The 57671-nt window shown below is 37.3% G+C and carries 53 protein-coding genes, 2 rRNA genes, 3 pseudogenes and 1 riboswitch (2 of these 59 only partly in view); of the genes and pseudogenes, 21 read left to right on the plus strand and 37 right to left on the minus strand.

From position 1 onward, the window contains the following. The 3 genes from AB9L17_RS21410 to AB9L17_RS21420 all read right to left on the minus strand — a co-directional run. A 23S ribosomal RNA gene (locus tag AB9L17_RS21410) occupies positions 1–368 on the minus strand; it reaches 2560 nt to the left of the window's first position. Positions 369–550: 182 nt separating this feature from the next. Continuing rightward, positions 551–2102 (minus strand): 16S ribosomal RNA (locus AB9L17_RS21415). The 16S and 23S rRNA genes sit together here, the layout of an rRNA operon. 346 nt (positions 2103–2448) lie before the next feature. Then, positions 2449–3342: a nucleotidyltransferase-like protein gene (locus AB9L17_RS21420; protein ID WP_068986617.1), complete on the minus strand. Its 894-nt coding sequence runs from the start codon at positions 3340–3342 to the stop codon at positions 2449–2451. Positions 3343–3716: 374 nt separating this feature from the next. Here AB9L17_RS21420 and AB9L17_RS21425 point away from each other — a divergent pair, with 374 nt between their 5' ends. Next, positions 3717–4067, plus strand: coding sequence for a YgzB family protein (locus AB9L17_RS21425; RefSeq protein WP_068986618.1), 351 nt, complete (start codon positions 3717–3719; stop codon positions 4065–4067). 27 nt (positions 4068–4094) lie between these two features. Here the strand turns inward: AB9L17_RS21425 and perR are convergent, their stop codons facing one another. From perR to bcp, 3 genes are all read right to left on the minus strand, one after another. Further along, entirely contained in the window at positions 4095–4535 is a 441-nt protein-coding gene (gene perR, locus AB9L17_RS21430; RefSeq protein ID WP_068986619.1) for a peroxide-responsive transcriptional repressor PerR, read from the minus strand. A 206-nt stretch (positions 4536–4741) separates the two neighbouring features. Then, positions 4742–5686: a D-2-hydroxyacid dehydrogenase gene (locus tag AB9L17_RS21435; RefSeq protein ID WP_068986620.1), complete on the minus strand. Its 945-nt coding sequence runs from the start codon at positions 5684–5686 to the stop codon at positions 4742–4744. Continuing rightward, positions 5683–6159, minus strand: a complete 477-nt coding sequence (bcp, locus tag AB9L17_RS21440) for a thioredoxin-dependent thiol peroxidase (protein WP_068986621.1) — start codon at positions 6157–6159, stop codon at positions 5683–5685. The genes AB9L17_RS21435 and bcp overlap by 4 nt, the downstream gene beginning before the upstream one ends. Before the next feature lie 131 nt (positions 6160–6290). Here bcp and AB9L17_RS21445 point away from each other — a divergent pair, with 131 nt between their 5' ends. Next, positions 6291–7577, plus strand: a complete 1287-nt coding sequence (locus tag AB9L17_RS21445) for a glutamate-1-semialdehyde 2,1-aminomutase (RefSeq protein ID WP_068986622.1) — start codon at positions 6291–6293, stop codon at positions 7575–7577. A gap of 278 nt (positions 7578–7855) precedes the next feature. Then, positions 7856–8944 carry an FUSC family protein gene (locus tag AB9L17_RS21450; RefSeq protein ID WP_068986623.1) on the plus strand — a complete coding sequence of 363 codons (1089 nt, stop codon included), beginning with the start codon at positions 7856–7858 and terminating at the stop codon, positions 8942–8944. A 59-nt stretch (positions 8945–9003) separates the two neighbouring features. Here the strand turns inward: AB9L17_RS21450 and nikC are convergent, their stop codons facing one another. From nikC to mutY, 9 genes are all read right to left on the minus strand, one after another. Then, positions 9004–9897 (minus strand): nickel transporter permease, encoded by an 894-nt coding sequence (gene nikC / locus AB9L17_RS21455; RefSeq protein ID WP_223554855.1) that lies wholly within the window; start codon positions 9895–9897, stop codon positions 9004–9006. A 15-nt stretch (positions 9898–9912) separates the two neighbouring features. Further along, the gene (locus tag AB9L17_RS21460; protein WP_068986625.1) at positions 9913–10917 is read right to left on the minus strand and encodes an ABC transporter permease; all 1005 of its coding nucleotides are present in this window, start codon (positions 10915–10917) and stop codon (positions 9913–9915) included. Between the two features lie 484 nt (positions 10918–11401). Beyond that, positions 11402–13018 (minus strand): ABC transporter substrate-binding protein, encoded by a 1617-nt coding sequence (locus AB9L17_RS21465; protein ID WP_068986626.1) that lies wholly within the window; start codon positions 13016–13018, stop codon positions 11402–11404. Positions 13019–13039: 21 nt separating this feature from the next. Continuing rightward, positions 13040–14029, minus strand: a complete 990-nt coding sequence (locus AB9L17_RS21470; protein ID WP_068986627.1) for an ABC transporter ATP-binding protein — start codon at positions 14027–14029, stop codon at positions 13040–13042. Then, positions 14004–15017, minus strand: a complete 1014-nt coding sequence (locus tag AB9L17_RS21475; RefSeq protein WP_083227121.1) for an ABC transporter ATP-binding protein — start codon at positions 15015–15017, stop codon at positions 14004–14006. The genes AB9L17_RS21470 and AB9L17_RS21475 overlap by 26 nt, the downstream gene beginning before the upstream one ends. A 312-nt stretch (positions 15018–15329) precedes the next feature. Next, positions 15330–17075: an ABC transporter ATP-binding protein gene (locus AB9L17_RS21480; protein ID WP_375199770.1), complete on the minus strand. Its 1746-nt coding sequence runs from the start codon at positions 17073–17075 to the stop codon at positions 15330–15332. Positions 17076–17320: 245 nt separating this feature from the next. Further along, positions 17321–17869 (minus strand): nucleoside tri-diphosphate phosphatase, encoded by a 549-nt coding sequence (gene ntdP, locus AB9L17_RS21485; RefSeq protein ID WP_068986629.1) that lies wholly within the window; start codon positions 17867–17869, stop codon positions 17321–17323. A gap of 366 nt (positions 17870–18235) precedes the next feature. Continuing rightward, positions 18236–18412 carry a gamma-type small acid-soluble spore protein gene (locus AB9L17_RS21490; RefSeq protein WP_083227122.1) on the minus strand — a complete coding sequence of 59 codons (177 nt, stop codon included), beginning with the start codon at positions 18410–18412 and terminating at the stop codon, positions 18236–18238. A gap of 83 nt (positions 18413–18495) precedes the next feature. Continuing rightward, on the minus strand, positions 18496–19530 hold the full coding sequence (gene mutY, locus AB9L17_RS21495; RefSeq protein ID WP_375199771.1) for an A/G-specific adenine glycosylase: 1035 nt from the start codon (positions 19528–19530) through the stop codon (positions 18496–18498). A gap of 197 nt (positions 19531–19727) precedes the next feature. Here mutY and AB9L17_RS21500 point away from each other — a divergent pair, with 197 nt between their 5' ends. Beyond that, positions 19728–20714: a metal-dependent hydrolase gene (locus AB9L17_RS21500; protein WP_068986631.1), complete on the plus strand. Its 987-nt coding sequence runs from the start codon at positions 19728–19730 to the stop codon at positions 20712–20714. 35 nt (positions 20715–20749) lie between these two features. On the opposite strand, the pseudogene AB9L17_RS21505 reads toward AB9L17_RS21500, so the two are convergent. The 4 genes and pseudogenes from AB9L17_RS21505 to AB9L17_RS21520 form a co-directional block, all read right to left on the minus strand. Continuing rightward, a pseudogene (locus tag AB9L17_RS21505) lies at positions 20750–20914 on the minus strand (YfhJ family protein); the annotation flags it as partial. 28 nt (positions 20915–20942) lie between these two features. Beyond that, positions 20943–22727 (minus strand): recombinase family protein, encoded by a 1785-nt coding sequence (locus AB9L17_RS21510; protein ID WP_375199772.1) that lies wholly within the window; start codon positions 22725–22727, stop codon positions 20943–20945. A 428-nt stretch (positions 22728–23155) separates the two neighbouring features. Continuing rightward, the gene (locus tag AB9L17_RS21515; RefSeq protein WP_375199773.1) at positions 23156–23725 is read right to left on the minus strand and encodes a recombinase family protein; all 570 of its coding nucleotides are present in this window, start codon (positions 23723–23725) and stop codon (positions 23156–23158) included. 338 nt (positions 23726–24063) lie between these two features. Further along, the gene (locus AB9L17_RS21520) at positions 24064–24495 is read right to left on the minus strand and encodes a hypothetical protein (RefSeq protein WP_375199774.1); all 432 of its coding nucleotides are present in this window, start codon (positions 24493–24495) and stop codon (positions 24064–24066) included. Between the two features lie 671 nt (positions 24496–25166). On the opposite strand from AB9L17_RS21520, the gene AB9L17_RS21525 reads away from it, so the two are divergent. Then, the gene (locus tag AB9L17_RS21525) at positions 25167–25889 is read left to right on the plus strand and encodes a hypothetical protein (protein ID WP_375199775.1); all 723 of its coding nucleotides are present in this window, start codon (positions 25167–25169) and stop codon (positions 25887–25889) included. Positions 25890–25971: 82 nt separating this feature from the next. Here the strand turns inward: AB9L17_RS21525 and AB9L17_RS21530 are convergent, their stop codons facing one another. From AB9L17_RS21530 to recX, 6 genes and pseudogenes are all read right to left on the minus strand, one after another. Continuing rightward, complete coding sequence (locus AB9L17_RS21530) at positions 25972–26943, minus strand: hypothetical protein (protein ID WP_375199776.1); 972 nt, start codon at positions 26941–26943, stop codon at positions 25972–25974. A gap of 175 nt (positions 26944–27118) precedes the next feature. Next, the gene (locus AB9L17_RS21535) at positions 27119–27757 is read right to left on the minus strand and encodes a hypothetical protein (protein WP_375199777.1); all 639 of its coding nucleotides are present in this window, start codon (positions 27755–27757) and stop codon (positions 27119–27121) included. 597 nt (positions 27758–28354) lie between these two features. Next, a complete protein-coding gene (locus tag AB9L17_RS21540; protein WP_375199778.1) occupies positions 28355–28528 on the minus strand; it encodes a hypothetical protein in 174 nt (57 codons plus the stop codon). A 204-nt stretch (positions 28529–28732) separates the two neighbouring features. Next, positions 28733–28855, minus strand: a pseudogene (locus AB9L17_RS21545) (YfhJ family protein); the annotation flags it as partial. Then, complete coding sequence (locus AB9L17_RS21550) at positions 28856–29185, minus strand: YfhH family protein (RefSeq protein ID WP_068986633.1); 330 nt, start codon at positions 29183–29185, stop codon at positions 28856–28858. Further along, the gene (gene recX / locus AB9L17_RS21555) at positions 29182–29985 is read right to left on the minus strand and encodes a recombination regulator RecX (RefSeq protein ID WP_068986634.1); all 804 of its coding nucleotides are present in this window, start codon (positions 29983–29985) and stop codon (positions 29182–29184) included. Before recX ends, AB9L17_RS21550 begins: the two co-directional genes overlap by 4 nt. Before the next feature lie 626 nt (positions 29986–30611). On the opposite strand from recX, the gene AB9L17_RS21560 reads away from it, so the two are divergent. From AB9L17_RS21560 to rlmD, 3 genes are all read left to right on the plus strand, one after another. Continuing rightward, complete coding sequence (locus AB9L17_RS21560) at positions 30612–31508, plus strand: TIGR01777 family oxidoreductase (protein ID WP_068986636.1); 897 nt, start codon at positions 30612–30614, stop codon at positions 31506–31508. Between the two features lie 62 nt (positions 31509–31570). Next, the gene (locus tag AB9L17_RS21565) at positions 31571–32389 is read left to right on the plus strand and encodes a polysaccharide deacetylase family protein (RefSeq protein WP_068986637.1); all 819 of its coding nucleotides are present in this window, start codon (positions 31571–31573) and stop codon (positions 32387–32389) included. Between the two features lie 44 nt (positions 32390–32433). Beyond that, complete coding sequence (gene rlmD / locus AB9L17_RS21570) at positions 32434–33813, plus strand: 23S rRNA (uracil(1939)-C(5))-methyltransferase RlmD (RefSeq protein WP_068986663.1); 1380 nt, start codon at positions 32434–32436, stop codon at positions 33811–33813. Between the two features lie 94 nt (positions 33814–33907). Here the strand turns inward: rlmD and AB9L17_RS21575 are convergent, their stop codons facing one another. The 3 genes from AB9L17_RS21575 to AB9L17_RS21585 form a co-directional block, all read right to left on the minus strand. Next, the gene (locus AB9L17_RS21575) at positions 33908–34168 is read right to left on the minus strand and encodes a hypothetical protein (protein WP_068986638.1); all 261 of its coding nucleotides are present in this window, start codon (positions 34166–34168) and stop codon (positions 33908–33910) included. A gap of 1079 nt (positions 34169–35247) precedes the next feature. Next, entirely contained in the window at positions 35248–35883 is a 636-nt protein-coding gene (locus AB9L17_RS21580; RefSeq protein ID WP_223554849.1) for a hypothetical protein, read from the minus strand. A 342-nt stretch (positions 35884–36225) separates the two neighbouring features. Further along, positions 36226–37407 (minus strand): MFS transporter, encoded by a 1182-nt coding sequence (locus AB9L17_RS21585; RefSeq protein ID WP_068986664.1) that lies wholly within the window; start codon positions 37405–37407, stop codon positions 36226–36228. Between the two features lie 368 nt (positions 37408–37775). Between AB9L17_RS21585 and AB9L17_RS21590 the strand changes: the two genes are divergently transcribed. After that, positions 37776–37961 (plus strand): SE1561 family protein, encoded by a 186-nt coding sequence (locus tag AB9L17_RS21590; protein ID WP_068986641.1) that lies wholly within the window; start codon positions 37776–37778, stop codon positions 37959–37961. A 51-nt stretch (positions 37962–38012) separates the two neighbouring features. Here the strand turns inward: AB9L17_RS21590 and AB9L17_RS21595 are convergent, their stop codons facing one another. Beyond that, positions 38013–38804 carry a YwqG family protein gene (locus tag AB9L17_RS21595; protein ID WP_068986642.1) on the minus strand — a complete coding sequence of 264 codons (792 nt, stop codon included), beginning with the start codon at positions 38802–38804 and terminating at the stop codon, positions 38013–38015. Between the two features lie 443 nt (positions 38805–39247). Here AB9L17_RS21595 and AB9L17_RS21600 point away from each other — a divergent pair, with 443 nt between their 5' ends. Both AB9L17_RS21600 and AB9L17_RS21605 read left to right on the plus strand, forming a co-directional pair. Then, positions 39248–40786, plus strand: coding sequence for a fumarate hydratase (locus tag AB9L17_RS21600; protein ID WP_068986643.1), 1539 nt, complete (start codon positions 39248–39250; stop codon positions 40784–40786). Positions 40787–41198: 412 nt separating this feature from the next. Next, positions 41199–43103 carry a heavy metal translocating P-type ATPase gene (locus AB9L17_RS21605; RefSeq protein ID WP_068986644.1) on the plus strand — a complete coding sequence of 635 codons (1905 nt, stop codon included), beginning with the start codon at positions 41199–41201 and terminating at the stop codon, positions 43101–43103. Between the two features lie 541 nt (positions 43104–43644). Here AB9L17_RS21605 and AB9L17_RS21610 read toward each other — a convergent pair. Together AB9L17_RS21610 and AB9L17_RS21615 are read right to left on the minus strand one after the other, a co-directional pair. Further along, positions 43645–44583, minus strand: coding sequence for a YihY/virulence factor BrkB family protein (locus AB9L17_RS21610; RefSeq protein WP_068986645.1), 939 nt, complete (start codon positions 44581–44583; stop codon positions 43645–43647). 23 nt (positions 44584–44606) lie between these two features. Next, positions 44607–44933, minus strand: a complete 327-nt coding sequence (locus AB9L17_RS21615; protein ID WP_068986646.1) for a YtxH domain-containing protein — start codon at positions 44931–44933, stop codon at positions 44607–44609. Positions 44934–45108: 175 nt separating this feature from the next. Between AB9L17_RS21615 and AB9L17_RS21620 the strand changes: the two genes are divergently transcribed. Further along, on the plus strand, positions 45109–45330 hold the full coding sequence (locus AB9L17_RS21620) for a DUF1128 domain-containing protein (RefSeq protein WP_068986647.1): 222 nt from the start codon (positions 45109–45111) through the stop codon (positions 45328–45330). A gap of 105 nt (positions 45331–45435) precedes the next feature. Here the strand turns inward: AB9L17_RS21620 and motB are convergent, their stop codons facing one another. Both motB and motA read right to left on the minus strand, forming a co-directional pair. Continuing rightward, entirely contained in the window at positions 45436–46200 is a 765-nt protein-coding gene (motB, locus tag AB9L17_RS21625; protein ID WP_068986648.1) for a flagellar motor protein MotB, read from the minus strand. Continuing rightward, a complete protein-coding gene (gene motA, locus AB9L17_RS21630) occupies positions 46184–46987 on the minus strand; it encodes a flagellar motor stator protein MotA (RefSeq protein WP_068986649.1) in 804 nt (267 codons plus the stop codon). Before motA ends, motB begins: the two co-directional genes overlap by 17 nt. 409 nt (positions 46988–47396) lie before the next feature. On the opposite strand from motA, the pseudogene AB9L17_RS21635 reads away from it, so the two are divergent. The 3 genes and pseudogenes from AB9L17_RS21635 to AB9L17_RS21645 form a co-directional block, all read left to right on the plus strand. Beyond that, positions 47397–47561: pseudogene (locus tag AB9L17_RS21635) on the plus strand (aminopeptidase); the annotation flags it as partial. Between the two features lie 111 nt (positions 47562–47672). Beyond that, positions 47673–47807, plus strand: a complete 135-nt coding sequence (locus AB9L17_RS21640) for a hypothetical protein (protein ID WP_263297522.1) — start codon at positions 47673–47675, stop codon at positions 47805–47807. Between the two features lie 342 nt (positions 47808–48149). Then, a complete protein-coding gene (locus AB9L17_RS21645; protein WP_068986650.1) occupies positions 48150–48713 on the plus strand; it encodes a beta-class carbonic anhydrase in 564 nt (187 codons plus the stop codon). Between the two features lie 52 nt (positions 48714–48765). Here the strand turns inward: AB9L17_RS21645 and AB9L17_RS21650 are convergent, their stop codons facing one another. Both AB9L17_RS21650 and AB9L17_RS21655 read right to left on the minus strand, forming a co-directional pair. Next, positions 48766–49350 (minus strand): GNAT family N-acetyltransferase, encoded by a 585-nt coding sequence (locus AB9L17_RS21650; protein WP_068986651.1) that lies wholly within the window; start codon positions 49348–49350, stop codon positions 48766–48768. A 134-nt stretch (positions 49351–49484) separates the two neighbouring features. Beyond that, complete coding sequence (locus AB9L17_RS21655) at positions 49485–50315, minus strand: polyphosphate kinase 2 family protein (protein WP_375199779.1); 831 nt, start codon at positions 50313–50315, stop codon at positions 49485–49487. 587 nt (positions 50316–50902) lie between these two features. Here AB9L17_RS21655 and AB9L17_RS21660 point away from each other — a divergent pair. Then, complete coding sequence (locus AB9L17_RS21660; RefSeq protein ID WP_068986653.1) at positions 50903–51616, plus strand: tryptophan-rich sensory protein; 714 nt, start codon at positions 50903–50905, stop codon at positions 51614–51616. Positions 51617–51657: 41 nt separating this feature from the next. On the opposite strand, the gene map is transcribed toward AB9L17_RS21660, so the two are convergent. After that, positions 51658–52413 carry a type I methionyl aminopeptidase gene (gene map, locus AB9L17_RS21665; protein ID WP_375199780.1) on the minus strand — a complete coding sequence of 252 codons (756 nt, stop codon included), beginning with the start codon at positions 52411–52413 and terminating at the stop codon, positions 51658–51660. A 281-nt stretch (positions 52414–52694) separates the two neighbouring features. Next, entirely contained in the window at positions 52695–53255 is a 561-nt protein-coding gene (gene thiT, locus AB9L17_RS21670) for an energy-coupled thiamine transporter ThiT (RefSeq protein ID WP_068986655.1), read from the minus strand. A gap of 157 nt (positions 53256–53412) precedes the next feature. Further along, positions 53413–53520, minus strand: a riboswitch (TPP riboswitch). Positions 53521–53642: 122 nt separating this feature from the next. On the opposite strand from thiT, the gene AB9L17_RS21675 reads away from it, so the two are divergent. The 5 genes from AB9L17_RS21675 to AB9L17_RS21695 all read left to right on the plus strand — a co-directional run. Then, entirely contained in the window at positions 53643–53975 is a 333-nt protein-coding gene (locus AB9L17_RS21675) for a DUF4870 domain-containing protein (protein ID WP_068986656.1), read from the plus strand. A 53-nt stretch (positions 53976–54028) separates the two neighbouring features. Continuing rightward, on the plus strand, positions 54029–54151 hold the full coding sequence (locus tag AB9L17_RS21680) for a hypothetical protein (protein ID WP_263297521.1): 123 nt from the start codon (positions 54029–54031) through the stop codon (positions 54149–54151). Positions 54152–54274: 123 nt separating this feature from the next. Further along, positions 54275–56065: a helix-turn-helix domain-containing protein gene (locus tag AB9L17_RS21685; protein ID WP_375199781.1), complete on the plus strand. Its 1791-nt coding sequence runs from the start codon at positions 54275–54277 to the stop codon at positions 56063–56065. A gap of 112 nt (positions 56066–56177) precedes the next feature. Further along, a complete protein-coding gene (locus AB9L17_RS21690; protein ID WP_375199782.1) occupies positions 56178–57491 on the plus strand; it encodes a GntP family permease in 1314 nt (437 codons plus the stop codon). 31 nt (positions 57492–57522) lie between these two features. Continuing rightward, on the plus strand, positions 57523–57671 hold the start of the coding sequence (locus AB9L17_RS21695) for a (Fe-S)-binding protein (protein WP_375199783.1). Its footprint extends 586 nt past the window's final position; 149 of the gene's 735 nt are visible here — the first part of the coding sequence; its start codon is at positions 57523–57525; its stop codon lies beyond the right edge, outside the window.

A 57671-nucleotide genomic window follows, 5' to 3' on the forward strand; every position in this document is an offset into this window, starting at 1 on the left:
TGCTCTGGCGGACCTTTCCAAGTCGCTTCATCTAACTCGCTCTTTTGTAACTCCGTATAGAGTGTCCTACAACCCCAAGAGGCAAGCCTCTTGGTTTGGGCTCTTCCCGTTTCGCTCGCCGCTACTCAGGGAATCGATTTTTCTTTCTCTTCCTCCAGGTACTTAGATGTTTCAGTTCCCTGGGTCTGCCTTCAAGACGCTATGTATTCACGTCAAGATACTACGCGATTAAACGTAGTGGGTTCCCCCATTCGGAAATCTCCGGATCAAAGCTCACTTACAGCTCCCCGAAGCATATCGGTGTTAGTGCCGTCCTTCTTCGGCTCCTAGTGCCAAGGCATTCGCCGTGCGCCCTTAATAACTTAACCAAGTTATTAAGCCTATAAAAAAAACTTAAAAAATAAATGTGTTTGTTACAATTTCAATGTCGTTTTATCCAGTTTTCAAAGAACAAGTTTTGAAGTATTTCATTCAGAAGAATGAACCTTCAAAACTGAACGCAAAACGTAATCTTACAAACCCTAGGTTTGTATTCCGAAAATATCCTTAGAAAGGAGGTGATCCAGCCGCACCTTCCGATACGGCTACCTTGTTACGACTTCACCCCAATCATCTATCCCACCTTCGGCGGCTGGCTCCAAAAGGTTACCCCACCGACTTCGGGTGTTACAAACTCTCGTGGTGTGACGGGCGGTGTGTACAAGGCCCGGGAACGTATTCACCGCGGCATGCTGATCCGCGATTACTAGCGATTCCGGCTTCATGTAGGCGAGTTGCAGCCTACAATCCGAACTGAGAACGACTTTATCGGATTAGCTCCCTCTCGCGAGTTGGCAACCGTTTGTATCGTCCATTGTAGCACGTGTGTAGCCCAGGTCATAAGGGGCATGATGATTTGACGTCATCCCCACCTTCCTCCGGTTTGTCACCGGCAGTCACCTTAGAGTGCCCAACTAAATGATGGCAACTAAGATCAAGGGTTGCGCTCGTTGCGGGACTTAACCCAACATCTCACGACACGAGCTGACGACAACCATGCACCACCTGTCACCGTTGTCCCCGAAGGGAAAACCATATCTCTACAGTGGTCAACGGGATGTCAAGACCTGGTAAGGTTCTTCGCGTTGCTTCGAATTAAACCACATGCTCCACCGCTTGTGCGGGCCCCCGTCAATTCCTTTGAGTTTCAGTCTTGCGACCGTACTCCCCAGGCGGAGTGCTTAATGCGTTAGCTGCAGCACTAAGGGGCGGAAACCCCCTAACACTTAGCACTCATCGTTTACGGCGTGGACTACCAGGGTATCTAATCCTGTTTGCTCCCCACGCTTTCGCGCCTCAGCGTCAGTTACAGACCAGAAAGTCGCCTTCGCCACTGGTGTTCCTCCAAATCTCTACGCATTTCACCGCTACACTTGGAATTCCACTTTCCTCTTCTGCACTCAAGTCCCCCAGTTTCCAATGACCCTCCACGGTTGAGCCGTGGGCTTTCACATCAGACTTAAAGGACCGCCTGCGCGCGCTTTACGCCCAATAATTCCGGACAACGCTTGCCACCTACGTATTACCGCGGCTGCTGGCACGTAGTTAGCCGTGGCTTTCTAATAAGGTACCGTCAAGGTACAGCCAGTTACTACTGTACTTGTTCTTCCCTTACAACAGAGTTTTACGATCCGAAAACCTTCTTCACTCACGCGGCGTTGCTCCATCAGGCTTTCGCCCATTGTGGAAGATTCCCTACTGCTGCCTCCCGTAGGAGTCTGGGCCGTGTCTCAGTCCCAGTGTGGCCGATCACCCTCTCAGGTCGGCTACGCATCGTCGCCTTGGTGAGCCGTTACCTCACCAACTAGCTAATGCGCCGCGGGCCCATCTTATAGCGACAGCCGAAACCGTCTTTCAGTATTTCACCATGAAGTAAAATAGATTATTCGGTATTAGCCCCGGTTTCCCGGAGTTATCCCAAACTATAAGGTAGGTCGCCCACGTGTTACTCACCCGTCCGCCGCTAACGTCAAAGGAGCAAGCTCCTTCTCTGTTCGCTCGACTTGCATGTATTAGGCACGCCGCCAGCGTTCGTCCTGAGCCAGGATCAAACTCTCCATAAAAAGAAATTTGATTAGCTCAAATTGTTTTGCTGGCATCATGTTTGATGTCCAAAATTTTGTTTCGTTCACTAACTCAAGGTTAGCTACTAAAAACTTTATTGATTACGTTTTGCTTGTTCAGTTTTCAAGGTTCATTTACCATCGCTCGTTTTCGGCGACTTCTTTATATTAACATCTCACTCAAATCATGTCAACAACTTTTTTTAAAAAGTTTTTTTCTTCATTTCCTTGAGTTGTTTTGTTATGTCTTAGCGACAATTAATATAATACAATATCAATATATTAGTCGTCAACAACTTTTTTTAAAAAATATCGAGGTATTTTTTATACCTCGATATTTAGCATACTACAGTCCTTGCTCTATTTCTAGAGCTTCTTTATTTACCTTATAATGACGGTGGAATATCATTTCGCTTTTCGCAACGACAGGTTCAATTTGAATATAGCCTTTATCCACTAAATATTCTATAAACACTTCTAAATCCACTGAATAATTCATAAGCTCATCATGGTCGTGCAATTCCTGAATTGTCCAACTTTCTTTTGCTTGCATTACCTCTAAAATATGTTGAGCGCCGTCTCGAGTACGCGAATGTATTAAAAACTCACTTGCTAAAAACAATAACTCTAATCGTTTTTCAATCGGCTCATTACTCGTTACAAGCTCCTCATATAACTTATAAATCGCCGGCTCGATTTTTTTCACTTGTGCCCAAACAGTTACTTCCGGATAAAGTCCACTATCAATAATGGATAAACGCCCTAAATGATGCAACGAATCTACTACATGATTATAAGCATCAAGATAACTACCCTTATCAAAGTACTCTTTCCCTTCTAAATAACGTCGAATTAATTTTGAGAATTGAATACCCGTTTTAATTTTACGACCGCTAAACGGAAACTCCTGTAATTCAATTTTTAATTTATGAAGAAATTCATTACGATCAAATAATACTCTACCAAAGAAAATCCAATCGACCACTTTTTTATTTGAGCCAATTAGTAACCATTTTCGTATTATTTTCTCACTAACAGTATGTAAAGCTACTTTATTCCCTTCATATACGTAATGTTTCGTAAAGACTGGCTTTTCCGCTTCTTTTACAATAATAAGTAAGACTGTATCAAAAGTATCTGTAACATTACTTTGTTCCTCACGTTTTTCTACTAAAATAACGCCTAATGTATTCGACTGACTTGCACGTTCCTGGTATATCGGACGTAAAACTTGCTCCATGTTCAGCCCTCCTCTATTTGCTTATAACCTTTTATCTTCATTCAGCGGATGTCACGGATTTTCAAAGGAATGAATTTAAGGATGTTAGCCTAAAATCTTCGCATCCTGCGAAAACGGCTAACTGACCTGCATCGGTGCTGCTGTCGCTACGCTTTCGCGCAAAAAACATCTGCAGGACTGAGCACTATTGAAAATCCGGACGAATTGTTGATCTGCGCGAAAGCGCAGCGACAAAACAATTACGCCAAGGCGAAATCGATTTCGTTAAAATTTCGACATACTCTAAAAGTATTCCTTCTTTCTATACTCTCAAAGCTAAAATACTTTGTTCTTATGTGTTATAGTAGATTTTAGATTGGGAGGCAAGATGATAAATGAAACCTTACAAAAGTAAAATTAATAAAATTCGTTCATTCGCATTAGCACTTATTTTTATCGGCTTTGTAGTTATGTATGGGGGAATCTTCTTTAAAAACAGTCCTATTCTAGTATTAATTTTCATGTCCCTTGGTGTACTTTGTATTATTGGTAGTACAGTCGTATATGCATGGATTGGCCTTCTCTCAGCGCGAGCCGTTCAAGTAGAATGTCCTAATTGCCATAAGCACACAAAAGTATTAGGCCGTGTAGATATGTGTATGTACTGCAATGAACCATTAACGCTGGATCCAACTCTAGAAGGAAAAGAGTTCGACCAATCTTATAATAAGCCAAAAAAATCCTAGCCCTTATATAAGAGCTAGGATTTTTCATTACACCTTTGCAGATTCATCTTTACACGATGGACAAGTACCGTAAATCTCTAAACGATGCGAATGCACATCATAGCCTGTTACTTGTGATGCAAAATGTTCAATTTCATCGAGACCAGGATAATGGAAATCGACTATTTTCCCACAGCATTCACAAATCATATGATAATGATCATTTGTAATGAAATCAAAGCGACTTGAAGCATCACCAAATGTTAGTTCTTTCACTAAACCAACTTCACGGAATACGCGAAGATTATTATAGACAGTCGCTACACTCATATTCGGGAATTTCCCTTCAAGTGCTTTATAAATTTCATCCGCCGTTGGATGTGCCATAGATTGAATTAAATATTCTAAAATCGCATGACGCTGAGGAGTAATACGTACACCAGTTGTTTTTAACGTGTCAAGTGCATCCTGTAAATGCGTTGCAGACATCGTCATGCACCTCTTTCATAAATATTATTACTTTATAATAGTTATAAATAGTGTATCGAATTAGACTTACTTCTGTCAACATTCGTACATTTTCTAAATCAATAACATTTAAATATATAGGGACATACGATATCTATTGCTTAATACATTACTGGCCCCATTTTGAAAAATAATGATAAATGCTAAAAAACGATTCTTATACCGCTTCAATAGCCCCTTGATAAATCCATTACATTTTCTAAATCTGTTTCACCACGCAACCACTTCTCTAAACTTGGCTTAAAGATCTCTAAGCTACGTTCAACATATCGGTATGAGTGACTTGAAATATGTGGAGATACAATAACATTCGGTAAAGTCCATAAAGGATGATTAGTAGCTAAAGGTTCTTGTTCAAATACATCTAAAACAGCATAACCAATTTCACCTGATTGAATAGCATGAACCAGAACATTATCCTCTACTAAGTTTCCACGACCAAAATTCATAAATATAGCATCTTTTTTCATCGCTTTAAAATGTTCTTCTTTCAATAAGTGTGTAGTCTCTGCTGTTTTAGGTAATACAGAAATGACAATATCAGCCTTGGGTAACACTTCGATTAATCGATCAAAGCTCACCATGTCATTCATATAAGCCGATTCTTTCCCTGAACGGTTACAGCCTATTGTCGTAACACCAAAAGCTTGCAATAAACGACCTACTTCCGAGCCGATCGCTCCTGGTCCTAAAATAAGTGCTGTACTATCACGCAACTCGGTTTGTTTCGCTTTTTTTGACCATTCGCTTTTCTTTTGCTGCTCATACATCCAAGGCAGTGCACGCTTAATCGCTAAAATATGGGCGAGCATCGATTCTGCCATTGGTGTTTTATGAATGCCACGCACATTTGAAACTAAAATCCCTCGTTCAACAATGGCTTGAGCTGGCATTTTTTCTATCCCCGCTGAAGCTACAAAAATCCACTTAAGATTTATGGCATACTGAATATTTTCATCATTTAAATCTTCACCATATGTTACAAGCACATCTGCTTTTTGTAGCTCATCGTTTGATAAACCATTTTCAAAAATAAAATCAACTTGTGGAAATTGTGCTACCAGTGGTTCGCGTAAGTCTGGTCTTGGTTCAAATGTAAAATAAACTCTCATTGCTTTGCCTCCCATTCCGCTAAATATGTATATACTTCTTCAATATGATTTTTCACACGTACTTTACGCCAAGCCTTTACCAAATTTCCTTCTATATCAATTAAAAATGTTGAACGTTCAATCCCCATATATTCACGTCCATACATTTTCTTCAGCACCCATACTCCATACGCCTCTGCCACTGCATGATCTTCATCCACTAATAATGAAAATGGTAATCCGTGCTTATCTATAAATTTTGTATGCTTTTTTTCATCGTCAGGACTAATGCCAAGTACAACTGCATTTAATTGACTAAAATCTTCATGCTTATCACGGAAGTCACATGCCTCCGTCGTACAGCCTGGTGTCATATCTTTAGGATAAAAATATAAAATAACATTTTGTCCCTTATAATCCGCTAACTTTACAATTTCTCCTTTTTCATTCACAAGGGAAAAATCTGGTGCTTTTTTTCCTTCTATTAAAGTCATATCAATCTCCTCCTCTGTATGATTCATTTTACTCTAAGAAACAAAACAAGTCATATTCCTTAATTTCTTTGGATTTCTTTCACTGATAGGTCTACAATAGATGAAGTATAAAAATTAAGGAGGCAATATATATGAATCACACAAAATCTGAGGCAGTACACGCAGAAGCGCTACAGCATATCGTTGGTGGTGTAAATAGCCCTTCTCGTTCTTATAAAGCAGTTGGCGGTGGCTCACCTGTTGCCATGGTCCGTGGGAAAGGTGCTTATTTTTGGGATGTTGATGGCAACCGTTATATCGACTATCTAGCAGCTTACGGCCCAATCGTTACTGGTCACGGTCATCCACATATCGCAAAAGCAATTACAAACGCTGCTGAAAACGGCACTTTATTTGGTACTCCAACTGAATACGAGGTTACTTTTGCAAAAATGCTAAAAGAAGCAATTCCATCAATGGATAAAGTACGCTTTAATAACTCTGGTACAGAAGCTGTCATGACAACAATTCGTGTCGCTCGTGCTTACACTGGTCGTACAAAAGTTATGAAGTTTGCTGGCTGTTATCACGGTCACTTTGACTTAGTATTAGTAGCTGCTGGCTCTGGTCCTGCAACATTAGGAACACCAGACTCAGCAGGTGTTACAACTTCAACAGCAGAAGAAGTTATTACTGTACCATTTAATAACCCTAAAGCATTTACGGAAGCAATGGATAAATGGGGCGATCAAATTGCTGCTATTTTAATAGAGCCTATCGTTGGAAACTTCGGTATCGTAGAACCAAACCCAGGCTTCCTAGAATTAGTTCATGCAACAGCCAAGGAAAAAGGTGCATTAACAATTTACGATGAAGTGATTACTGCATTCCGCTTCCACTATGGTGGTGCTCAAAACTTATTAGGCTTAACACCTGACCTTACTGCACTTGGTAAAGTAATCGGTGGTGGTTTACCAATCGGTGCATATGGTGGCCGCAAGGAAATTATGGATACAGTTGCTCCACTTGGTCCTGCCTACCAAGCAGGTACAATGGCCGGAAATCCTGCATCCATGCAAGCTGGTATTGCCTGCCTAGAAGTATTACAAACGCCAGGTATTTATGATGAAATGGACCGTCTCGGAGGCATTTTAGAGGAAGGTATCTTGGCTGCCGCGCAAAAACATGATGTAACAATTACTGTTAATCGTCTTAAAGGGGCTCTTACAATTTACTTTACAGATGTGAAAGTAGAAAACTATGAGCAGGCTGAAAACTCAGACGGTGAAATCTTCGGCCGTTTCTTTAAATTAATGCTTGAACAAGGGGTTAATTTAGCTCCATCGAAATATGAAGCATGGTTCTTAACAACAGAACATACAGAAGCAGATATTCTTGAAACAATTAAAGCAGTAGATAACGCATTTTCTCAATTGTAATGATCTAATTACACAAGTCTGATCAACAGTTGCTTTCAAGCTGAAAGGGGCACTTTTGCCTCATCGTGAATAGAGCAATTTAGTGTTGACGAAAACAGCGTCTTCGATTAACTACAACTATAAATGAAAGGCGACTCTCCTAAGAGTCGTCTTTTTCATTTAAATGACATACAAATCTATGTATTTTATGAACACTTCCTTCTATAATGTAAAGAAGCATCAATTATGCCTCGGCATAAAGAAGTTAAAATTTTAGACAGAAAGGACATCCATTTTCTATGAAATTAGGTGCCCGTGTATTTAAAACTGGTGTAGCCATTGTGTTCGCACTATTTATTGCTGAGTTGCTAGAGTTACCTTCACCTGTTTTTGCTGGAATTGCAGCTATCTTTGCGATTCAGCCATCTATTTATCGCTCCTATCAAACGATCGTTGAGCAAGTACAGGCCAATATTATAGGTGCTACCATCGCGGTCATTTTCGGCTTACTTTTTGGTCACCATGTAGTAGCAGTCGGCATTGCCGTCATTACTGCTATTGGCTTAATGTTAAAATTTAAACTTGAAAAATCGTTGTCTCTAGCACTTGTCACAGTTGTAGCAATTATGGAGATTCAGGGTGATGACTTCATTACATTTGGCCTTATTCGCTTTATTACCATTTTAGTTGGGGTGTTAGCAGCATTTGTCGTCAACCTATTATTCCTGCCACCAAAATATGAAGTAAAGCTTTTCCGTAAAATTTACTTTTTACAGGATGATATAATTCGCTGGACGAGACTTGCTGTACGTCAGGCATCTGAACATACGTCTACAAAAGGAGCATTAAGCAAATTTAAGGATCGTATGCAACGAGTTGATACACTGTATGATTTTTATAAGGAAGAGCGTAATTACTTAAAAAATAAAAAGTATGTAAAAGCACGTAAATTGGTCGTTTATCGCCAAATGATCACAACGTCAAAGAAAAGCTTGGAGCTGCTTCAGCGTCTTCATAATCATGAAAATGAATTAGCACAGCTACCAACACAATTTCATTTAATGATTCAAGAGCGACTTGATTTCCTGCTGACTTACCATGAGCAGCTATTGTTAAAATATACCGGGAAATTAAAGCCTGAACATTCAGAGTGGAGTAAAAACATTGATTATGTTCAGCGCAATGAGTTGATGGAAATATTCATTAAACAAATAACGTATGCACATGATGAAGGCGATACAGAATTCTCAAGCTATCACTTGCTTTATATTTTATCGCGTATTTTAGATTATGAAGAAAACCTAGAGCATTTAGATACGCTCATCGTGTCGTATCAGACTCATCATGGTCATGAAATCAATGTGGAATTTGAAGAGGAATTTATTTAGTAGCTAAAATCATACAAAAGGGCGAAGGGTTGGAAATATCCAATACTTCGCCCTTTCTGTTAACTTTTCATTTTTGGGTCAAGTGCATCACGCAGACCATCCCCCATTAGATTAAATCCAAGAACCGTCAACATAATAGCCAAGCCTGGGAAAATCATCGTCCACGGTGCCTTTAATAAATAGATACGTGCATCCGCAAGCATTTTACCCCACTCTGGTGATGGTGCTTGAGCTCCTAATCCAAGGAAACCTAGTGCTGCTGCTTCAATAATCGCTGTCGCTATTGCTAGCGTTCCTTGTACGATGATTGGCGTCATTGAGTTGGGTAAAATATGCGAGAATAAGATTCGTGAATCACGCATTCCAATCGCCTTTGCTGCAACGATATATTCCTCTTCTTTAACACTCAATACTTTCGAACGAATTAAGCGTCCAAAGTTCGGTACATTAATAATCGCAATAGCAATCAATGCATTTTGTAATGATGGCCCAAGTACTGCTACAACTGCAATAGCTAGTAAAATACTAGGGAACGCTAACAAAATATCGAAAATACGCGAAATAATCGTATCAATCCATCTTCCATAATAACCCGCAATAATACCAAGTAAACTACCTACAACCACAGAAAGAATAACCGAAAAAAAGCCTACCGATAAAGAAATACGAGCGCCATGTATGATTCTAGAAAAAATATCCCGACCAAAGTCATCAGTGCCAAACCAATGCTCACTTGACGGTGCTAATAAACGATTCGTTAAATTTTGTTCATTACTACCTTCAGGAGCTATCATCGGACCAAATATAGCAATTAAAATGAAAAATAGTACAATACCTGCACCTACTAGGGAAATTTTGCTCTTTTTAAAGCTACGCCAGCCTTCTCTCCAAGGACCTGACGCACGTTCACGACTTGGTGCTGCCTCTGTTTTTATATTTATCGCTCCAGTCATTATCGCATCTCCCCTCTACTTGTATTTAATCCGTGGATCGATCACTGTATACAGTAAATCCACAATCAAGTTAATCATGATAAAAATAAAAGCAATTACTAAAATACCTGATTGAATAACAGGATAATCTCGGAAGCCAATGGCATCATAAATATAACGACCAATTCCAGGCCAGCTGAAAATTGTCTCTGTTAAAATTGCACCACCAAGCAATAAACCTGTTTGCAAACCGATAACTGTTAACACTGGAATCACTGCATTTTTCAAAGCATGTTTATACACTACAATAAACATTTTTTGTCCCTTCGCCCGTGCTGTACGTACATAGTCAGAGCGCATGACTTCAAGCATCGACGACCTAGTGATCCTTGCGATAATCGCCATCGGAATTGTCGCAAGTGCCATCCCCGGCAATACTAATCTCTTTAAAACCTCAATAAATTGATCAAAGCGTCCTTGTATAAGCGTATCCAGTAAATAAAAATGAGTAATGGAAGTTATCGGATCTCGTACATCCTCTCGTCCAGACGTTGGAAACCAACCAAGCTGATTACTAAAGGCCCACTGTTCCATCAAACCAAGCCAGAAAACGGGCACGGACACCCCAACTAAAGCAACAACCATTACTACATAATCAAACCAGGAGTTTTGAAACCATGCCGAAATAATTCCAGCGTTCACTCCAACTACCACTGCGATAATCATTGCAAATAGTGCGAGCTCAGCTGTTGCTGCTAAATATGGAATTATTTCCTCGGAAACAGGTAACTTAGTTCGTAGTGATATCCCTAAATCCCCCTGAAAAATGCCACCTAAATAACTAACATATTGCGTATACCATGGCTCATCTAATCCTAAACTTGCGTTTAATGCTTCGACCGCCTCTTTCGTTGCCTGTTGCCCTAAAATTACTTGCGCTGGGTTACCAGGGATTGCACGAATTAACATAAAGACGATAAAAGTCATTCCAAGCAAAACTGGGATTAATTGAAATACACGTCTTCCCATATAGTGAAGCATCTTCTTCACCCCTCTGTTATTTTCATAATATACTTTTGCATCAGGTATATTGATTAATCGTTTTTGTCCACTTTTTTAAATTAGAGGATTGTCACCATAATGTGGGGTTGATTTCCGTTCCGACTGGGCGCTTTCCTGGGGGCGTCCGATGAGCCGCTTCGCTTCGCTCCAGGGTCTCGGGGCAACAGGATGTTGGTCACGAAGGCGTTATCACAGGACGTGATGGTTTTAGCCTTCGTTCCTCTGACGCTGATCCCCAAGGAGTCGCCCTGTCTCCACTCCAATCAACTTATATACATGGCGTTTTAACAATGGCATTCCCAACTTTTGATGATGCGTCACATAAAAAAATAACTCTAGCCTACCAAAAAACGAGTATTTTCATATAATTCTTTAGTAAAAAGAATCTGCGAGATTTCTACGGCTTACCCGCAGAAAAGCAAGCAGATTCTTCTAAATCCATATTAAAATAGAATTCTACTATCTACTGCATATCTACTACATCTAAACGGTCAGAACCTGTTGGATGTGCAATATAGTTTGTAACTTTAGTGTTCCCAGCTAAAATTGGAGTAGAGTGAGCAAGTGGAACCCAAGGAGCATCCTTAGAGATAATCTCTTGAGCTTGCTTGTAAAGTTCATTACGCTTGTCCTCATCCATTTCTGTTTGTGCAGCCACTAATAGTTTGTGTAGTTCTTTGTTGTCATAGAACGTATAGTTGTTAGAGCCAATATTATCACCGTCTAATAAAGTGTAAAGGAAATTATCCGCATCTCCGTTGTCACCTGTCCAACCAAGTAAGAACGCATCCGCCTCTCCATTTTCCGCCTTATCTAAATACGTAGCCCATTCAAACGTTACAATCTTAGATTTCATACCAACATCTGCTAAATTCTTTTGAATAGCTTCCGCAATTTTTTGACCATCAGGCATGTACGGACGTGGCACAGGCATAGCCCATAGTTCGATTTCTTTACCATCATAGCCTGCCTCAGCTAATAATGATTTTGCTTTTTCTGGATCATATTCATAGCCTTTAACCTCATCGTTGTAGCCTGCAATTAATGGAGGCATTGGATTTTTTGCTGGCTCACCTAATCCTTCAAAAAATGCATCTACTAATGCTTGTTTATCGATTGCATAGTTTACTGCTTGACGGACTTTTACATTATCGAACGGTGGACGTGTTACCGTTAGTCCAAGATAGCCAACATTCATAGATGGACGTTCGATTAATTGTAAATTTGCATTGGATTCGATTGAAGCTTTATCTGAAGGGCTTAGGCCATCAGCTACATCAACCTCACCATTATTTAGAGCATTTAAGCGAGCTGAGTTATCTGGGATTGAACGGAAAATAACTTTATCTATTTTCGGTAAATCTGCAATACGGTAATCAGGGTTTTTCTCAATTGTGATAGAATCATTTCGTTTCCACTCTACAAATTTGAATGGACCAGTACCTACTGGATGATCTTTAAGTGCCTCATCATTCTTTTCAAATGCTGCTGGTGAAGCAATAGCAAATGGTGACATCGCTAAGTTTTTCAAGAACGTTGCTTGTGGTTGAGCTAGTTTAAAAATAACTGTATAATCACCTTCTGCAGTAATTGATTCAACTATTTGCTTCCCACCCATAGTAAATTGAGAGTGGTAGTATGGGAATTTATCAGCACCAGCTTTCCAGCGCTCAAAATTTTTCACGACTGCTTCAGCATTAAAATCAGTACCGTCATGGAACTTAACCCCTTCTTCAAGTTGCATCGTGTACGTTAGACCATCCTCTGAAGGTTCCCAAGATTTTGCTAGACCTGGTTGCAATGTTACATCTTTCTCTCCAAAGTTAATTAGAGTCTCATAGATGTTAACCGTAACTTTAAACGATTCACCTTCTGTCACTGTCGCTGGATCAAGAGCAGTTGAATCTCCACCACGACCATATACTAATGTTTTTGGTTCACCACTACTAGCTGTATCGCCACCAGTTGAAGTATCTTTACTACCCGTATCCTTAGTATCTGAGCCACCACAAGCAGCTAAGATTGTCGAGAGAACAAGGATAAGCATTACACCCAGAGTCCAAAGCTTCTTTTTCTTCATTGATTTTCCCCCTAAGTTTTTTTATATCATTGAATGTTGGATTGCGGGATAAAGATGGCAAGCAACATAATGACCCGGCTTCACTTCTTGCATTTTTGGAACTTCTTGAGAACATTCTTCCTTTTTAAAAGGGCATCTCGTATGGAAAGTGCAACCACCTGGCGGATTTGAAGCACTTGGAATATCTCCAGAAATAATGAGCTGTTCACGTTCAAACGTAGGATCTGGAACAGGTACCGAGGATAGCAGTGCCTGTGTATAAGGGTGAAGTGGCTCAGCATATAAATCCTCGCTAGCCGTAAGCTCTACTAACTTCCCTAAATACATCACACCTACCCGATTACTAATATGGCGTACAACCCCCAAATCATGGGAGATAAAAATATAAGTTAACTTCAGGTCCTTTTGTAAGTTTTGCAATAAATTCAATACCTGGGCCTGTATGGACACATCGAGTGCAGAAACGGGCTCGTCCGCAATAACCATACGAGGATTCGTCATAAGTGCACGGGCAATACCAATACGCTGTCTTTGACCACCACTAAATTGATGTGGGTACCGTTTCACATGGTATTCATTTAACCCTACGATTTCGAGAAGCTCTAAAACTTTTTGTTTCCGTTCCTTTGCATTGCCTATTCCATGAACAATAAGAGGCTCCTCTAATATTTTCCCAATATTATGTCTCGGGTTAAGAGAGGCATAAGGATCTTGGAAAATCATTTGAATATCCCTACGTGCTTTACGCATTTCGTTGTTGGATAATTCTGAAATCATTTTGCCTGCAAATTCAATTTTCCCCTCTGTTGGCTCAAGTAATCGCATTAAGAGTCGACCAGTAGTTGATTTGCCACATCCCGACTCCCCTACAATGCCTAAGGTTTCCCCTTCAAAAACCTCAAAGGAAACATCATCTACTGCCTTTACATCACCAACCTGTGTATTAAGGATGCCTTTCCGAATCGGAAAATACTTTTTTAAGCCATCAACCTTCAATAACACTTTCGACACGTTGCTCCACCTCCTGTTTCCCTAGTAAAAAACATCTGGATTTATGCTGCTCTGCTGCTTCATATAAAGGTGGTGTTTCTTGTACACAACGATCCATCACAAATTCGCAACGCGCTGCAAAACGACAGCCTACCTGAACACTTCCTGGTTTTGGTACACTACCCGGTATAGAGTAAAGATTGTCCTTTTTATAACGCATATCAGGTACAGATTTAATAAGTCCTTGTGTATAAGGATGCTTCGGATTTGCGAATATCTCTTGAATAGGCGCCTCCTCTACAATCTGACCAGCATACATGACAATTACACGCTCGCATGTTTCTGCTACAACACCTAAATCATGTGTTATTAATAACACAGCTGTATTTAAACGTTTATTTAAATCTTTCATAAGCTGCAAGATTTGAGCTTGAATCGTAACATCTAATGCAGTAGTCGGTTCATCAGCAATTAATACCTTCGGATCACAGACAAGTGCCATCGCAATCATAACCCGTTGTCGCATTCCACCTGATAATTGATGAGGATAATCTTTTAATAATTCCTCAGCACGCGGTAAACCTACAAGCTTCATAATTTCTACTGCCCTTGCAAAGGCTTTCTTTTTCGACCACTTCGGATTATGAATTAAAATCGCCTCTTTTAGCTGGTCTCCAATAGTAAATAAAGGATTTAAGGATGTCATAGGCTCCTGAAAAATCATCGCCACATCTTTTCCACGAATTTTCTGCATTTGTTTATCAGATAATGTCGCGAGATTTTTGCCATCTAATAGTATGTCTCCACCCGTTATTTTTCCTGGTGGTGATGGTATTAATCCCATAATAGATAAAGAGGTGACACTTTTACCGCTTCCTGATTCCCCTACAATCCCTAAAATTTCTCCCTCATGTACAGAAAAATCAATATCATCTACGGCAGGAATTTGTCCATCATCTGTAAAAAAGGTTGTCTTTAAACCTTTTACTTCTAGCAACTTTTTCCTCATGATCAATCGCCCCATCCTACCTATATTTTACTTAATTACATCTGCCCTAAAAAACCTACTCTAACTATCACTTTTTTCTATATTTTCAGATAATTCTATCTAAAAAATATTACTCTTTCAATCATTATTATTCTTCAATAAACATAAATTTTCTACATCATTCGATTTTTGTATTAATAATATCTTATTAAACGAAAGTAATTTATAAAGATAACAAAAAAATAGCCTCCCATTTACATTTAAATGGAAGACTTTTTATAGTTTATTTACTATTAACGCATATGCATCCTCAGAGTCTTTAACTTGAATATCTCAATCTAAATGTTGCACTTGGAATAAATTGTAGTATGTCCCCTCTTTTTGCATTAATTGCTCGTGTGTACCACTTTCAATTAATTGTCCATGATCGATAACAAGAATTTTATCAGCATGTGTAATTGTAGAAAGTCTGTGAGCAATAATAATTGTTGTACGCTCATGCGCAAGTGCATCTAGTGATTCTTGAATAAGCGCTTCACTTTCTAAATCCAATGCAGAGGTTGCTTCATCTAGTATTAAGATAGGTGGATTTTTTAAAAATACACGAGCGATCGCTACTCGTTGCTTTTGGCCACCTGATAACTTCACACCGCGTTCCCCGACCTTTGTGTCATAGCCATTTGGCAAGCTCATTATAAAATCATGTGCATTTGCCGCCTTGGCAGCAGCAATGACCTCTTCATCAGACGCATCTGGCTTGCCCATTAAAATATTCTCTTTTACTGAATCACTAAACAAGATATTATCCTGTAGAACTATGCCAATTTGTGAGCGTAAAGAATGTAAAGTTACATCTTGAACATCATATCCATCAATACGCACTGTCCCATTTGTTGTATCGTAAAAGCGTGGAATCAAACTAATAATGGTTGATTTACCTCCACCGCTCATACCAACAAACGCTACTGTCTCTCCAGCATTAATAGTGAAATTAATATTGTTTAAAATTTGTGAGCCATCAGCTTCATATTGAAAGTTCACATTGTCAAAGCGGACCTCACCATTTGCCCGAGGTAGCTCTAACGCATTCGCCTTGTTTACTACTTCATATGGTTCGTCTATTAATTCAAACATTCGATCCATCGATGCAATGGACTGTGTTAACATCGTTGATGAACTTACAAGACGACGGAGTGGACCATAAAGGCGTTCTATATAAGCAATAAAGGCAACCATCGTTCCAACTGAAAGAGAACCATTAATAACCTGATAACCTGCATAAGCAATTACTAAGAGAGGTGCTACATCCGTGATTGTATTTACTACTGCAAAGGATTTAGCATTCCATTTTGTATGGTCCAGTGCCTTCTCTAAAAATTCACCATTTGCTTCATCAAATAATTTTTGTTCATGTTTTTCTAGTGTGAAGCTCTTAATAATGCTCATTCCAGCTACACGTTCATGTAAATAACTTTGTACACCTGCAAGTGCTTGCGAACGTTTACGTGTCAAAGACCGAAGTTTACCAAAGAAGTACTTCACACTAAATGCATAGAACGGGAATGCAACTAGTGCTACTAGCGTCAGCTTAACATCCATGGCAAACATAATACCGATAGCAATAACGATTGTCGCAAGATCGAGCCAAATATTCATTAAGCCTGTCATGACAAAGGTTTTTGTTTGTTCCACATCATTAACAACTCTTGAAATAACATCGCCAGCTCTTGTATTTGCATAGTACCTTAAACTTAGTCGCTGTAAATGCGCATATATTTGTTGTCGAATATCAAAAAGCACTTTGTTACTAACATGTTGAGCAAAATATTGACGGTAATATTCAATCGGTGGTCGAATAATAAAGAATACAATGATCGTACCACCTAACCAGTAAAACAGCTCTTTCGTTTTCTCAGCATCCGTTAGATTGTCTGCAGCGATTATATCATCTAACACAATTTTTATGAGTAACGGGATAAATAACGGAATTGCAAATTTCACTATACCGATTAATATTGTTAAAATAATTTCCAATGTATATGGTTTTACAAACTTCATATAACGCTTTATGCTACCCAATCCATTTCACATCCTTATCAAAAAGCCTCATGGCAAAAATTGAGTATCTCATTACGTGATTATCATTTGACCGATCACTTTGCCACACAAAAAGAAACAGACATCCAAAACTGAATGCCCAAACGTATTATAGCAATATTTCGTTTGAAGTACAGTTAATATAACTTTGTCGCTAACTATTTTGGAATTAGAATAGCCCATTCACGCCATAAAAAAACACCCATTAGTAAAACTAATAGGTGCTATTAACAATCATCTGCTTGCATATCGAGCTGAAACTTATATCGATTTGTCCAGGCATCGATGAAATCAGGTGCAAAGGGTCCTCTTTTTTGTTGAATCCAGCTAATTAATTTATCGACATTGCGCTTTAAAATTTTATCAATGACATCTGGATAAGACATTTCCTTCCGATGCAACTCATATTCATCCTCATCTAGGAGTGAAAAAGACATGTCAGGAAAAACTTTTATATCCAAATCATAGTCAATATATTTAATGGCATTATTATCGAAAACAAATGGTGAGCTTAGATTACAATAATAATACACACCGTCCTCACGTAGCATGCAGATGATGTTAAACCAGTGCTCCGCATGGAAATAACAAATAGAAGGCTCTCTCGTTAGCCACGTACGACCATCGGATTCTGTCACAAGTGTCCGTTCATTCGCACCGATAATGATATTTTTCGTTCCTTTTAACACCATTGTTTCTTGCCAAACACGGTGGATACGGCCATTGTGCTTATAACTATGTATTTGTATCGTTTCTCCTTCTACCGGTATTGCCATTTTTGAAGCCCACCTTTTCGTCTATGCTACCTAAATCTAGCAGTCTCTAGTATATTATAGCAATGTGTACGCGAAAGGTGTAGTTAGAAAACCACAAATTTCCCTGCGCTCTTTTAAATTTGTACAAAATTTTGTGAATTTGAAGCAAATTTAATCAAAACAATAACCCAATTGTAATTTTTTTTAATTTTTACTCGGAGCTGACGGTTCTTTTCTTGACCCGAGCAGTTCTTTCGTCTGCCTGAGCGTTTAAGTTTCTCACTAGTCCCGTTTTTCAAAATAGAATTAAAAAGGAGCTGCCTTTTTTAAATCTTTTCGATTTAGACAGCTCCTTAGAGGTAAATGCAGCTATGCAATTACAAAGTGTTATTCACCAAGGTCTTGGTTAGTTTTTTTGAAGTTTCCTGAAGCTGAAGCTTTCTTTTGCTCTGCTTTAGCATTTTGCTTTTGCACTTCAGTAACGTCTGTTTCATAACCAAATTCTTGACTTTGACGTTGCATGTTTTTATTTGGCTGGAAATTTTGGTTGTTGTTCTTTTTCATGATCATTCACCTCCACGCTAATTATTGTGTACCGAGGTAAATGTTTTTATGCCCATAAATTTTTATAAAAATAATTTTGTCGATTAATCCTTTATTTCTTGCCAAATTTTCAGCATTGGAACAGGCATTGGTAATAACTCTATCTGTTCGCGAGTCAGCCATTCGCCCTTTACTGTTGAATTACATTTCATAAAATAGCTATTTAGATGCCATGTTAAATGTGAAAAAACATGTTTAAATGTTAGCAAATCCTGTTGAGATTGAACTTTTATAGCGTAGTCATTCATAAAAGTATCTATTGAATCTTTACCATGTTCAAGCATCGGAAACTGCCATAGATTAGCTAATAAACCCTCTGCTGGACGCTGCTCCAATAAAATTCGACCTTTGTCATCTTTACATACAAGAACATCATATGTGATATGCTTCATCTTTACTTTTTTAGATTTAACAGGCAGTTTTTCGGGCTCACCTTCATTAAATGCAATACAATATTCCCGAACTGGACATAATAAGCACTTGGGGGAAATCGGTGTACAAATAAGCGCCCCAAGCTCCATTAAACCTTGATTGAAGGACGATGCATTTTCAGGATCTATAAGTTCTTCAACTGCCGCTTCAAAAATCTTTTTAGTCTTTGGAAGTGCTATATCATCATGAATAGTAAGCACACGACTTAAAACACGCATAACATTGCCATCAACTGCATGTTCGGGTTTATTATAGGCAATACTTAAAATAGCTCCAGCAGTATACGGACCTACACCTTTTATTTTTGAAATTTCATGGCGATTATCGGGTACTACCCCACCGTAGTTCTCTAATACCTCGCGAACACCCGCTTGTAAGTTACGTGCACGGGAATAGTAGCCTAAGCCTTCCCAATGCTTCAATAAATATTCTTGTGGTGCTTCGGCGAGCAATTCTAATGTTGGAAAACTTTCCATAAAGCGATTGTAATAAGGAATAACTGTGTCGACACGTGTTTGCTGTAGCATCACTTCCGATACCCATATTTGATATGGATCCGTAGTATGCCTCCAAGGTAAATCACGTTTCTCAACATTAAACCATTCGACTAAAGATTGTCGAAATTCTGTTACATATGGATAATTCACAATGACCTCCAGTGTATTTACGATTTAAATTATGGTAAAAAGGGTATACAATTAAGAAAAGATCATTTGTGTGAAACGGTCTTAAACCCATATTCAGCACAAATGTTCATGAAGTAAATATCAGGTATTACGAATTATTGAAATATACATGTATGCAAATTGTACTCTAATTTTATGCATACTAGGAGTGGATATTTTTGGATTCAGGTACACATTTCGTTATGGGTATTGCACTCGGTGGTCTTGCTTTAGCCGATCCCGTAATAGCAAATCATTCAATGACATTTACTGCAGTAATTGCAGGTACGATTATTGGCTCACAGGCGCCTGATGTCGATACAGTATTAAAACTACGCAACAACGCTGTTTATATTCGACATCATCGTGGAATTACACATTCAATACCAGCAGTAGCGATTTGGCCCATCTTAATTACAGCAGTTTTATCATTTATTTTTCAAGATGCCAATGTGTTTCATTTATGGCTTTGGACGTTTTTAGCTGTAGTACTTCACGTCTTTGTCGATATCTTCAATGCTTATGGTACACAAGCATTCCGACCATTTTCTAGCAAATGGGTTGCACTTGGTGTCATTAATACATTTGATCCTATTATTTTTACACTACATTGTCTTGGCATTTTACTTTGGGTATTTGGTGCAAATCCAATTTGGACATTTGGCATCATGTATGTCATTATCATCATTTACTATATTTTACGTTTTGCAGTTCAAAAAGCTGTTAAGAAAGCTGTGCATAATACCATTCAGGATGAGGAGTATGTAATTGTAGCTCCTACAATGCGATTCTTCCACTGGCGAATTGCTGCAAAATCAAAAACACATTATTATGTTGGTCGTGCATACGGGCGAACTGTTAATATTTACGATAAATTCGAAATAGAACCTTTACCAAAAACGCCTCTTATTGAAACAGCCATGAAAGATCGCAATCTCGCTGCATTCACTTCATTTTCGCCATTATATCGGTGGGAAATTTCAGAGCTTGAAAATGGCTTAACAGAAGTGAGATTAATTGATCTGCGTTACCGTAGTGATAATCGCTATCCTTTCGTTGCTGTCGCTCATTTAAACGATGACAACGAGATTATCACTTCATATACTGGCTGGATTTTTACAGAAGATAAACTCCAGAAAAAATTACAGATTGGCGCAAGTAATTAAATAGCAAACCCTGACCAGCTTTGGTCAGGGTTTTGTTATTGCACCATATCATCGCTAGCATCAAGTAAATGTGAGTATTTAGGATTGCGTCCTGCAAATGCATGCAACTTATCACCATAGCTAGTAATTAATTGGCGTACTAAATTTTCAGTATAATCTGCCCCACGATAGCTATAGCCAGCTTTAGCAGATGTTGATTCACAAAACAAAAACCTATACTATAGATTCTTAATGTAAATTGGCTTTTTCCCTAGCCAATTCATTCATTTGATATTGAATTTCTTCATATTCTTCAACACTGTCATATTGGAAATATTCATCAGCATTGATAAACTGTTTATTTTCATAAACAAATTTATATTTATTTCCTCTTTCTTCGATTAAGCTACTTTCATTTATCTTCAAGTCATCGTCAAGTAGCTCATTCAGCTCCATAATAATGTCGTTGTAATTTGGTGTGTAGTAGCTGAAATCAAATGTATCATCATCATACACAAAGATTTCCTTCACTAAAGCAATTTTATCATCATCTGTAAGTTCAGCCTTTGAGCTTTCTTCAATCTGCTTCTTGCGGTCATGTGCTTCTTGAAGGTAATAATCAAGATTCTCGAAAGTCAGCTTGTTGATTTTTTGAACAATTTCAGTCTTTTGGTCAGTTAAAACTTCTATTCTTTTGGCTATACGGCTACGCATTGCTTCTACTTTTTCAGCAAAATAGCTTTCCTCTAACTGCTCCATATGTGTTTCAATCTCATCACATTGTGCATTTAACACTTTAATTACGCTATCGTGGCGCTTTTTCATTTGTTCAATTGCATGGGCAATTCGAGAATAAGTATCACCAAAACCTAATTTTACATGAACAACAGGTGTAGCACTACATACTAGTTTTTTAAGGACATTATCTGCTACAGTGCGCTTATTAGTACAAACAGATTTCTTATTCTTATTCAAGCAATAATAGCTGTAGTATTCCTTAGCTTCTTTGTTTTTACGCTTAGCAATAGTACGTTTGCGTGTGTACATACCGCCACAGCAACCACACTTTACTTTGCGATGAAATATATCTTCTGTCTTTGGTTGTCTTTGACCAATGCCACTCGTTGAGGTACGAGCTTGTATAGCTTCCCTAGCTTCATCATAGAGTTCTTTAGGAACAATAACAGGTAGCTTTCCTTCTGTTTCTACTTCGTTGCCTTTCACTCGCTTAGTTTTCGCATTAAGTTGCGGTGTATGATACTTGTTGATTTCGGGATTACCGTAATAAGCTTTCTTTTCGAGAATTTGGTGTACTTGAGAAGCTCCCCATGCTATACCTGTTTCAGTTTTCCAACCTTTTTCATTCAGTTCACGAGCTATCATACGACTCCCTATGTCTATTGCCCTTTCAAAGACATAGCGAACGATTTTAGCTTTTTCCTCATTGACCACAATAGTATTATTTTCATCTCGTTCGTATCCAAAAGGTAAAGCATTACCTGTGAAAATGCCATTTTTAATTCGATACTTCATCGCAAACCTTTGGCGCTTCGAATTAGCTCTTGATTCATTTTCTGCTAAAAAACTGTAGATAGGTAATATCGTTTCATAACTATCCCCATTGGTACAAATACCTTGTGTTTCAAACAGAACATACACTGAATTTAACTTTAGTAGATTTATCAACCTCGATGTATCTGACATATTACGAGCAAAACGGGCAACATCTTTAACTATAATGAGGTTAAACTTTGGCTTCTTCTTCAACAATTTAAAATTAAAGTTTTTTTCTATCTCACCTTGTTCTGCTTCTATACCTGCATCTTTTAGCATCTCTTGAAACGCATCTCTATCTGCATTTTTACCACTTTTTTGGTCTTTATATGTATGTAAGAATTTATACCCCTGTTCCTCACAAAATTCTTTATAGTACGCTTCTTGAGCTTCAAATGAGTTTAACTGTTTCTCATCTTCCGTTGATACACGAGCATAAACAACTGTTTTAATACCTTTTTCTAATCCATAATCAACCATAGTCAGAACTTCAACCTTTCACACTAAATACTAAAACATACACTTTATTAAACACTATCCCTTGGATATTTGCAACCGTTATTCCATCATATCGTTTCGTTTTCTTTCCCTCGTGGTGTGCGTGTAGTAGCTAGCTTGGATTCCTCATTCATCATCATCCAATTATCGGAAACTACGCCCCCTCTATCACCCATGCTATGTAACACTCCAATCATCCACCTGACACGCTCCTGACCTTAACTGACCAATATATCAACTCAGCTTCTAGGGACACGCTACGAACCTGCTATGCCCCTCTTACACGCCATCTGACACGTTCCGTAACTGCTCAATAAAACGATGATTTTACGGCTTCACGATAGCAACAAACGAAGCGGGTTAAAGCCGTATAAATCAAGGGATAAATCCTAAAGGTTACGTTTAGGTAACTACTGTGATTCCTGTGCTTTGCGTATCTTTGCTTCACGTTTTAAGGTACTCATGCTAATTTTTGTTTTTGCTTCAACCTGCTTGAACGAATGAGTTTCTTTTAGTTCCATAGCATGGTCAAGCTGTGCCTTTGTGTATGTAGGTTTACGACCTTCACGATAGTTTGGATTCTGCTTTGCTATTGCTTTACCTTCCTGTGTACGCTCAACAATCATGTCACGCTCAAACTCAGCGAAAGCAAGAAAAATATTTTTAATCAGTTTAGAAGCAGGTGTGTTGTCCAAAAGACCGATATTTAAAATGTTTACCTTTATACCACACTCAACCAATTCATTAACTAATTTACTTCCTTGCCACGCTGAACGAGCAAAACGGTCTAGTTTAGTGACCATAAGCGTATCACCTTCTTTTAGAACATTTAGAAGCTCGTTGAATTGTGGTCTGTCTGTTTTAGTACCTGTGAACTTTTCTTGATAAATAATACTAGCTCCATTTTGCTCTAGCTGTTGAATCTGCGCTTCTAGGTCTTGTCCAACTGTTGATACACGAGCATATCCATATACTGTCATTTCAGTTCCTCTTTTCACGTTCATTTATGACACTTAATTGCGACACCGTTTGATACCTTGATATCACTGCATCGGACTTTCGGTGTCGATACTTAAAAGTTGCGACACCACCGAAACTATCAGAGCAATTTGAGCACTATCTGACGAATAGATATATAATCGCTTTTAAAAAACTATCGTTAAAAAAATCTGTATTAAACGGTCTAATCAAAAAGGGATTGTTTTAATAAACAACCCTTTCAACTTCTCCTTTTTCAAAATAAACTGTCATATATCATAGAACCATATCGACGAAGTACCTAATGAACTTACAGAAGTAGTTTTATCATTCGGTTCACCTAGTGAATTTGGCTTGCTTTAATTTTATTGAATTTATCTTTATTACTTTCTAAAACAAAATCTTGAGATACAATTTCCTTAAACTTTTCCATTTGATTCTTTGGAATTGTAACATTATCAGTGTGTAGATATAATAGTAAGTCCGTATTAATATCATCTTCAACCGAATCTTGTATATACTTTAATACTTCGCCTTCATAACTCATATTTTGATAAAATTCATAAGCTCCTAAGATATCAGCTATTTCTTTGGTATAACTGTTATTTTCCCTGTAATTATCCAAATATTGAAGATAAGTGTTATAAGCTTCTCTCTCTTGTTTGTTTAATACCGCATGTTCCTTATAGTCGTTAACATATATTAATGCGCTAACAACGATTATTACTAATATTGTTGTTGCCATTAACCAATTCTTTTGTTTTTCAGTCATCTAAGTTGCTCCTTAATTATAATTACAATTTTATTTAAAAATACACATAATTGGTATTTTGATATAATACATGTATTTTCAAATAATTTCAATATATTATCGTATCTCCAAATCGAAACAAAAAAGATGATTCATTGAAGCGGAACTGCATCTACAAAAAGCCATACAACGTATGAATACAAGTAGCACGGCTCTATCTGCGGTCATTCGAGTTCTATACAACGCTCTCTCATTTATCGAGAAATGACCATGTGAATAGTTGGTTACTCGATTGCGTTGAGCGCTGTGTACAGAACAGTCATCAACAATTCGGTACTTCTTTAATAATTGTTTAATGTAAACACAACTTATCAGCTATCGTAAAGACTTTAGTTCTTCCATGAATTTATCTATACACAATCACACAATTTAGATATTGATACATTTACCCTTATGTACCGCTACTCTTTATCTATCTATGCAATAGAGCAACTAATACAGGTTTATAGTGTGATTCCTCTAGCATAAATGATGAATTGGATTGGTAGCAGTTTAGACCTTATCGTATCGTGTGAAGGTAACAAACAAACTTCTGAGTAGCATTTCTTCTATAAATCAACTATATACAACGAACATTTACCTGTGCTATCCTGTAATGTGACAAAAATACATTATAGGAGTTAAAAGGAATTATGGAAAATCCTGCTTTAAAACTTCATTCTATCTTGAGAGAAACCTATGATAATACAAATGCATTTGATTCATACGCATCATCTTGGGCAAGAATCTTTAAAATTGATAGAGATGACCCTCTTGCTCTCATGCGGAATATTAGTGGATTGCTAAATTTGTTTAACGAAACACTTAATTTAGTTGAACAGAATGAGCGACTAAACACTGAAAAAAATAAAAGATTCTTATTGAAAATTCAAGATGCTATTTTCGATATTAATTTTGATGGAAATATGCATAAGTTTACTGATTCAATAGACGAAGAAACTTTAACTGCTTTATATTTCATTGGAGAATTAATTTATTATCAATACGATTTGAACGAAAGCAAGGTAGATAACGAAAAAGTTGACGAAATTCTTAATGAAGTAAACGATTTAATTCATAGCATTGCAGAATCACCATTACCTAAAGATGTTCAAGATATTTTAATTAATAATTTAATCCTCATTAAAGATGCTCTTGATAGATATAAATTTTGGGGTGAAGAAGTATTGAGAAAAGCTCTCGAACAAACAATCGGCTCTATAGCTATAAACAAGTCCATTATTGATGAAAATCAAGATGATAATATTTACCCTCGTTTCGGTGATGTCCTAGGGAAGACAAGCTCTTTAATTACTATTGGAACAGCTATAAAAGATTACTTACTACCTCTATTTGATAAACTACCTTTTAAGTAATGCTAGGTTCACAGTTGCTCTGAAATGAAGTGAAATGAGTAATTGCCTACCTCAATTCACCTCATAGCATGTCAACGTGCGATTATGCCAACTGTTGTGATTCTAAAACTAAACCAATGTCAACACTCACAACCTCGTCAAAAGGCTCTGTGAGTGTTTTTCTGTTGTTTTTATAAGCTAACTCAAAATTGAAACGATTGAGCTTTGCTACACGTTTTATATCTGCTAAAAGCTTGTTCTTGCTCTTACGCTTCTTATATTCGTTAATTTTGTTAATATCACGTTGAATAGCTTTGAATGACCGCATGAGCATAGCAGAACAACCTACCATTTCATCTAGGTCTACAATGAAAAGCAAGGCTTCCAAACGACTACTAATGATGGTATGAGTCTGTTCATCGTTTTCAGCAAATGCATTGAACATGATTTCATCTGTAGCAAAGGATAAACGAGCTTCTAAGCGATTGGCAAAGGCATAATCAGATTCTTTGTTGCGTGATTGTTCACGTTCGTTTCTATCATAGTTAGCTAGTAATCTTGCTCCTGCTCTAGTTGCATACTTTAATGAGCCTATGTAGTCTGTTACATGATGTTTTAAGTCCGTAATCTTTGAGCCTTTGACGTTTAAATGGTGTTTGATTATTACGCTGTTATCCTTGTTAGTCAGGAAGTCAAAAGCTATATGAGCGTTCTTGACGCACCATTTGTCACGATACAAGTTAATAACTTCATGTAAATAGCCTGTGCTATCAGCTTCATAGAACGCTCTGTGTATCGTTATTTTAGCTGTATATTGTGTACGTCTTGCAAAATCATGCTGTAGCATTTTCAATGTGAAACCTGCTTCTTTATGATGGAACACGTATCTGTAGCTTTGGTCAGGATAGAAATGAGATTCCTTAATAAGACTAAAAACTGCTACTATTTCGGTGTGGGATAGCTTTGCATTGATTTCCAATGTGTCATACGATACAAGGCTTTGATGTGATGTAGAATTGATTTTGCTTACTTTATCAACAATTTCTTGTTGAGTTTGAATGAAATTGTTAGTCACATTTTTCTGTCCTTTCATGTTTCACTTTTGAGTGAATTATTTTATTAAAACATTTGAAAAACCTCACATTTTTAAATAAATCAATTTTTATCAATCTCAATTATTGTGTAAGATATTTTCTAGGAACCTCATAGAAGGAAAAGCACCTCTCAAAAGAAAGGTGCTTCACTTATCATTACGTCAAACTTTCAAAATACACTTTGTTTTTATCAGCCAATTCCTTCCTCGCTTGTTGCTTTCTTTGTACAGAAAGTTCATCATCACGAAAGGCTTGGTTCATTTCCCCAACTCGATATTTGCTAACGTTTTCAGCATCTTGAAACGCTGTTTGGCTTCTGTAAGTAGTAAGCGTCACAGTGTCTGTATCAAGCACTATTACAGGTTGAGCGTGTTCCTGCAAATGCTCTCCCAATGGTAAAACAGCAATATTTCCAATTTCATAGTGACCATCGGGATTTGGTCTGTGTATAGATGGTTTATCAGCTTCTAGACCTGTTCTTTCAAAAATGCCTTGCTGTTTAATCCATGCTTGCCAAAAATCATCATCAACTTTAATAACATTAATCAAAGCATATCTAGGTGCTATTCTTATTTGTGCGCCATCTTTTTCAACTAAATCTAGTCGATATTCAATGCCCTTAGCGATATAATATTCATCTGTTTTCGTTCGCTTTAGAGCTTGTTCGAATGAAGAAAAAAGTGATACCCCTGCATCTAATAAAGACAAATCAATGTCATTTTCAACAAACTGATTACGTACTATCGCAGTCTGCTTTTGTTTCTTCTTGCTTATTTCATTAGTATTTGTTGCCATTAATGTTCCTCGATTCTATTAGTTTTTATATTTTAATTAGTAAAGTCGCTTACCTCCTGTCACAAAACAAGCGACTCCTAAAAGGAACATATATTCCCTTCATCTTGCTGTGTGACAATCATAATACCCTACCTTTCACAACTTCTCAAGAAAAAAACATAAAAGTTCACAAAAACGACATGTTTAATTATTGCTTTTACATATAATAAAGATTATATTAAAGAGTTAACCATTTATTAATAATATTTATTATATAAAGATTAACATTTAAATTAGTATTGTCTATACAAAACAAAAACACGCTATACCATCTAATGGCAGTGTGTTTTTTAAGAAAGATGTAGCTCAACATATGGCTTTGTAGCACCAATCAAACAATCTGAGTAAATGATTCCTCTACTACTCTACTCAATTCAACTATCTACGCTCACAGGCTCGTCAAATGCTTCTAGAAGCTTGCGTTAACAGTAAAGTAAATCTGCTAGTGTTACGCATGAATAAAGGATTCAAATTGCGTAGATTGAATCTTTTATTCAGCAATGCGTACTATATCAGCCTGTGTTTTCATTTTTATACTTTCTCTAATTCTGTTTCTTATCATTGTTTGATTCCTTCAATCTCTGAATACTCAACATCAAGTGTTGTAAGTTCACTTCTATCGCTAATTAAAGTAATAGCTTCAAGTTGCTGAGAGTACATTGTTTGAAGTTTTTGTGCTTCTTCTAACGTCATTAATACATCAATTGTTAGTGTTAAAATTTTCTTTTCCATTTTTATTCCTTCTTTTAAAATTGATTATGTAAGTAAAGCTCTTGTTGTCTTGCTTACAACCTCCCTAGACCACTAAGAATCTAGGAAACACTTTGAGCCTAATGCCTGTTTATACTCGCTCAAACGAGTTTTGGACAAAACAAAAAGAGAGGATTCAATTAAGAATCCCCTCTAAATCAAGGTTTTCATATATAGGTTTTAGTCCTTTGAATCAGTTGATTCAAAATCACTCCATAAAAGTTCAATCCATACTCGTGCACGGCCTACGGACATCTGTGGATTTTTTGCAAGTAACTCTGCTGTAAGCTTTTCGATTTTTTCTTCCACTTATTTGCCCACCTTTATTGGAGATAGAATTGAAACGGGTAGAGCTTCTTGATATTTTTCGCCGCCTAAACGATGTCCCCAAGCAAAGCGTCCTTTTAAATAATCTACTTGAAAAAATTCATTTTCCGAGCCGTCTATACGATACATCTCTCCAGGAATTATTGTATCTAAATCCACTAAATACGCAGCCGCCATTAAAGCCTTACGCTCATACACTGCAAATTCATTAATGATTCCTAGCTGCTCCGCCTTACGTGCTTTTTCCTTAAGCATGGCTATTTCTTCTCGTAATTCATGCTCTGACATTACAGCATAATTTTTTTCGTTCATTCCTCATTCTCCTTTTCTTCTATAAAACGATCGATAACCTCTATAGGAAAACCCTTTTGATAGAGCACCTGCTTTATTTTCATTTTCAGTTCATAACCAGTATACTTCGATGAGTACTTTTTCCAAACTTTTTCGCCTTGTACATTAAGTAGCTGTTGCCATTCATCTTCACCTTGTTCAAGCTCTATTTGCCCCAGCACCTCATCTACAACAGTAAAAGAATACCCTTTTCGCATTAAAAAATCTTGAATTTTAGCTTTTACTTGTGTTGGCGTTTTCTTTTTTTCTGATCGAACGACCTTGTCAGCCAACTGTGTCGCAAGTTTTACCTGTTCCTCATGACTATATGTAGCAAGTACCTCATCCTGTAAGCTCTTATCAATCCCCTTTTTCATAAGATCTTGTCTAATCGCTTTAGGACCTTTTTTCATAGTAGCCTTTTTCGTATCGAGTAATGCTTTGGAGTAAGTTTCATCATTTAAAAAGCCATATGATTTCAACTTTTGTATAGCCTCTAAAATAACTGCCTCCCCAAATTCTAATGTGAGAAGCTTTTTCTTTACTTCATGCTCACTCCGCATTTGATAAGATAAAAAATTTAGCCCTTTATTAAAAGCTTTTCGAATCTCATCCTCATATGCAATTTCCTGTATATCAAATTCCTCAAGCACTTTCCCCTTTGTTAATCCAAATTGAAGGAGAATTGCCTCATCTACAGGAAAAGCATATTCTTCGTTCAAATATATATTATAACGTTCTGGATTGTTTTTTTGACGTGCAATTTTCGTAATAATACGCATTGGTAACACCTCGCTAATCACCATTATAACATTTTTCGTGGGTATTGCTTTTTCCCTACAGTATTCGCATGTTCGCGGGTATTTTCTCGTCGCGCGCGGATTTGGGGGTTCTATCCACGATTTTTGGGGTTCTATCCACCACTTTGGCAGTTCTATCCACGATTTCGAAGGTCCTATCCATCACTTTGGCAGTTCTATCCACGATTTCGAAGGTTCTATCCATCACTCATAGTTCTATTCGCCATTTCAGAAGTTCTCTCCGTTATTTGATTGATTTCTATACTGACCATTCCACTAGACAGGAATGGATAAAAACCAACTTCCCTGGAAATTGGTTTTAATGATTACTCATCATCCAAATTTCGCTTCTCTTCCACGGGTATTTTCCTGTCGCGCGCGGATATTTACTTCCCTTCCGCGGGTATTTTCTCGTCGCGCGCGGATATTCGCTTCCCTTCCGCGGGTATTTTCTCGTCGCGCGCGGATATCCACTTCCCTTCCGCGGATATTTTCACGTAACGCGCGGATATTTACTTCCCTTCCGCGGATATCCATTTCAGACATTGGTAATTAGATAGATGGTAAACTTGCTCATATAGAGTAGTTTAAAAAAGGGAGGAATTCTTATGAAGATTGTTATTGCAGGTGGTACTGGTTTTGTAGGGAGAGCTCTTACAAAGCTATTGCAGGAAAAAGGACATGAAATCATTATTTTAACCCGGAACAAATCAGGTCGTGAAAACGATATTCAATATGTACAATGGCTACAACAAAATACACGACCTGAACAGTTGTTAGATAATGTCGATGCATTTGTTAATTTAGCAGGAATTTCTTTAAATAATGGACGTTGGACAAAAAAACAGAAGAAAGCCATTTATACAAGTCGTATGGAAGCGACACTTGAAATAGTACGTATTATGGAACATCTTACCTCAAAGCCAAAAGTGCTTGTCAATGCAAGTGCTGTCGGGATTTATCCTACTTCTACAACGACTATCTATACCGAAGACTCCACAGACTATGCAACTGATTTTTTAGGCACGACAGTTTATGATTGGGAACGCCATGCAAAACGTGCTGAGAAATTAGGGGTTCAAGTTGCCCTTGCACGTTTTGGTGTTATTTTAGGTCGTACCAGTGGTGCACTTCCTTCCATGTTACTACCATATAAATTGCATATCGGAGGCACAATAGGTTCAGGTGAACAATGGCTTTCATGGGTTCATGTCGAGGACGTAGCACGAGCTATATATTTTGCAATTACGAATAATGATATTCATGGCCCTTTTAATGTTACTGCACCTCATGCTACACGCATGAAGGATTTCGGAATAACAATTGCAAGTGTAATGGGAAAACGCCATTGGATGCCGGTACCAAGCGTTGCAATGCGTTTAGTGTTAGGTGAGCAAAGCACGCTTGTATTAGAAGGTCAGCACGTGCTACCTACTGTCTTAGAAAAACATCATTTTACATTTAATTTCCCACATTTAAACGACGCACTTAAAGATTTATTGTAGGATCTAGTCGGATATTTTTTTGAATATAACGCATCCTAATGAAAAAGAAAGGATGCGTTTTTATGTGGAAACAGCATATAGTAGGAGCAACAATCGCTACTTTTATTATTGCCGCAGCAATTAGCTTTAATCCATTTTCTGCTTTTAGCTCTGATGAATACAACTGGGGCTTTAAACGAGCAAAAAACGGTGAACAAGCCGAGGCTGGAGCTCAGCTTGATCAGCTACTTGAGCAATATGATGCTATTTATAAAGGTAAGCCTGATAAAAAGGTTGCGTATTTAACCTTTGATAACGGCTATGAGAATGGCTTTACAGAAAGTATTTTGGATACTCTGAAGAAGGAAAACGTACCAGCTACCTTCTTTTTAACTGGTCATTACTTAGAAAGCGCCAGTGATTTAGTGAAACGCATGGTTAAAGATGGACATACTATTGGTAACCATTCATACGGACACCCAAATATGGCGAGGCTAACTCCCGATGGTATGCGTACTGAATGGAAGAAACTCGACGATAAGTTACGTGAATTAACAGGCATTGAACGTACAACATATGCCCGACCACCTGAAGGTACATTTAATGCGAAAGTATTAGAGGTAGGCAATGCTGCAGGCTATCGTCATATTTTTTGGTCTGTTGCCTTTAAAGACTGGGTAAGAGATGAACGACGTGGTGCAGATTATGCGTATAATGCACTAATGGAACAGCTACACCCTGGTGCTGTAATTTTAATGCATACAGTTGCTCAAGATAATGCAGAAGCACTTCCGATGTTTATTGCTGAAGCGAAAAAACAAGGCTATACATTTTTATCCCTTGACGATTTAGTTTTAGAACACGAAGATTTCCCTGTCGCTTTGCAATCGTCTACTCCTTAGTTATAATGGGGAGATGATATTAAAAGAACAGGGACGTGGAACGCTTGACGCAACAAACAACAATGGAAGTAGGACAAAAATTCCCACTAACAATAAAAAGACTTGGTATTAATGGCGAAGGAGTAGGCTTTTATAAACGCAACGTTATATTCGTAAAAGGCGCAATTCCTGGTGAAGAAATTACAGCACAAGTGACGAAAACACAGCGAAACTTTGCCGAAGCTGAAATATTAGCAATTCGCAAAGCTTCAAAATATCGTCAGGAAGCACCTTGCTCCGTTTACAACGAATGTGGTGGCTGTCAGCTTCAGCATATGACCTATGAAAAACAGCTAATCGAAAAGCGTGATATCGTTATTCAAGCATTAGAACGCTATGCTAAGCCTTTAGCTAACACAGTTGACGTGCGCAAAACGCTAGGGATGGAAAATCCATGGAATTATCGTAACAAAAGTCAATATCAAGTACGTAAAGAAGGTAAGCGTGTCTATGCAGGGCTATTTGCGGAAGGAAGTAACAAGTTACTGAACATCAATGATTGCCTTGTCCAACACCCAGTTACATCAAAAATTACGGTGGCGACACGTAAAATTTTGCAAAAACTAAATATTACTATTTACGATGGTCGTACACTTGATGGATTAGTACGTACGATTGTTGTACGTACAGGAATTCGTACGGGTGAAACACAAGTCGTGCTCGTCACAACACGTAAGGAAATTCCACATCTAGCGGAACTCATTACACGTATAAAGAAAATCGACCCAAGTATCGTATCGATTGCACAAAATATTAACCATGAGAAAACATCGTTAATCTTTGGCGATGAAACGATTGTTCTCGATGGTAAAGATACGATTCATGAGGAGCTTGGCGAATTAGCCTTTGATTTATCAGCTCGCGCCTTTTTCCAACTGAATCCAACACAAACCGTTCATCTCTATGATGAAATCAAAAAAGCCGCAGCATTAACAGGCAAAGAAACAGTTGTTGATGCTTACTGTGGTGTTGGGACAATCGGTCTATGGCTAGCTGACAAAGCGAAAGAAGTTCGTGGAATGGATGTTATTCCAGAAAGCATTCAGGATGCACGTAAAAACGCCCGAAATCATGGCTTCAAACATACAAAATACGCAGTCGGCACTGCAGAAAATGTATTAGCAAAATGGCGCAAAGAAGGATTCACACCAGATGTTATTACAGTAGACCCACCACGCACAGGTCTAGCACCTGAGTTCATTCGTACGGTGTTGAAGTTAAAACCGAAGCGCTTTGTTTATACGTCTTGTAATCCTTCAACATTGGCGAAGGATTTAAACGAATTAACGAAGCTTTATGATGTGGAGTATATTCAGCCTGTGGATATGTTTGCACAGACGGCGCAGGTGGAATGCGTGGCAAAGCTTGTGTTGAAAAATAAATAGTGATGAAAAAGGACGTCTCAAATATTATTTGGGACGTCCTTTGCAATTGTTGAACCATTAATACAGAAATTTGTATAGTAGATAACTCTCATTTTCAATATTTGTCCATTTTATAGTTTTTCAAAATCAATATTAATGCGATACATACTAAAATAAATGATAGTAAATAGAATATTAAAGAGACTTTATTTCTAATACCAATTGCCACAAAGGTAGACATATTAGCAAAGAGCAAAAATGCTACAGCTACTCCTCTTTCACCTTTTTTATATCGCTTATTATATACAGTAATGCTAATTAACAGAATTAGCCCTATTAAAAACCAAAACATCGAGACAAAATTATACCAGTACATATAACCCCTCTTTTTTTAACCGGATTGCCTGCTATACACCCTGTTATTGAAGCAATGTCAAACCCCAAATATGCACCTATACAAATAACACAAGCCGTTCCTGCTGATAGAACACAGGCTGTTCCGCATACAGCAGCCAATACTGCACCGACACTCCAGCTTATACCTAAACATTTTGCTATACCTCCCCAATTAACTCCCTTTGTTTGAAAAATTGGATATGAGATAATACAGAATCTGAATCTTCCTGTTCCTGGTATTCTTTTGCCGTTATAAATGTATCTTTTGTTATTTCATTAGCTATTTCTTGTCCATTTGAATAGTAACTTACTTGAAAAGTACCTAAATTGGATTCTTTTACATGTAATTCTGTATAAGTATCTACACTATATTCACCATTGTAAAATACGGTTAAATTACTGATTTCATGGAATTTTTGTTTAAAACCTTTTATTGGAATGATATAAGCCTTTAGGAAAGTATTATTAACTCTATATAGTTTGGCATTAAAATAGTCAAAGTGCTCATTTATGGTTATATAAGTACCATAGCTTTAGCTATAACATTTTAAAAATCAGTTTTTTCGGGAAATTGAACAACTTTTGATAAAACTCTCGATCTTTATCAATTATCAATAAAAATATATTATTTCTTAAAGGCAATAAAGTTATAGTGCTTGTAGCCGTATATAAAGGTAGAAAGAAAAATATATTAAATAGAAACAAATTAAATACCAGCAAAAAAAGGCGTCTCCTTAAATTAAGAGACGCCCTCATTGTTTATTTTTATATGTACTGCACAGCTCAAGCTGCCTGGTGGATGACGGACGGTCCAGAAAAATCAGCACCTTAACCAATAACCCAGGATTTAAAAGATTTTTATACTTTAAGTTTTTAACTTTAATTAAAAGAACTTTGAAACGTAAACTTTGGTCTTTCAACTTTTATCTTTGAGCTTTCAACTTAGTTTGTTTAAAGCATCAATTGTTGTAAGGCATGTTTAAGGTTTTAACTCGCACACATGCCTTGAAGCGCGAGCGACTTTTCGTTTTCCGTTTTCGCTAGGCCATGCATATTTAGTTACGCTTGCACTTCAATAAATGTCGTTGCGTTTGATTCCGATAATACCGCGTCGACCTCTGATTCAAATTCTTCAATTCGATTATTTAACGCTTCAATTTTCTTTTTAACATTCATCGGATCAATTAACTCGTACTCGTTTCTTTTCATAAATGTCTCCGTATGTAACTTTACTTCTTCTGGAGATTGTTTTTCTTTATTTCCTAATATATTCACTAAATACGTTTCTAGCTTTGCTGGCAACGCATCATTTTCTTTAGCAACCGTATTTACCGCTGAACGATATTGCTGTTGCATGACTTCTAACAGTTCCTTTTCATATTGAATGGACTGTTTGCGTTCAATCGCTTCTGCTACAGTCATTTCTTCTTTTCCTACAATTACTTTTGTTTTAGCATTGGACTCTACAACTAGTGCCTTAATTCGGTTGCGGTAGTCAATTAAGCTAACTACTTTATCGTATGAAGCTTGCATTTGCTTTTCATATTCTTGCATTTCTATACCATTAATTTTGCTATTACTTTTACGATTGGCTAACACTGCACTCACTTCATTCGTTGCTGCTTCAATGCGGTGATTTAGCATCTTTAACTCTGTTAATGCACGATGAATCGATATTTTTTTATAGTCAGTCATAATTTAATCTCCTTAAAATAATTAGTAATCTAAGCGAGTGTTCTTCTATTATATAGAGATAGAAATGCAAAGTCCAAATATTACCTATCTACTAATTTTATTTGATTTTATGAAAACTTGTCTGTATAATATGATTCTAGGTGCCAAACCTATGTGACTTGGACGGAACATCCTTGTCACGCAAAGAACGCCATAACAGCACGGATTTGCTGGGCGTTTTTTGTTTTATGAGCGGGAGATGAGCCCCGCTCTTTTTATTTTCTCTAAAAAAAGTCTCCGAGCTGAGTAATTCTTCTGATTCCCCGAGCGTCTTCAAGGATAATTTCCAAAAGACAATGCCTCTTACACCGACACTGGTCGCTTATTTTTATTTCGTCCAAATACTAGTAAAACAGTGGCTACAGCTAGTAAAAGCATTGCTACCAGTAAAAGAAGGCTATAATTTTTTACATATTCTAAATAAATGCCACCTAAAAATGGTCCTGTTAAGCTACCAATACTTAGTGCAATGCCGCAAAGGAGATTTCCGGTAGGCAGTAGTTCCTTTGGTGTTAAATCAGCCATATAGGTAATCCCTAATGAAAACATTGAACCGACTAGTGTTCCTGTAAAGAAAAATGCTACGGCTACTGCCATTTGTGAATGCTCCAAAAAGCTTGCAATGCCAAAAATAACAGCTCCTCCAAACGAGCCGATCATTAAGACATTACGTCGTCCTACTTTATCCCCTATGGCTCCAAGTGGCACTTGTGTTAAAATCCCACCAAATGTAAAGACTGATAAAATAATAGGAATCATATTTACATCGAAATCTTTACGTAAGGCATAAACTGGGAACAGCGCATTTAATGATGATTCTAAAAACCCATAAACGAATGGACCTAAAAATGCAATCCATCCAAATACAATGGCCATTTTATAACGCTGCCAGCCTCTTGCATGTAAGTCTCCCGTTAAACGCTCTGGCTTTTCATTTTGTAAGAGGAATACAAAAGACCACGCGAATAAGCACATAATAGAGGACACAATAAACGGTAATGCCTCTGAAATTTGTATTAGTTTTACCATTAATGGACCAACTGCAAAGCCCGTGCTAAAGGACAAGCCGTAAATCGCCATACCCTTCCCTAAGCTTTTATAATCTGAGGTGCTTGTAATCCACGTCTGTGTTGCAAAGTGTAATGCATGATCCCCTACCCCAATGAGTAAGCGAAGGATAAACCAAAAAGTTACACTCTTCCATAAAGGAAATGCTAATAGTGAAGCGAAGACAAGTGCACCGCCAATTAAAATAATCGGTTTATAGCCCCATCTTCTTAATGGTTGCTCGATAAACGGTGAGATTAATAAAGTTCCTATGTATAGACCTGTTGCATTCAATCCATTCAACGCGGAGGATACTCCATCACGTTCGAAAATAATTGAAATCAGTGGTAAAAGCATCCCTTGTGAAAAGCCTGATATAGATACAATTAACACTAAAATGGCAAATCTTTTTTTGCTGTAATCTGAGAAGTATGTCATTTTTTCCTCCAACATCAAGTCTTTTTTCCAAATAACAGCATACCAAAAAGCCTTAGCGCTCACCACATGTGATTTTACGCTAAGGCCTAACTAACACTTATCTCCATTTAATTGTATAAACACGAATTTCGGCTTTTACATTGGCCGAGTACTTGTTTAAACTCCCTCCTTTTCGAGTTAGAGTTTTTAGGACTTTTAAAATCAGCTCCTTTACTTTTTCTTAATATTAATTTAACACACAGAATCAATATTGTAAATATTCTGTCTATTATTTTTTTAAAATAATCGCATAGTCCTAGGTGTTTACCTAAGCATTGAAATTTAGTCCCAAATCAGCTACTATGGAGGGGACGAAATGAGGTGTATGTATGTCAAATCCAATCAATGATAAAAAGCAGCAAGTGAATTACTTAAGAGAACGTCTTGAAATATTTTTAGAAGTTTTAGATGCGATTGATCCTGAAACAACTGAATTAGAGGATATTGATCGTTTAATTCAAATGATGGATGATTTAGAAGACAAAATGGAGCAATTTAACGCTCGTGAAAAATAACTGATAAAAGCAAGTGGAGATCATTTTCCACTTGCTTTTATCTTCTGTTATTTAATAGCAATCCCAATTATAAAGAACTTTACTAAAATCTTTACGTTTCAGCTCATCCTCTGTAATGAAAAAGTTGCCGACCCCGACATCCCCCCACAGAATATGATCGCCTACACTGTCAATCTGAAGCAACAAGACTGTTGAATCTGTATAGTCCCCATAAGCTCTCGGATCTTCCTGGGTAAAGAATGGATATCCCCCGATTTTATGACCTGTACTATTTAATGCTTCATAAAATGAGTCTACTAAATTATCATTGTCTTCTATATTAGCAAGGATCTTCGCAAATGTTTTTTCACTTCTAAAGTCATTTGCTGATAATGGTTCATATCTTGTTTCAAAAGACAATGCCATTTCCTTTTCCACTGGAAAGTAAAATTCTTCTTCTTTCGCTTCAACAAATGAGAAGTCTTGTACTAATTGCGACTCATCACTGACAATACGCTCGTGGAAAATGACGCGGAAGCCTTCCTGATTTTGACCATTATCAAAGTCCATCCCTAGCACATCATCGTAGCCATCAATATAAAACTGTAAGATTCCCTCTTCAGGGAAATGCGGTAAATGCTTAGGTACATCTGCAAAATTAATTTGTGCCAGTAATTTTAATGGTTGCCCTTCAGAACTTTTCGGATATTCCATTGACAACGGAAAATACGGATCGCCTGCAAACTTACTTTCAAATAGAGATGTTTTTCGTTCTTCCGTTTCAATAAATATGGTTGGCTGAATCGTTTCCTCTATTACTGTCCTATATTGTTCAAATGCTTCAGGTAAATTAAGTAGCTTCATATATAACCTCCTAAAGTAGATTTAGTATCATTATAGAACAAATGTTCTTTTTTATCAATCTTTATTTTGATGAAATTATATCTTTTGTATAAAGAAGGAAACCTTCGTTCATCGATAGAAATAGTCAACTAAGTGCTTAAATAAAATGACCGCTCTGGACATTTGATCAGCCTCCGCCCTAAAAGTGATCACCTTCTCGGAAAATGCCTTCGTTTCCTACTATTACTCTTTTTAAGATATTGTTTATTCCCCTGCTTTAATTATCTTAATAATTGCTTAACGATAGATAAAACTTTATTAACATAATTTTATATTAAAATTACCTCTTTTTGACAATAGGCCTTTAATTCCGACCACAATGAGTTGTACTCTTTTTTTCATTAGTTGAAAAGAGTATAATGTAACGTGGAAATAATCAAATTTTCTATGGGGGGCAATACCAAATGAATATCCAAACTTTGGAGAAAAGTCTTTACGATTTAATTACAGAAACATCTACTAATCTACCAAAAGACGTACGTCGTGCAATTAAGAAAGCTAAAGATGCTGAAAATGCTGGTACTCGTGCTGCAATGAGTTTAGACACAATCTCAAACAATATTATTATGGCAGAAGATAATGTATCACCAATCTGTCAAGATACGGGTCTACCAACATTCAAAATTTATACTCCTGTTGGTGTAAACCAATTAGAAATTAAAGAAGCTATTAAAAAAGCTATTAACGATACATCTGCTGACGCAAAATTACGTCCAAATGCTGTTGATTCATTAACTGGTGAAAACAGCGGAAATAACCTTGGTGAAGGTCTACCTGTTATGAAATTCGAACAATGGGAAAAAGACTACATCACAATTAAGTTAATCCTTAAAGGTGGCGGCTGTGAAAACAAAAACATTCAATACAGCCTACCATGTGAACTTGAAGGTCTTGGCCGCGCTGGTCGTGACTTAGATGGTATCCGTAAATGTATCATTCACTCAGTATACCAAGCTCAAGGTCAAGGCTGTTCAGCTGGCTTTATCGGTGTAGGTATCGGTGGTGACCGCTCTTCTGGTTACGACTTAGCGAAAGAGCAGTTATTCCGTCATGTGGAAGATACAAATCCAAATGCTGATCTTGCTAAATTAGAAGAATATGTAGTGAAAACTGCAAACACATTTGGTATCGGTACAATGGGCTTCGGTGGTGAAGCAACATTACTTGGCTGTAAAATTGGTGTGATGCACCGTATCCCTGCATCATTCTACGTATCAGTTGCTTATAACTGCTGGGCATACCGTCGTATGGCTGTGGACATCGATCCTCAAACTGGCGACATTATTAAATGGCACTACCAAGAAGGCGAAAAAATTACATTTAAAGAAGATGAAGTTGCAGCAACAACAGAAGATACTTCTACAAATACAGTAGAACTTACTGCACCAATTACTGAAGAACAAATTCGTGCTCTAAAAGTTGGTGACGTTGTATCTATTACTGGTCGTATGTATACTGGTCGTGACGCAATTCACCATCACTTAATGAGTCACGATGCTCCAGTTGATCTTAATGGACAAGTTATTTATCACTGTGGCCCTGTAATGGCAAAAGATGAAGAAGGCAACTGGACAGTTAAAGCAGCTGGTCCGACTACTTCTATTCGTGAGGAGCCATACCAAGGTGACATCATGAAAAAATTTGGTATCCGTGCTGTAATCGGTAAAGGTGGTATGGGACCAAAAACACTTGCTGCTTTAGAAGAGCATGGCGGCGTTTACTTAAATGCAATCGGCGGTGCTGCTCAATACTATGCCGACTGCATTAAAGGTGTAGATGGCGTTGATCTAATGGAATTCGGTGTTCCAGAAGCGATGTGGCACTTAAACGTTGAGAAGTTCACAGCTGTTGTAACAATGGACTCTCACGGTAACTCTCTACATGCAGACGTAGACAAATCATCACTAGAAAAACTTGCGCTACACGCAGAAAGAGTTTTCTAATAAAGAAAAAATTCCTTTTACTTCGAATAGCAGTAATGATTATTTTAGCTGTGGCGGCAGCCACACTACAAAAAGAGTTTAAAATTAAATATGCAGTAATTCCTAAAGTAGGGTAATTCACTGCACAAATTCGAAAAGCACAGAATATTCCTAATGGATAATCTGTGCTTTTCTTATGTTCAAAATTATTTCAAAAACCTTATAATCACCTCAATCTCAATCTAGGACTGCTTTTATCCACCTCTATAAAAAATTCCCTTCAAATTTTTTACTTTCTTTTCCTAAATACCTTTGTTATAATAATTCTAAATTAGAAACAAGTTAACTGAAAGCTATTTTCAATTAATCAACATTCAAAAATATTGTTTTATAAAGGTTTTGATATTGATTTTCATTATCAGGAGGGATAAAGATGGAACATTCTAATCGAGAAAATTATAATATAATTGAGAAAGCAAAAGAACATGCAGAATTAATTGCTGCCCTTTTAGCTGGTTTGCTCATTTTTCTTGCATGGCGTTTAGATACTAACGAACAAACAACATCTTCTGTTCTTTTATATATTGTTGCATTTTGCGTTGGTGGATTTGCTAAAGCTAAAGAAGGTATTGAAGAAACCATTGAAGAGAGGAAACTCAATGTCGAACTACTGATGGTATTAGCCGCAATCGGTTCGGCAGCAATTGGTTATTGGACGGAGGGTGCTATTCTTATTTTCATTTTTGCTGTAAGTGGCGCTCTCGAAACATATGCAATGAATAAAAGTCATCGTGAAATTTCCGCACTCATGAATTTACAACCTGAAGAGGCTTGGCTTGTTCGTGGTGACTTTGAACCAATGAAAGTTTCTGTCTCTACATTACAAATTGGCGATCACCTGCTCATAAAACCCGGTGAACGAGTACCGGCAGACGGAGTAATTTTTAAAGGGCAATCTTCTATTGACGAATCGGCCATTAGTGGTGAGCCATTGCCAGTTGCAAAACGTGAAGGCGATGAAGTATTTGCAGGTACTGTTAACTTAAACGGTGCCATTACAATGGAAATGACTAAACCAAATTCCGAAACACTATTCCAAAAAATTATTACACTTGTCCAAAATGCACAAAGTGAGAAATCACCTTCTCAACAGTTCATAGAAAAATTCGAAGGTACGTATGTAAAAATTGTGCTACTTACTGTTGCTCTAATGATGTTCCTACCACATTTTTTACTTGGTTGGGACTGGACAACAACATTCTACCGTGCAATGGTACTTTTAGTTGTTGCATCTCCTTGTGCCCTTGTAGCAGCCATCATGCCCGCTACTTTAGCAGCAATTTCAAACGGTGCAAAAAACGGTGTGCTATTTAAAGGCGGTTTACATTTAGAGCATCTAAGTGTATTGCGTACTCTAGCTGTCGATAAAACAGGTACATTAACACAAGGAAAACCAATTGTGACTGATTTTATTGTTCGAGAAGGAATAGAACGAGAAACGGCGCTGGCTACCCTAGTTGGTATTGAATCGCAATCGAATCATCCACTTGCACAAGCCATTACTTCATATGCAAAGGCTGAAGGTCTTACAAAGTTTCCACAGGCCACTATTGAAGATATCCCAGGTTGGGGCATCAAAGGGTATGTTGATCATATAGAATATCAAGTTGGGAAACCTGATTTTGTAGGCGCAGAGGAAGCTGAGAATTTTGCAGATGGCGTAGCAACAAAACTTGCTGCAGAAGGCAAAACAGTTATTTTCATTCGTGACAAAAACGGCATTGTCGCATTAACAGCTTTAAAAGATACCGTTCGTAATGAAGCGAAAAAAGCAGTAGCCTTACTAAAAGAGCTAGGCATTAATGTCGTCATGCTGACAGGTGACAACGAGAAAACAGCGAAGGTTATTGCCAAAGAAGCAGGCGTGACGGAATACGTTGCTGAATGTCTCCCTGAAACAAAGGTGACGGAGATGAAACGACTTCTTTCTCAACATAAATATGTAGGGATGGTCGGAGATGGTATTAATGATGCACCTGCATTAGCAACAGCAACTACTGGGATTGCTATGGGAGAAGGTACAGACGTTGCACTAGAAACAGCAGATGTTGTTTTAATGAAAAACGACTTATCAAAAATTGCCTATGCAGTACGTTTATCACGTAAAATGCAGCGGATCGTTAAGCAAAACATCATCTTCTCTATCGGGATTATTGTATTACTAATAGCCTCAAATTTTTTACAAATCGTTGACTTACCTCTAGGTGTAATTGGACATGAAGGAAGTACCATTTTAGTTATTTTAAACGGCTTACGTATGCTGAATAAAAACGTTTAACCACCACTAATTATTAGCCTTCACCAATCGGGCTTTTACGGGCAGTTCTCCCCCACCTTTACGCTTCACTTTATTACTGCCCGTTAAAGCGGGATAAAGTGAAACTTAATCAGTGGGGGCTCTCTTCAATCCCCACTGATTATTAGTCTTCACCAATCGGGCTTTTACGGGCAGTTTTTACCCCACCTTTATGCTTCACTTTATTACTGCCCGTTAAAGCGGGATAAAGTGAAACTTAATCAGTGGGGGCTCTCTTCAATCCCCACTGATTATTAGTCTTCACCAATCGGGCTTTACGGGCAGTTTTTACCCCACCTTTATGCTTCACTTTATTACTGCCCGTTAAAGCGGGATAAAGTGAAACTTAATCAGTGGGGGCTCTCTTCAATCCCCACTGATTATTAGTCTTCACCAATCGGGCTTTTACGGGCAGTTTTTACCCCACCTTTATGCTTCACTTTATTACTGCCCGTTAAAGCGGGATAAAACAAACAGCCTCGTATCACAAAACGTGATATCGAGGCTGTTCTTTTTGAAATTGCTAATTATTTGTTAAAGTCTCATGCTTAATAAATTCTTTTTGCAATGCTTTTTTCTGCATAGTCGCATTTAAAATGCCACCGAAAATTAAAATAATCCCCGTGAAATATAGCCAAAGCATTAAAATAATAACCCCACCAATACTGCCATATGTAGCGGAATAATTTGCAAAATTACTAATATAAAAGGAAAAAACATATGTGACCGCCAGCCAGGCAAGAGTTGAAAATAATGCTCCCGGCCAAACACCTATTAACTTCAAACGAGGACTTGTATTCGGAACAACCCAATAGATTCCCATTAATACTATAAAAATAAGTAGTAGTGGCATCGACCAGCGTAATCTTTCCCAGATAATTTCAAACTGTTCTTCAATGCCAACTATAGAAAATAAGAAATGCCCAATTTGTTGCCCAAAAACCGGTAAAAGTAGAGCGACAGCAATAACAATGACAAATGCTATAGTGAATACAAGGGACAACCCTCGATCTATGATACTCCCCCTAGTCTCTGTATCGTAGGCCTTGTTCAAGGCTCTAATCAACGCATTAACTCCTTTGGAAGCAGACCATATTGTTCCAAGCACCCCAATGGATAATAAACTACTATTACGGATTGTTAAAATTTCATTTAATGTATCTTCAATAAGCCTATATACCTCATCTGGCATAACATTCACTAGAAATGCATACACTTGCGTCGTATCGAAATTCAAATATGGTAATAATGTGACTAGAACAATTAGTAGCGGGAAAAAAGATAGTAAAAAGAAATAAGCCAACTGCGCGGCAAGAGCTGATACTTCCACTCGCTGTAAGCGTAGTATCAAATCTTGCATAAAGCCCTTTGATGTCATTACATCTACAGTGTCTTCGTCTGGTGAGACAAATGATTTCACCACACCGACCGCTGTATGTATAGATGCTTTTTTCTTTTCCAAACAAATTCCCTCCTATACGACAACTATTCTTTATCAGGTAAAGAAAAGGCTGATTTCGTTTCATTAATCATGCCTTCGATTGTAGAAGGTAATTCTTTAAATTCATCAACTTTGTCAACGATTGTGTTGACATTTTCTGATACACTTTCACATAGCACTTTAGCGGCCAATACTTTTTCCTCCACTAGTACCTGTAACTCCTCTCGATTGGCTGCATAGTACGAGATTGACTCTTTCATTTTTTTCGTTGTAGCGATAGTTTTTTCACGCGTTGCACGGTCAAACATACTTAATGCAGCACCAACTGCGGCACCTACTACGATAGATGCTAATAATTTACTTCGTCCCATATTAAATACCTCCTGCCTGGTAAATGTATATTCCTTTAAAATGACTAAACTACTTACTGCCCTTATTCTACCCAATAACAGTCTATTTTTAAAGCAATGCCCAAATTCAGTGTTGACATTTTTTTTATTCAATGAAATGATATTTTCGAGGATTACGAAAGGTAGGTTTAAACAAATGGATTTATCAGTACCGTCAAAAGAAAACGTTATTTATATGGTCGATCAAATGAAAGACAAACTTCGCATGGTTAATGTTGATGCAATGAAATCAGAAAATTTCGATGAAGCTAACTACGAAGACCTAGTCTATTTATACGAAATGGTCATGAAGCGCAACACATTTAGTCCAAGTGAGATGCAAGCCATTGTTGCTGAATTAGGCTCATTACGTAAATAAGAAAGCTTCCCTATCCAAATAAAGCTAAAAAAGATAAAAAGCTATTAGCATAAGTATTGCTAATAGCTTTTTGGTTTTAAAGACCTTATTGGTTAACGTTTCAACTTATTCAGCTTTTTTTGCGGCAGAGCCGTCCTCTTCTACAAGAGGTTGAATTAACACTTCTACACGTCGATTTTTCGCACGACCCTCAGGAGTATCATTCGGAGCAATAGCTTTGTTTTCGCCATAACCTTTAGCACTAATGTTCTCAGACTTTAATTGAGAATTACTATTCAATAGAACCAGATAGAATTTTGAAGCACGCATTACTGATAACTCCATATTTGATGAGAAATTAGGTCCTGCTGGAACATTATCTGTATGCCCCGTGATGACAATGCTACGTGGTGGATTAGATACTAATACATCCGCAAGTTCCTCCACAACCGGAATATATTCTGGTTTAACATCCGCTTTCCCTGGATCAAACAGAATACTATCACGAATTGTTACAAGTAAACCTTCATCAGTCATCTCTGTTGCAAATTGACCTTCCATCTCATTAACAGCGATGAAATTATCAACACTATCTTTAATTTCAGCTAACTCTTTTTGATCCTTTAAATATGCAGAATTTTGTTGTGGTTGTTGGTCACTTTCTGCATTCGGACTTTGTATCGGTGCAGGTTGCTCTAAAAAGCCTGTGCCACCATCAAATACCTGAGTAAACACTGCTGACATTTTATCTAGCTTCTCTTGGTCTACTGAACTGGATGCAAACAGTACAATAAATAATGCTAATAACAGCGTCAAAATATCAGCGTACGGCACTAACCAAGACTCATCAACGTGTTCCTCATGCTTTTTTTTCTTAGCTTTCTTTGCCAAGGCCGCCCGCCCCGCTTTCATCCGAAATTTGACGACGTTCTTCCATTGTTAAATAAGAAGATAATTTTTGTTCAATAACACGTGGTGCCTCCCCTTCTAATACGGAAAGGATACCTTCAATCATCAAACGTTTTTGTTTTACTTCTAAAGCAGATTTACGTTTTAATTTATTGGCAAATGGATGCCATAATACGTAACCTGTAAAAATCCCTAATAATGTAGCCATGAAGGCAGCTGAAATGGCATGCCCTAATTTATCGATATCATTCATATCTGATAATGCGGCAATTAACCCTACTACCGCACCAAGTACCCCTAATGTCGGAGCATATGTACCAGCTTGTGTGAAGATTAGCGCACCACTTGCATGGCGTTCTTCCATCGCTTCTACTTCTTCTGTTAAGACATCACGAATATAGTCCGCATTTTGTCCATCAATTGCTAATGTAAGTCCATTTTTTAAAAATGGGTCTTCAATCTCTGAAGCTTTACTCTCAAGCGCTAAGAGACCTTCACGGCGAGCCAAATCTGCCCATTGTGAAAACATCTTAATAATCTCAATATCATCTGCTAATTTTGTTTCTTTAAAAATATTTTTAAATAGCTTTGGTACTCGCTTTAACTCCTTCATTGGGAAGGCAATCGTTACTGCTGAAATCGTACCGAAGATGATAATTAGAATGGCTGCTGGGTTATAAAACGCACTTAAATTTACACCCTTTAGTACCATCCCTGTTAATAGCGCAATAAACGCTAAAATTAACCCTACTACCGACGATAAATCCATTTTTAGACCTCCAAATCTCCTATTAAACTTTATTTCGTCTATTTTTCCAAATGTTTAATATAGTATAAATGTATTTCACAAATTTTTCGATGTAATAATTACTTTTTATTCATTTTTCGACCACATTTGATTATATTGGATTAAGAATAGTACACTAAATTGTCTTTAATTGAAAAAAGTTAAGATTTTGTTATTATTATTCGACACAAAATTACTAAAACATATCGAACTAGCTGATGAAAGCAGGAGTAAATAAAAAAAAATCAGTACCTCTATATAAGCTGTTCGATCGATACTATCGATTATATCTCGGCATAATTGCGTCCGGAATCGGAGAAAGGCTTTAGGCAAACAGATGTTTTTTGCGCGAATGCGAAGCGGCAGCGGCACGTTGTTTTTTGCGCGAATGCGAAGGGAGCTACTGACAAATGGACTTAGCTTGACACATGTAGACTTTATGATTGGTTCTAAGCAATTGAATATAGACGGTTTTACTACAGACGGGCAAATAGACTTGTTTACCACAAGGGTAACTAGGCAATTCAAGCAATTTGTTCCTTCTATATTATTCTAGACTAGGTATGTTGTGAATGTCATAAATTATCCTTACAATTTCCCATTAACCTATTGTATAATTACTATAAGATAATATTGTAGATTATTTTAGTAGAGGGGAGCTTTTATTATGTTCATGACGACTGTATTAGGTTTTTCAGCAGTTTTACTAATTTCTCTAGGATTCTTCATCCACTACTTACAAGTCGGTTTAGATACTAAATCTTCAGTAACTGTAGATCCAATGCCAAAAGAAAAATATTAATTTCATTAAAAAAACAGCTATTAGAAAACATAGCTGTTTTTTTCTTTATTCAATAGAAGAATACCACCCTAAAAGATTGTGTGATGAATGTGGATGTGGTCCCTTTTCAACAGGTATTCAAACACCTACTGGAATAGAGGAACTCAGCCTAAGCACACCACGTCCTGTTTTGAGCAGGGGAATTACTCCCATGTGAAATTTGATTTTTTCAATTATTTCGATTCCCTAAATACATTACTTAATTTCTTTTTTTTTCATAAAATTGCGTGAATATTGTCATTATTATTTGCATATTTAAAGATTTGATCTAAAATATTTTTGTAGGGAAGGGAGTAATTCTTCATGTCAATGTTACAAGATATTCTAAAGTTTAATGTAGATTTCGTTCAAGAAAAAAAATATGAGCCTTTTATTACAACAAAGTATCCTGATAAACGCATCGTTGTGTTATCTTGTATGGATACTCGTCTTGTAGAGCTGTTACCTAAAGCTATGAATTTACGTAACGGCGACGTTAAAATCGTTAAAAGTGCCGGCGCATTAGTTAGTCACCCATTTGGTGCAATAATGCGTAGTTTACTTGTAGCTGTTTATGAACTACAAGCAGATGAGGTTTATGTTGTTGGTCATTACGACTGCGGTATGAGTGCAGTTGACCCAGAAGCAATGCTAAGTAAAATGGTTGCTAGAGGGATTAACCCTGAAACCATAAAAATGATGGAATATTCAGGTCTTGATTTAAAAGAATTTTTACGTGGCTTTGGCGACGTAGCAACAAGTGTAAAGAAAAGTGTTGATACAATTCGAAATCACCCGTTAATGGTTAAAGACGTACCTGTTCATGGCTTAGTAATTGACCCAAATACAGGTCGACTTGATTTACTCGAAGACGGTAATAAACAATAGTTAGAAAAAGAATCGTCTATCTTTCATTGTTCGAAAGATAGACGATTCTTTTTTAATCCTCTAAACGTGCATACATATAATGATCCACCCATTGACCATTAATGTACAGAAGCTTTCTTAAAAGACCTTCACGCTGAAATCCTGACTTTTCTAAAACGCGGATAGAAGCATTATTTTGTGTTGAGACATAAGCCTCTACACGATGTAAGCCTACTTGTTCAAAAGCAAATTGCACGACCATATTAACTGCTTCTGTCACAATCCCCTTCCCTACATAAATTTCATCCATCGCATAACCAACAAATGCACTTGAGTATGGTAAACGTTTGACGGCATAAAGAGCAATATGTCCTATTAAATTATTTGTACCCAGCTCAAAAATACCGAAAGTATATTCCCGCTTTGAGTCCATTAGGTATAAGCTTTCTTGAATTTTTTTATATTGAGCATCAATTGTATAATAATCAGGTCGCTGTAAAGGCTCGTATGTAGACCAAAAGTATTTATTACGGCTTACGAGACCAGTTAAACTTTGTGCATCTTTTTCTTGAAATGTGCGAATGTAGCATTTGCCCCCTTGAATTGATACCACATTTTCACCCTTTTTCCTCAATAATCTCCAAATCTTAAGCACCATTTCTCCACACTAACCTTCCGCAAATTGTCATTACATTTTAATGCTTGAATTCATTTTTTAAGTTTTACTTTAATTGTATGTAAAAAAAGATGCTGCTACAACTAAAACATCTCGTTGTTACAGCATCGATATCATTATTTAATTTTTTGCTTTTGTTTTTTAGGTTTCTCTTCTAGCATTTCAAGACTAGAAGATTCAGCCTCTTCTAAATGCGTTTTGTCTAAGACATTTGTTAAATGAAGGCCGCGTTTTTTTGCCTCACGTTCGATATGTGCAATTGTTTCTTGTAGCACTTGTACACGCGCATATTTTTTATCGTTACCTGGCACTAGAATCCAAGGAGCATTTTTCTTATCTGTCTTCTCAAACATTTCATTTGCAGCATCCATATACTGAGGTGTTTTTTCACGATTACGCCAGTCTTCATCCGTTAGCTTCCAAGACTTATATGGATCATTCTCACGTTCTTTAAAACGTTTAAGCTGCTCCTCATCAGATACATGAAGCCAAAACTTAATGATAATATAATCCCCTGCTGTTAAAATCTTCTCAAAATTATTAATTTCTTCGTATGCACGAGACCACTCTTCTTTTGTTGCAAATCCTTCAATACGCTCAACTAATACACGACCATACCAAGAACGATCGAAAATAGCTACTTGTCCATGTTGCGGAAGTTTTCTCCAAAAGCGTTGTAAATAATTGTAGCGTAGTTCATGAGGCTGAGGTGCTGAAATTGGATGTACGATATAACCACGTGGATCAGCACGCTCAATTAGACGTTTAATAGCGCCACCTTTTCCAGCAGCATCCATACCTTCAAACACTAAAATTAGTCCAATTTTATTGTTTAATAAAAACTGTTGAGCATTTAACATTTCATATTGGAGTACTTTTAATTTCTTTTTATACATTTTTTTATCTAGTTCAATTGATAGATCTAGAGTATTTAAATTTTGAGTCATTAAAACTTCACTCCTTACATTTGAATACCCTTATTGTACTAAAGAAATATATGCATGCCTATGCAAATGGTAAATTGTAGATAATTTTAGCTTATTTCAGCGAGTGTACATACATCCGCTGAAATAGAGGAACTCAGTCTAAAAACGCCACGTCCTGTGGCAACGACTGAGTGACCAACATCTTGTTGGCCCAAAGCCCCCGGCAGATGTCACGGAATCAGAAAAGAATTCTTAGGGGATGTTAGCCTAAAATCATCGCATCCATGCGATAACGGCTAACTGACCTACATCGGTGCTGTGTTGCCGCTGCCGGTACGCTTTCGCGCAGTTAAAACCCTTTTGCTGTCGCTTCGCTTTCGCACAGACAAAGACACGTTGCTGCCGCTACGTTAGCACTACGCTTTCGCACAAAAACATTTGCAGGCCTTAGCACAAAGCCGATTCCGGACGCAATTATGCCGAGGCATAATTGATCGAAATAACACGATACATTGTTGGAATTTTCCGTTATAATGAAATTATTATGTCACAGTCCTATACTTATTTGTCTTTTCCCTATACAATTTAACACGAAGGGAGAGGAAAACATGCCTCGATTTATTTTGATGACAGTAACTTTTATTGTCTCACTTATCCTAACCTTTACATCCTATTTCATGAAAATAAACGGTCAATCTTCGTTAGAAATCTCAAATCGTTTTCCTGTAATATTTGCACCTTTTAATGCTAGCTATGTGATTTGGATTGTGATTTACATGTTACTTGGTTATTGGTTAGTCATGAATATTAAAAAGACAACTATTAAACAGACTGTTCTCTTTAGTAGCATATGTATCATGCAGGCGTTAACAATTGTTGTTTGGCATCACGAACTATTTATCGTGACAATCGCCAGTATGTTTATTTTAGTACTGTATTTATTTTTGTTGTACAATACGTATCCTCACAGCGATAACTCACCTTCAGGTCGTATACCCTTCTCGATTTACTTGGCATGGGTTACATTTATACTAATGACTAACGTAAGCTTTACGCTAACATCTTATCAATGGAACGGTTTTGGCCTTAGTAATCCACTTTGGGCAGTTATTTTACTGACAATCGGAGTCGCAATAGCGCTACATATTCGATTCCACCATTTTGATATTATGTATCCCAGTGTATTTATCTGGTCCTATGTTGGAGTCGCATTACATAATGGTTTGGATGAGCTACTTGTGACAACGGCAGCCTTATTTTTATGTGGTGTGCTACTTGTCGGTATATTATTTATTAAAAAAAATCCTGCCTACCAAAAATAAATTGGTTTGCAGGATTTTTAGTCTTTACATAACTAAGTATATTATTCTTCATCTAATGTTGTTAAAATGATTGGTTTATCCTTTGTAACGATAATGGAATGCTCAATTTGGGCAACTAATGATTTGTCTGGCGTAACGAATGTCCAGCCATCACCAGCTTCGACAATATGCTCCGCTTTAGCTGAGATGAAGGGCTCGACTGCAAGTACCATACCCTCTTTCATAATTGTAGAATCCCATGCATCATAATAGTTTAAAATATGATTTGGCTCATCGTGTAACGAACGACCTAAACCATGACCTGTTAGGTTCATAATCACTGTTAAATCATTGGCATATGCTTCACGTTCAACAGCTTTTCCGATTTGGTTTAATTTTGAGCCAGCTTTTACTTTTGTCATCGCACGATCAAAAGCACTTTTAGCTATACGACACAGTTTTTCTTTATCTTCATAGCCTTTACCAACTACAAATGAAATGCCCGTATCTGCAAAGTAGCCATTTAATGAACCAGATACATCAATGTTTACGATATCTCCCTCTTCAATCACACGTTTACCTGGAATACCATGTGCCACTTCCTCATTCACACTAATACATGTGTATCCTGGGAAATCATATTCCCCTTTAGGTCCAGAAATTGCTCCTGCCTCAGCAAACATACGGCCTGCAATTTCATCTAGTTCAAGTGTTGTTACTCCTGGTTTTGTAGCTGCCTTCATTGCTTCACGAATTTCAGCACAAATACGGCCGATTTTTTTAAAGGCTTCAATCTCTTCTTGCGTTTTTACGATCATTTTTTTAACGTCCCTTTCATCTAATATCTATTCATTAATATAACATAACTTTTTATACAAAAAACGCTAAACGCTTTAATTATTATATGCCATTATAAATTGTAAAGTGCTAAAAAACAGGCTCATCATCTTAACGTGTGGTTGATTTCCATTCCGACTGGGCGCTTTCCTAGGGGCGTACAGTCGGAACGAAGATCAACTTATATACATTGTATACTTTTCAACAAATGTCATCCCTAACTGGCTAAAAAAACCCTCCACTCATGTGAAGGGCATAATAATTATGATTTTCGTTGCATTAATTGAGGAGCTGCTGTAAATAACAGGACTCCGACAATTGCTGTTAAAATCGTTGCTGGCAGCATATATGTACCATTATAGATGATTGAATAGATCCATGCATTTTGATCGCCAGCATACTCTGAGAAAAATACAGCGCCAGCAGTTGTATGTGCAGCATAACGTAAAAACCCTGCGAATACAGTTCCTAAAATAATATAAAGCGCCATTTTTGTTTTGTTTAAATTTTTGGCAGCTTCTAGCACTGGTTGGCGAACAACCGCTGCTAAACCAACTACTGTGAAGGCAACACCATAATCGAGTAATCCTTGAAGCCAATGTACAATTGTAGCACCAAACATTGTCTGCATAACACCAATTAGTAAGCCCGTTGTTAGCCCTGGAATAAGGCCCCAACGGAATGCTATTAAAATAATTGGCACCATCACAAGGCTAACAGAACCACCTTGTGCCCATACTTTAAAGGAAACTTGATCGAGCACAAGGCCAATCGCTGCGAATATCGCAATTTCCACAAGCATTAATAATCGTTTATTGTCCATATTATTCTCTCCTTTGTTCCGATGTAGGATACAAGAGAAGGAATAGAAATGCGCTGATATGTCCCTATCTGACATCAAATGCTTTCATCTTCATTCGGCACGCTTTCGGCTGTATAAAGAAAAACGATGCCAGGACAGAGCCTCACATCGTAAAAGTGTCAGTTTCTATCCACATCCCTACGCAAGCGTTAACTTACAGGTTCAAAGAGTCAAGGCATTACGTGCCCAGTCTCAGCTGACATCATCAGCTCCCCTTGTGGTCGTTACATCTAAATTATTTGAACAACCTCATTGTACGAAAACATGGTGATGATTACAACCTCTCCCAACTTTTTTTTGAAACTTTCCCGCTTTTCATGCGTAAATATAAAAAAAGGAGGTACAACTATGGAGAACCAAAAAACTTTATCTGCCTTTAGTTATCTCAGTATTTTTTTCGCACCTGTTATTGTGCCATTAGTAGTGTACTTTGTTTCAAAAGATGACTACGTAAAGAAAAACTCTATCCGAGCACTTATATCACATTTAATTCCATTCGTGTTTGGAATTATCTTCTTTGCCGTCTTTATTTTCTCAACCTTATCATTGAACAATTTTGACTCGAACTCAGACAGCACTACGTTTCTTATCATCTGGTTTGCTTCAATGGCAATTTACTTACTCATCACTCTAGGAATCGTCATTTGGAATATTGTTCAAGCCGTTCGCGTTATCCGATAAGTTTCATTACGGCATTGAACAGTAGTACTAATAGTCAAAGGAGCTGGATTTTTATGAAAGTATCTAAAGTTGTTAAAACCGCCGTAAAATTAGCACCTATCGTGATCCCGATTGTAAAAAAAGTAATCGCTACAAAGAAAGCAACGACTAATCACTCCAAAAACATCTATAAATAGGGTTAATAACAAGAATCTGCTTACTTTTTTCAGCAGATTCTTTATTTTTCGCTAATTAACAGTTCGCTATCTTCTATATGGCACTGTAAAATAAAATTTAGCAATACACATGAGGAGCTGTTTATGATAAATACCGAAAAACAATTAATGAGCTTGGTTAACGCTGCGCAGGTCCTAACCTCAACACTCGATATAGACCAAGTGTTAGAAAAACTTATTAGTGAAGTACTCCATGTGATTAAAGGTGCTGATGCAGGTGTGCTGTTTATGTTAAATACAGAAACAAATCGTCTAATTGCTAAGCATGCTATTGGTTATGATCTAGCTTACTTGAAGAAAATTCACCTTGCCTCAAATGAAGGGATGACTGGAAAAGTGTTCTCTCAAAAGAAGGCATTTAGATTCCACTCTAGCGATGATGTAACTGAAAACATGGCCGATTTATTTCCACAGTATGAAGAAAACTATACAAAAGCAGTCGGTGATTTTACTTACCCGAAAAGTGCTGTTTGTGCTCCGCTTCTTGATAAAAGTAATTCATGTATAGGCGTGTTAACGATTGTTAACTTTTCAGGAGATACACAGTTTGAAAATAGTGATTTAACAATGCTACAAGCATTTGCAAATCAGTCCTCGATTGCCATCGAAAACGCAAAATTATTTACTCAAAATGAGCGTTCTAAACGTATTTATAATGCTTTAACACGTGTCTCTTTAACACGAGGTCGACTAAACGAAATGATTGATACACTCGCTTCCTTACTAGGACAGTCTGTAGCTATTATCACTGATTTTTACGATTTACTTGTCGCATCTTCTTCAACAGCAAAGCTTGCAACCGAAATTTTAAAAGAGCAAGAATCAGAGCATCTTCATACAGTTGTTCAGCAGTGCGTGCGACATCAAGTACATATACCAATCAACCATGAAATGTATGTAAGCTATTTGTTTCCCATCCATATAGAGCGGGGTGTTATAGGAATACTGTTGATTGTTATGGATCACCATTTACAGATGGATCCTCTAGATTTATTCGCAGTAGAACAGGCAAGCGCTCTTTTCGCCTTACAATTAGCAGAGGAGGAAAAAGAGCTTGAAATTTCTTTTAAATATGATGGTTATTTGTTACAACAGCTACTAAACTTGAATTTTAATGCCTTTTATAAACGCCAAGAGGCCCAACAAGCTACCCATTATTTATGTGCTACTCTACAGCTTGAAGGAAGTAAGTATGGTGTTGCTCAAACTAAAAAAAAGCAGCAACAATTTAGTAAGCTACTCTATCGTTTAACACGTTTATTTTCCTTACCAGTTTTCATCTCAGAACATGATTCGCACTACCATTTTTTATTTATGAACAATCTAAGAGAACCAGTTGAACAATTTAAAGAAAGCATTCAACATTTTTTCAAGCTCCTCGATCAGGATTCTAAAAAGTACCATTCACTTTCGTTTATGGTTGGCCTTGGGAGACACTTCGACACAATTGAAAATATCTCCAGTTCTTACCGGGACTCAAAAAAGTGCATAGACTATTTACAAACACTCGAACAAGCACCGTTCATTTTATCCTACGATAAGCTTGGACCTTACACCCTTTTCTTAAATACCGACCCACAGGAAATGGCAGAATATGTAGAGATGAAACTTGGACCCATTATCAAATATGACAAACAGCATAAAACTGATTTGTTATATACATTAAAGGTATTTTTCGAGAATAATCAGAATCGCAAACAAACAGCCGAGGCATGCTTTGTACACCTAAACACCATCAAATATAGACTTCAGACAATTTTTTCATTGATAGAAATTGATGAACAAAACGGGAAAACTATGTTTGAATTAAATCTCGCAATCTATATGCTTTCCTACTTACAAAACGCAAAGTTGGCCAAAACAGACAAAGTGTAGTTCTTATCTTTGTCTGTTTTTACATAGTATTTTATTAGTATTCATTGTTATACTAAACCCTACTTGTTGAATTTTCAGAATATTTGTATTAAGCAAGGGGGGCTTAACAGGAATGGAAATGTGGAGTTTGTTTACGATTATTGCTTCACTGGCTTTATTAATTTTTCTAGCACTACGTGGTTTCAGTATCATTATTATTGCGCCAATTGCCAGTTTAATCGTCATCATTTTAAATCAAATGCCTATTTTAGATTCACTACAGGACAACTATATGAGCGGGTTCATAAACTTTATGAAAAATTACTACCTCATCTTCTTATTTGCCGCAATTTTCGGTAAATTTATGGATGATAGTGGCGCTGCTCGTGCAATAGCAGAAAAACTTTTAAATATTATGGGACGTCATAGTAAATTTAACGCGCTAATGGCAGTCGTCATCATTTGTGCTTTTTTAACATTAGGTGGCATTAATACATACGTTGTTATTTTCGCTATTTTACCAATAGCTAAGCCATTATTTAAAGCTATGAATATACCTTGGCATCTATTTACAGGAGCATTTTTCTTTGGCATGGCAACCTTTACGATGACTATGCTTCCTGGTTCACCATCTGTACAAAACATTATCCCAACGAAATATTTAGGGACAACAGCTACTGCAGCACCGGTTGTTGGGATTGTTGCTACAATTACCATTATTCTTTTTAATTGCTTCTATTTAAAGCGTCAATTGTCTAAATCTGAGGCGCGTGGTGAAACTTATGAAAATATGAAAAATCCAGAAAAACAGGATTCAAAAGCTTTTGAGGCAAGCGAGAGAAAATTACCACCTTTTATCTTAAGTATTTTGCCACCAATCTTCTTAATTGTTACATTAAACGTTTTTAAAGTAGATATTCTCTACACATTAATACTCACGGTGCTTGTTTCCATCGTTATCTTTTGGAAATACATAGACAACAAATTACAAGCAATTAATGTAGGAGCAACAAATACTGTTTTACCAATCGTCAATACAAGCGCTGATGTTGGTTACGGCACCGTTATTGCAGTGACAGCTGGTTTTGGAGTAATAACAGAAATGCTGGCCAACATACCAGGAAGTCCTTTAATTTCTCTTTATGTCGCTATTGCGGCACTTGCAGGGATTACGGGTACTGCCTCTGGTGGACTTGGAATTGCGATGGAAACACTAGCTCAAACTTATTTAGATTTAGGCGTTGATCCAGAGGCACTTCATCGCATTGCGACAATTGCCTCCGGTAGTTTAGATTCATTACCACACAATGGTGCTGTTATTACTGTACTGGCAGTTATAGGTTTAACACATAAAGATGCCTACAAACATATATTTTTCGTTTCAGTAATTGGGCCTCTTGTGGCGGCAATTCCTGCATTAATTGCTGCGATCTTAATTTATTCGTAAATATTAATTAAACAGTAGGAGATGAACAAACATGAAAGTCTCTCTTTTCGCAACATGTTTAGTAGATATGTTTCAAACAAATGTGGGCAAAGCAACTGTAGAACTTCTAGAACATCTTGGCTGTGAAGTCATATTTCCAAAAGGGCAAATTTGCTGCGGGCAACCTACCTACAACTCCGG

It is taken from the genome of Lysinibacillus sp. RS11, assembly GCF_042019215.1.
GTDB classification, from domain to species: Bacteria; Bacillota; Bacilli; order Bacillales_A; family Planococcaceae; genus Lysinibacillus; species Lysinibacillus xylanilyticus_A.

Bases quoted from the DNA above. Each gene is read 5' to 3' on its own strand.
- AB9L17_RS21420 (WP_068986617.1), bottom strand. From the start codon at position 3,342: ATGGAGCAAGTTTTACGTCCGATATACCAGGAACGTGCAAGTCAGTCG.
- AB9L17_RS21425 (WP_068986618.1), top strand. From the start codon at position 3,717: ATGAAACCTTACAAAAGTAAAATTAATAAAATTCGTTCATTCGCATTA.
- perR (WP_068986619.1), bottom strand. From the start codon at position 4,535: ATGTCTGCAACGCATTTACAGGATGCACTTGACACGTTAAAAACAACT.
- AB9L17_RS21435 (WP_068986620.1), bottom strand. From the start codon at position 5,686: ATGAGAGTTTATTTTACATTTGAACCAAGACCAGACTTACGCGAACCA.
- bcp (WP_068986621.1), bottom strand. From the start codon at position 6,159: ATGACTTTAATAGAAGGAAAAAAAGCACCAGATTTTTCCCTTGTGAAT.
- AB9L17_RS21445 (WP_068986622.1), top strand. From the start codon at position 6,291: ATGAATCACACAAAATCTGAGGCAGTACACGCAGAAGCGCTACAGCAT.
- AB9L17_RS21450 (WP_068986623.1), top strand. From the start codon at position 7,856: ATGAAATTAGGTGCCCGTGTATTTAAAACTGGTGTAGCCATTGTGTTC.
- nikC (WP_223554855.1), bottom strand. From the start codon at position 9,897: ATGACTGGAGCGATAAATATAAAAACAGAGGCAGCACCAAGTCGTGAA.
- AB9L17_RS21460 (WP_068986625.1), bottom strand. From the start codon at position 10,917: ATGCTTCACTATATGGGAAGACGTGTATTTCAATTAATCCCAGTTTTG.
- AB9L17_RS21465 (WP_068986626.1), bottom strand. From the start codon at position 13,018: ATGAAGAAAAAGAAGCTTTGGACTCTGGGTGTAATGCTTATCCTTGTT.
- AB9L17_RS21475 (WP_083227121.1), bottom strand. From the start codon at position 15,017: ATGAGGAAAAAGTTGCTAGAAGTAAAAGGTTTAAAGACAACCTTTTTT.
- ntdP (WP_068986629.1), bottom strand. From the start codon at position 17,869: ATGGCAATACCGGTAGAAGGAGAAACGATACAAATACATAGTTATAAG.
- AB9L17_RS21490 (WP_083227122.1), bottom strand. From the start codon at position 18,412: ATGAAAAAGAACAACAACCAAAATTTCCAGCCAAATAAAAACATGCAA.
- AB9L17_RS21510 (WP_375199772.1), bottom strand. From the start codon at position 22,727: ATGGTTGATTATGGATTAGAAAAAGGTATTAAAACAGTTGTTTATGCT.
- AB9L17_RS21515 (WP_375199773.1), bottom strand. From the start codon at position 23,725: ATGACAGTATATGGATATGCTCGTGTATCAACAGTTGGACAAGACCTA.
- AB9L17_RS21520 (WP_375199774.1), bottom strand. From the start codon at position 24,495: ATGACTGAAAAACAAAAGAATTGGTTAATGGCAACAACAATATTAGTA.
- AB9L17_RS21525 (WP_375199775.1), top strand. From the start codon at position 25,167: ATGGAAAATCCTGCTTTAAAACTTCATTCTATCTTGAGAGAAACCTAT.
- AB9L17_RS21535 (WP_375199777.1), bottom strand. From the start codon at position 27,757: ATGGCAACAAATACTAATGAAATAAGCAAGAAGAAACAAAAGCAGACT.
- AB9L17_RS21540 (WP_375199778.1), bottom strand. From the start codon at position 28,528: ATGGAAAAGAAAATTTTAACACTAACAATTGATGTATTAATGACGTTA.
- AB9L17_RS21550 (WP_068986633.1), bottom strand. From the start codon at position 29,185: ATGAACGAAAAAAATTATGCTGTAATGTCAGAGCATGAATTACGAGAA.
- recX (WP_068986634.1), bottom strand. From the start codon at position 29,985: ATGCGTATTATTACGAAAATTGCACGTCAAAAAAACAATCCAGAACGT.
- AB9L17_RS21560 (WP_068986636.1), top strand. From the start codon at position 30,612: ATGAAGATTGTTATTGCAGGTGGTACTGGTTTTGTAGGGAGAGCTCTT.
- AB9L17_RS21565 (WP_068986637.1), top strand. From the start codon at position 31,571: ATGTGGAAACAGCATATAGTAGGAGCAACAATCGCTACTTTTATTATT.
- AB9L17_RS21575 (WP_068986638.1), bottom strand. From the start codon at position 34,168: ATGTACTGGTATAATTTTGTCTCGATGTTTTGGTTTTTAATAGGGCTA.
- AB9L17_RS21580 (WP_223554849.1), bottom strand. From the start codon at position 35,883: ATGACTGACTATAAAAAAATATCGATTCATCGTGCATTAACAGAGTTA.
- AB9L17_RS21585 (WP_068986664.1), bottom strand. From the start codon at position 37,407: ATGACATACTTCTCAGATTACAGCAAAAAAAGATTTGCCATTTTAGTG.
- AB9L17_RS21590 (WP_068986641.1), top strand. From the start codon at position 37,776: ATGTCAAATCCAATCAATGATAAAAAGCAGCAAGTGAATTACTTAAGA.
- AB9L17_RS21595 (WP_068986642.1), bottom strand. From the start codon at position 38,804: ATGAAGCTACTTAATTTACCTGAAGCATTTGAACAATATAGGACAGTA.
- AB9L17_RS21600 (WP_068986643.1), top strand. From the start codon at position 39,248: ATGAATATCCAAACTTTGGAGAAAAGTCTTTACGATTTAATTACAGAA.
- AB9L17_RS21605 (WP_068986644.1), top strand. From the start codon at position 41,199: ATGGAACATTCTAATCGAGAAAATTATAATATAATTGAGAAAGCAAAA.
- AB9L17_RS21615 (WP_068986646.1), bottom strand. From the start codon at position 44,933: ATGGGACGAAGTAAATTATTAGCATCTATCGTAGTAGGTGCCGCAGTT.
- AB9L17_RS21620 (WP_068986647.1), top strand. From the start codon at position 45,109: ATGGATTTATCAGTACCGTCAAAAGAAAACGTTATTTATATGGTCGAT.
- motA (WP_068986649.1), bottom strand. From the start codon at position 46,987: ATGGATTTATCGTCGGTAGTAGGGTTAATTTTAGCGTTTATTGCGCTA.
- AB9L17_RS21640 (WP_263297522.1), top strand. From the start codon at position 47,673: ATGTTCATGACGACTGTATTAGGTTTTTCAGCAGTTTTACTAATTTCT.
- AB9L17_RS21645 (WP_068986650.1), top strand. From the start codon at position 48,150: ATGTCAATGTTACAAGATATTCTAAAGTTTAATGTAGATTTCGTTCAA.
- AB9L17_RS21650 (WP_068986651.1), bottom strand. From the start codon at position 49,350: ATGGTGCTTAAGATTTGGAGATTATTGAGGAAAAAGGGTGAAAATGTG.
- AB9L17_RS21655 (WP_375199779.1), bottom strand. From the start codon at position 50,315: ATGACTCAAAATTTAAATACTCTAGATCTATCAATTGAACTAGATAAA.
- AB9L17_RS21660 (WP_068986653.1), top strand. From the start codon at position 50,903: ATGCCTCGATTTATTTTGATGACAGTAACTTTTATTGTCTCACTTATC.
- map (WP_375199780.1), bottom strand. From the start codon at position 52,413: ATGATCGTAAAAACGCAAGAAGAGATTGAAGCCTTTAAAAAAATCGGC.
- thiT (WP_068986655.1), bottom strand. From the start codon at position 53,255: ATGGACAATAAACGATTATTAATGCTTGTGGAAATTGCGATATTCGCA.
- AB9L17_RS21675 (WP_068986656.1), top strand. From the start codon at position 53,643: ATGGAGAACCAAAAAACTTTATCTGCCTTTAGTTATCTCAGTATTTTT.
- AB9L17_RS21680 (WP_263297521.1), top strand. From the start codon at position 54,029: ATGAAAGTATCTAAAGTTGTTAAAACCGCCGTAAAATTAGCACCTATC.
- AB9L17_RS21685 (WP_375199781.1), top strand. From the start codon at position 54,275: ATGATAAATACCGAAAAACAATTAATGAGCTTGGTTAACGCTGCGCAG.
- AB9L17_RS21690 (WP_375199782.1), top strand. From the start codon at position 56,178: ATGGAAATGTGGAGTTTGTTTACGATTATTGCTTCACTGGCTTTATTA.